The sequence below is a fragment of the Achromobacter sp. UMC46 genome (genome assembly GCF_014170335.1).
Lineage (GTDB): Bacteria > Pseudomonadota > Gammaproteobacteria > Burkholderiales > Burkholderiaceae_B > Achromobacter.
On sequence record NZ_LZZS01000036.1, the window covers coordinates 224,529 to 281,563 of the forward strand.

The window sequence follows — 57,035 nt, forward strand, 5'->3', positions numbered from 1 at the left end:
GCGTGATGGCGTCGTCGGGCAGGCTCTTGCCCTGGAACGGCACGTCATAGGCGTGGAACAGCGTCAGGTCGGCGTTGGGCACCAGTTGCAGCGCGGCGCGCAGGGCCTGGCGCGAGCCGGGCGAGAAATCGGTGGCGACCAGCACGTCGCGGTACGGCTTGCGCGGCCGGGTCTTGACCACCAGCACCGGCTGGCGTGCCTGGCGGGCCAGCTTTTCGACGGTGGTGCCCAGCAGCAGCCGGCCCAGCGTCTCGTCCCGCGCGATGCCGGTGACGATCAGCGAGCAGCCGAAGCTGTCGGCGGTTTCCATGATGCGCGCCAGCGGATCGCCGGACACGACGACGACTTCGGACGGCACGTCGGCGGCGGCCAGGTCTTCAGCCAGCTCGCGTTCGGCCAGGGCCTTGTGGTCGGTCGACAGGCGCCGCCAGACCGGCGTGGTCAGGCGGGCGGGCGTGGCATGGCTTTCCATGACATGCAGGACGATCAGCTTGGTGCCGAGTTCTTTGGTGAGCTGAAGCGCGCGGTCCAGGGCACGGTCGCCCCGCGCGCTCAGGTCCGTCGCCAATAGGATGGGGCCTGTTTGCTGTGTCATACGTTATCTCCCGGTTCAAGCCAGGGTGCCGGTTCCCGCGTCCGGGCAACCTGGCGGTTGCCGCCCCTGAGGGCATGCCCCCATTGTCCCGCCGCAATACGGCTTGGGGATTGATCGATATCAACGCACGGTCCAGCGTACGGGATGGGGCGCCTGCAGGCAATGGCGGCTTGCGCAAGGTCAGGGTCAATACAATGGGGCCTGCCGGACGTTGAGTCCGGTTCCAGTTCCGGTCCGATCACCGCCCCTTATTTCCGCCTTTCTACATGTTCTCCGATATTTCTCCTGCCCTGCTGCACACGCTGTACCTGGTCGCCATCGTGGCCGAAGCCATGACCGCGGCGTTGTCGGCCGGCCGGCGCGACATGGACTGGATGGGCGTGTGCATCATCGCCTGCGTGACCGCGCTGGGCGGCGGTTCGCTGCGCGACGTGCTGCTGGGCCACTACCCGCTGACATGGGTCATCCACCCCGAATACCTGTGGATGACGGGCGGTGCCGCGATCCTGACCGCGCTGATCGCGCCGGTCATGCGGCGCTTGCGCAGCGTGTTCCTGCTGGCCGACGCGCTGGGGCTGGTGGCGTTCACCGTCATCGGCTGCCAGGTGGCGCAGATGATGCAGTTGCCGATCACGGTGGTGCTGATCAGCGGCATGATCACCGGTTGCGCCGGCGGGGTGCTGCGCGACGTGCTGTGCAACGAAGTGCCGCTGTTGTTCCGCAAGGAGCTGTACGCCAGCGTGTCGGTCGTGACCGGGGCGCTGTATCTGGGCGGCCAGTCGCTGGGCCTGTCGGCGAATGCCGCCGTGCCCGTGGCGCTGGCGGTAGGCCTGGCCTTGCGCCTGCTGGCCCTGCGCTTCAATTGGCAGATGCCCAAATTCGTCTACCGCGACGATTGGGACTGAATCCCCAGCCGGGCATAGCAGAGGGTTATTTCGCCTCTGCAACAATATTCCTATTTGTGTTTCAATAGATTTCTAGTATCTTCTCGGTGTCTCAACCACGCATCGCGCAGTACAAGGGGAGCCGATTGGACGTCAAAGCGCCCGCCACGATTCCGTATTTCCTTCAGGAACAGATTCGTGAGTTGATAGTGGATGGCACTATCCGGCCCGGGCAGCCGTTGCGGGAGCAAGAACTAGAGCAGCGTTTCGGCACCAGCCGCAGCCCGATCCGGGAAGCGCTGCGCCTGCTGGAACTGAGCGGCCTGGTCACGCATATCCAACGCAAGGGCTTCAGGGTCACCCTCTATACCGAAACGCAGATCCGCCATCTGTACATGTTGCGCGCGGAGCTGGAGGCGTATTGCATCCGCCAGTTGGCGGACATGCGCGACCTGGCGCCGCTGGTGGCCGAACTGCGCAGCTATGACGAAGCCATCGCGGCGGCCGTGGCCAAGCGCGATATCCGCGCCTGCATCGCGGCGTCGCGCGAGTTCTATCTGGCGGGGGCCCGCTACACGGGCAATACGCCGCTGACCAGCATGCTCAGCAAGCTCTACGAACAGGTGGAGCCGCTGCGCTATCTGCTGGCCCGGCGCTCGATCGAAACCAACACCCTGCAGATCTACACGCACGGCATCACGCAGGCGCTGGCCGTCCGTGATTTCGAGCGCGCGGCGGACCTGACGCGCAACTACGTGGTGGAAGTGCTGCCGGGCATCCTGCAGTCGTACCGCGACGCCGCCGAACAGGCCGCGGAAGACCTGGCGCCGCGCTACGGCCGGGCCTGAGCCTGGGGCCTTGGCGTCAGACCTTAGCTTCAGGCTTTAACTTCAGTCACGGACTGGCGTGCGGACTTCGATGCCCGCCTGCTCCAGCGCCTGGCGGATGCCGTTGGCGAACAGCAAGGCGTTGGGCTGGTCGCCGTGGATGCAAAGCGTGTCGGCCTCGACCGGCACGTCGCGCCCGTCGACCGAACGCACCTTGCCTTCGCGCACCATGCGCACCACTTGCTCCACCGCTTCGCCCAGGTCTTCGATCATGGCGCCGGGGCGCGTGCGCGGCGTCAACGAACCGTCGTCCTGATAGGAGCGGTCGGCGAACACTTCGCTGGCGGCCGCCAGGCCGATCGCGCGGGCCGCGTCGATCAGCTTGCTGCCCGCCAGCCCGTACAGGATCAGCGACGCGTCCACATCCTTGACCGCCTGGCAGATGGCGCGCGATAGCCCTTCATCGCGCGCCGCCATGTTGTACAGCGCGCCGTGCGCCTTCACATGGTGCAGCCGCGCGCCTTGCGAAGCCGCCACGCCGGCCAGCGCGCCGATCTGGTAGACCACGATGTCATAGGCCTCGTCCGGCGTGATCTGGATCACGCGGCGGCCAAAGCCCGCCAGGTCCTGCAAGCTGGGGTGGGCGCCCAGCGCCACGCCCCGCTTGAGCGCGGCGGCGACGGTCTTGCGCATGGTGGCGGGGTCTCCGCCATGGAAGCCACAGGCGATGTTGGCGGAGCTGACGTACTGCAGCACCGCCGCGTCGTTGCCCATGGTCCACGCGCCATAGCTTTCGCCCATGTCGCAGTTCATATCGATGCGGGTGGTCATTGCGGTTTCCTTGTTGCCAGGGCCAGCAGGGCGCGCAGGGGTTCCAGCGCTTCGTGCAATTGTACGAATGCGCGTTCGCGCTCGCCGTCCAGGCGTTGCGCGTCTTCCAGCGTGATCGCCTGGAAGCGCAGGGACTGGCCGGGCGCGGACTGCGCCAGGGCGGGCAGGTCCACCGTCGCGATCTGCGCAAGCTTGGGATAGCCGCCGGTGGTTTGCCGGTCGGCCATGAGGATGATGGCTTCGCCGCCCGCGGGCACCTGCACGGTGCCGAAACTGGCGGCCTCAGACAGCATCTGGCGCGGTTGGCTCAACGACAGCGCGGGGCCCTGCAAGCGGTAGCCCATGCGGTCGGATTGGGGGCTGACGCGGAATTCCGCGTCCGTGAAGGCCTGGCGCGCGGCCGCCGAGAATTCATCCCAGTGCATGCCGGCCAGGAAACGGATGGCGCCGCGCCGTTGGCCGCCCAGCGTACCGGGCAGATAGGCGCGGATGTCCCACAGCGCCGATTGCAGCGCGTCCAGTCCGTGGCTGTCCAGTACCGCGCGAAGCGGGACCTGGTCGCCTTTGGCCAGCGCGCGGCCCTGGAAGCCGCCGAAGCCGCTGCGCAGGTAGGTCGATTCGCTGCCCATGACAGCAGCAAGCGCAAAGCCGCCGTGCACCGCCAGATAGCCGCGCACGCCCGTGGCCGGCCGCGCGCCGGAGGCCAGGATGTCGCCCGCGCGGGCCACCAGCGGGCGGTGCGCCGGGATGTCCTGGCCGTTGAGGGTGGCGCCCAGGTCGGCGCCCGACAGCGCGAAACAAGCGGGCGCGTCAAAGCGCAGGGTGGGGCCGATCAGGGTCATTTCCAGCGTGGCCGGATCGCCGGTGTTGCCGGCCAGCGCGTTGGCCAGGCGGTGTGCGCGTTCGTCCATGGCGCCCGCGGCCGGGATGCCTTCGTGCTGGAAGCCGCCGCGGCCGCGGTCCTGGAAGCTGGACAGCATGCCGGGCTTGATCACGGTCACGCTCATGGCCGGGCGTCCCGGATGCGGTCGAACTCCTGCGGGCTGATCGGCACGAATCGGACTGAATCACCCGGTTGAAGCAGGGAGGCAGGCTCGCGGGCGGGGTCGAACATCGTCAACGGCGTCGCGCCGATGAGGTTCCAGCCGCCGGGCAGCCGGTTCGGGTAGATCACGGTCTGCCGGTTGGCGACCGCCACCGCGCCGATGGGCACCGCGGTGCGCGGCGAGGGACGGCGCGGGATATCCAGTTTTTCGTCATGCACGCCCAGATAGGCGTGGCCGGGCGCAAACCCCAGCATGAACACCATGCAGCGGGGCTGGCTGTGCAGGGCGACGATCTCGTCTTCGGTGGCGCCCGCCGCCCGCGCCACGTCGGGCAGGTCGGGGCCGTGTTCGCCGCCGTAGCAGACGGGGATGTCGATCTGGCGGCCGTCCAGGGCGTCGGCGCCGATGCCTTCGGCCAGCAAGGCGTCGATGCTTGCCGTCAGGCTGCGGGAAGAGGGGCCGTTGCCCAGGCCGTCGGGCCGGTAGTGCACCGCCACCGCGACGAACGAAGGCACGACGTCAGTGACACCGGGCAGTTGTGCGGCGCGTAATTTTCGCGCCGCGGCCAGACAGGTCCGGCCGACCGAGGCGTCGATCCTGTCGCCGAAGGCAATGATCAGGCAGCGATCCCCCTGGGGCAGGATGCGCCAGGAGGTTCCGGCCAGAGAAGGGGGGTCTTCTGAAAGAGCGTTCAACGGCGCGGAACCTCTGGCGGCGGATTACTTGGCGAACAAGGAATCCATGTTCTTGAAGGCCTTGAATTCCAGCGCGTTGCCCGACGGATCCAGGAAGAACATCGTGGCTTGTTCGCCCACTTCGCCCTTGAAGCGGATGTAGGGCTCGATGACGAACTCGGTGCCTGCGTCGATCAGGCGCTTGGACATGGCTTCCCATTGTTCCATGGAAAGCACGGCGCCGAAATGGCGCACCGGCACGTTGTGGGAGTCCACGGCGCTGGTGGCCTTGTGGCCGCATTCGGCAGGCGCCAGGTGGGCGACGATCTGGTGGCCGTAGAAGTTGAAGTCGATCCATTCGGGCGAGCTGCGGCCCTCCGGACAGCCCAGTTTTTCGCCGTAGAAGGCGCGGGCTTCGGCCAGGTCGCGGACCGGGAAGGCCAGGTGGAACGGCGGCAGGTTGGTTTGGGCGGTCATGAAAAACTCCGGGTCATTCAAAAAAGTGATCGGCGTGCGGGCCGGCCCGCACAGCGCGGGCTTGCTCACACCAAGCCATAGTTTAGGTATTGTTTTTTTGATTGAAAAACGATATTTTTTGTGTCTTAGCATCAAAAATATTGATTGTGATCAAAGAATTCAAAACCTTCATCGCCGTGGCGCGCGACGGGACGTTCACCGGCGCTGGCGCGCACCTGGGCCTGACGCAGTCGGCCGTCAGCGCCCAGATCAAGCGCCTGGAGGAATACCTGGGCGTGGCGCTTTTTGACCGGGGGGCGCGCGCCGCCGTGCTGAACGCCCACGGACGCGAGATGCTGCCGCAGGCGGAAGAGCTGGTCGCCATGGCCGAACGCATGGTCACCACGGCGGGGGCGGGCCAGGTCAGCGGCCTGCTGCGCATCGGCGCCATCGCCTCGGTGCAGCAAGACCTGCTGGTGCGCGCCGTGGGCCGGTTCCGCGCCGTCTACCCCGATGTGCGGGTACGCGTCGTGCCCGGCGTGTCGCTGTCGTTGCTGGGGCAGGTGGACGCCGGCGAAGTGGACATGGCCGTGCTGATCCGCCCGCCGTTCACCCTGCCGCCGGAACTGGGCTGGCACCGGTTGCTGAACGAGCCGGTGGTGCTGGCCATGCCGGACGCGATGCCGCCGGCGCCCTGGCGCGAGCTGCTGGCCACGCAGCCCTTCATCCGCTACGACCGGGCCTCGTTCGGGGGCCGGGTGGTGGATATCTTCCTGAAGAAGCACCGCATCCACGTGCACGAAGCGGTGGAGCTGGACGAAATCGAGGCCATCGCCAACATGGTGCGCCACGGCCTGGGCGTGGCGCTGCTGCCGCAGTTGCGGCGGCTGGACGTGACGGGTCTGCGGCTGCTGCCGTTGGACGAACAGGCGTTCCACCGCGAGATCGGCATCATCGGCCGCCTGCCGTTCGACGCGGGCAGCGTGCGCGAGAAAATGGCGGAATGCCTGATGGCGGCGGCCGCCGAACCCTGACCCTGAACCTGACGTGGGTGTCGGCCTTCGGCCTTGCCTTGCCGGGCCGCGCTGGCCCAGGAAAAAAAAAGCGCCCCGCAAAAAGGGCGCTTTTCGTTCCGGCGCGGCCGGGTGTTACAGCCGGTCGCAGCGGACCGTGATGGGGTGGTCGCGCAGCGTGGTCATCACCACGTCGTCGACCTGACCTTCCACGTCGGTGATCACGTAGCCGATCTGGCCCTTCGTCTGCAGTGTCTGGCTGACGATGTTCAGGCCGTGCTGCGCCATCAGGTTGTCCAGCGTGCCGAGCGCGCCCGGGGCGTTGCGGTGCACATGCAGGATGCGCGTGGCGCCGGCCGGCTCCAGGTAGGGCAGTTCGGGGAAGTTGACCGCGCCCTTGGTCGTGCCGGCCTGCATGAAGCGCACCAGCTTCTCGGCCACTTCGCGGCCGATGTTCTCTTGCGATTCCTGCGTGCTGCCGCCGATGTGCGGGGTCAGGATGACGTTGGGCAGGCCGATCAGCGGGCTGGCCAGCGGTTCGTCCGCGCCCTTGGGCTCGGTGGGGAACACGTCCAGCGCGGCGCCGGCCAGATGGCCGGATTTCAGCGCGGCGTGCAGCGCGTCGATGTCCACCACCGTGCCGCGAGAGGCGTTGATGAGGATCGCGCCGCGGCGCATGCGGCCGATGGTTTCGGCGTTCATGATGTTTTCGGTGGACTTGCCGCCCGGCACGTGCAGCGTCACCACGTCGGCCTGCTCCAGCAGGTCGTTGAGCGTCCCGGCGGGGCGCGCGTTGCCCAGCGGCAGCTTGGCTTCCACGTCGTGGTAGACGACGCGCATGCCCAGGCTTTCGGCCAGCGTGCTGATCTGCGAACCGATGTTGCCGTAGCCCACGATGCCCAGCGTCTTGCCGCGCGTTTCAAAGGCGCCCGAGGCGCTCTTGTCCCAGTGGCCCAGATGCACGCGGGCGTTCTTTTCGGGAATCCGGCGCAGCAGCAGGATGGCTTCGCCCAGCACCAGTTCGGCCACCGAACGGGTGTTGGAGAAAGGCGCGTTGAACACCGGGATCCCGCGCTGCATGGCCGAATCCAGATCGACCTGGTTGGTGCCGATGCAGAAGCAGCCTACGACGCGCAGGTCGGGGCTGGACAGCAGGGCGGCATCCAGGTGCGTGCGAGAACGGATCCCCGCCACGTGCACGCCACGCAGGGCTTCCTGCATTTTCGCCGGCGGCAGGGCCGCAGCGTGCGTGACGATGTCGGTGTAGCCGGCGGCTTCGAAGACCGCGCGCGCGCTCGGATGGATGTTCTCGAACAGGACGATTTTTGCCATGACTGCCAAGGGGTGGGTGAGAAATGCGTTTTATTTATTGTGGCGCATTTTTGCTGCAGTGCAAGGAGTAGCCATTGAGACGGTGTGGATGAATTGTTTCAATGGCTTGCCCACCCCCAGGCCCTACCGGTACGCCTGGAAGACCTTGGCGCCGCCCTGCTTGTCCACCAGCACGACGTCGTGCGGCGTCTTGCGGCCGCCGTACTCCGGGCCGTCCATGCCGGGGGACCCTAGCGGCATGCCGGGGGCGGCCAGGCCGGCGGCGTCCGGTTTTTCCAGCAGCAGCCGGCGCACGTCGCTGGCGGGCACGTGGCCTTCGACCGCGTAGCCGTCCACGACGGCGGTATGGCAGGACCCGTAGTCCGCCATGCCCGCATTGCGGCGGATGGCGCCGGTGTCCTCGACGTCATGCGTGGTGACGGCGAAGCCGTTGTCGCGCATGTGCTTGACCCAGTCTTCGCAGCAGCCGCAGGTGGGCGTCTTCCAGACCTCGACGCGCGCGGGCGTCTGCGCCGTGGCGAAGACGGGGGCGCCAAGGGCCGCGGCAAGGATCAGGCGGCGCGTGATGCGGGAAATGTTCATGATGCTCCGTACACGGATAGGGGTGGGAAGGGGCGCGGCCCCGCGTCAGAACCAGAAGCGCACGCCCGCCATCACGGCGGTCTGGGACCGGCTGGCCCCGGCGTCCGAGGCGTAGCTGGCGGTCTGGCCGAACTTCCGTTCGAAGGAGACGCCGATGTAAGGGGCAAACTCGCGCGTGACTTCATAGCGTAGCCGCAAAGAGAGCGACCCGGTCGACAGGCCCGATCCGATGCCGCGTTCGGGGTCGCGCTTGCCGTACAGGCTGGCCTCGATTTCCGGCGTGAGGACGAGGCGCTGCGTCAGCAGCAGGTCGTACTCGGCCTTCAGCGCCAGCGCGGTGCGGCCCGACGATCCCACATAGGCGGTGGTCTCCAGTTCGATGTTGTAGGGCAGCAGGCCTTCGACGCCGAACGCGGCCCAGTTGCGCTTGGGGCCCGTGCCGATGTCGCGGCGCGCGCCCAGCTGAAGGTTCCAGAAGGGCGAGACGGCATGGCTCCAGAAGGCTTCGACCTTGCCGTCCGAGCCGCCGCCGTTTTCGCGTTCGCCTTCGCTTTTGACCAGCAGCCGGTCGGTGGCCGAGCCGATCCAGAAGCGGCCATCCCAGTCCAGCGCGTTTTCGCCGTCGCGGTTGCGCGTGACGCCGAACCTGTCGAACAGCACCTGCCAGGTGGACGCGTTGTCCATCATGTGGGGATGGATGCCGTAGCTGTCGTAGCTGCGTTCGCCCGCGCCATCGCTGGTCGGCAGGCTGCCGACTGGCGGCGCGTTCGATGCGGGGGCGCCGCCGTGCCCCATTGCCGCATGGTCCATGGCGGCGGGCGACATGGCGCCGTGATCCATGCCGGGCATGCTGGCATGGTCCATCGCGGCGGGTTGCGCATGGACGCCCGACGCGCCCAGCGTCATGGCCAGGGCGCAGGCGCCCAGCAGTTTGCGTTGAGTCGTCATCGTTTACTCCACCACGACCGCTCTGAACATGCCGGCCTCCATGTGATACAGCAGGTGGCAGTGATAGGCCCAATGTCCGCGCGCGTCGGCGCTGACGCGATAGCTCAGCCGCTGCGCCGGGTTGAGGGTGATCGTGTGCTTGCGCACCTGGAACGCGCCGTCGGGCGATTCCAGGTCGCTCCACAGGCCATGCAGATGGATCGGGTGCGTCATCATCGTGTCGTTGACCAGCACGAAGCGCACGCGTTCGCCGTAGCGCAGCACGATGGGCTTGGCGTCCGAGAACTTCACGCCGTTGAACGACCACATGTAGCGTTCCATGTTGCCGGTCAGGTGCAGTTCGATTTCGCGCGAGGGCGCGCGGTTGTCTTCGGGTTCGCGGATGGAGTGCAGGTCCGCGTAGGTCAGCACCCGGCGGCCGTTGTCGCGCAAGCCTACGCCGGGGTCGTCCAGCCGCGTCGACACCACGTCGGGCAGCATGGAGTTGCTGACCCCGCGTTCGGTCGGATAGGGGTGCTTGACTTCGACCATGCCGCCTTGCCCGGCGGCCGAAGCACCGTGGCCGCCGTGGTCCATGCCGGGCATGCCGCCTGCCCCCCCCATGTCGTGCGCCATGCCCATGTCCATCATGCCCAACAGCTGCACGCGGTCCAGCGCGGGCACCTCGGCCTGCATGCCGGCGCGCGGCGCCAGCGTGGCGCGCGCAAAGCCCGACCGGTCCATCGCCTGCGAAAAGATGGTGTAGGCGCGGTTGTCCTGCGGCTCGACGATCACGTCGTAGGTTTCGGCCACGCCGATGCGGAATTCCTCGACGTCCACGGGCCGCACGTCCTGCCCGTCGGCGGCCACCACCGTCATCTTCAGGCCCGGGATGCGCACGTCGAAGTACGTCATCGCGGACCCGTTGATGAAGCGCAGCCGGATGCGTTCGCCCGGCTTGAACAGGCCGGTCCAGTTGCCCGAGGGCGTCGCGCCGTTGGTCAGGTAGGTGTAGGTGGCGCCCGACACGTCGGCCAGGTCCGTCGGCGTCATGCGCATCTGTTCCCACATCAGGCGTTCGGACAGCGCGTCGCGCCAGCCGCGTTCCTGCGCGTCGGCGGCCAGGCTCTGGACGCTGGGCTGGATGCGGTTGTAGTACTCGGGCATCACCTTCAGCTTGTTGAAGAGCCGCATCGGGTCTTCGTCCGTCCAGTCCGACAGCAGCACCGTGTAGTCGCGGTCGGAGGCGACGGGATCGCGGCGGCGCGGGTCGATGACGATGGCGCCGTACAGGCCCGTCTGTTCCTGGAAGCCCGAGTGGCTGTGATACCAGTACGTGCCGCTCTGGCGCACCGCGAAACGGTAGGTGAAGGTCTGGCCCGGGTCGATGCCGGGAAAGCTCAGGCCCGGCACGCCGTCCATGTCGGTGGGCAGCAGGATGCCGTGCCAGTGGATGGAGGTCTGCTCGCGCAGGCGGTTGGTCACGTGCAGCGTGACCGTGTCGCCTTCGCGCCAGCGCAGGATGGGGGCGGGCACCTGGCCGTTGACCGTGGTGCCGATGCGCGCGGCGCCGGTGAAGTTCACGGGCGTTTCGCCGATTTCCAGATGGAACTCCGTGCCGCGCAATTCGGCGGCGGACGCGGGCGAGGCCAAGGCGGCGCGCCAGCCGCCCAGCGCGGCCAGCGCGCCGCCGGCGGCCAGGCCCTGCACGAAGCGGCGGCGGGCAAGGGGAGGGGATGTGCTCATGGGAATCATGCGCCGGGCGTCAAAGCACCGACACCGCGCCCTTCATGCCGGCGCTGTAGTGGCCGGGTTCCAGGCAACCGAAGGACACCGTGCCCGCCTTGTCGAAGCGCCACACGATCTGGCCGGACTTGCCGGCCTCCAGCGACACGGCGTTCGCCTCTTCATGGCGCATGCCGGGGTCCTTCATCATCATGTCGTAGTGCGCCTTCAGGTCCGCATCGGTGCCCAGCACCAGCTCGTGGCGGATCTTTCCCGAATTGCGTACGTTGATGCGCACGGTCTCGCCCGCCTTGACCTCGATGCGGTCGGGCGTGAAGCGCATGGCGTCGGTCATGTCGACATCGATGGTGCGCGTGGCGCGGGCGGCGTTGCCCGGCTTGCCGATGGGCGCCGAGGCGGCCGGCATGGACATGCCGTGGCCGGCGTGTTCGCCGGCGGCCTGCGCGGCGCCGGCGACCAGCAAGGCCAGCGCGGCGGCTTGGGTAAAGCGGATCAGGGTGTCTTTCACGAGAGTCCTCAAGAGGGGGGCCGTGATGACACTGTAGGAAAACGGGGGTGACCCGATTCTGTCGCCCGGATTACGGTTTTGTAATGTTCCTGGAAGCCGCCCGCCCGCGCAGCGTGATGCCGACCACGGTGCCGCGGGCGTCAGACACCGCGTCGACATCGCCGCCGTGCATTTGCGCGATGGCCCGCACGATGGCCAGGCCCAGGCCGTGGCCTTCGCTGCGCGGCGCGCGCGTGTGCCCCGAGCGGAAGAAGCGGTCGAAAATGCGGGGCAGGTCGGCGGGCGGAATGGGCCGGCCGGGATTGCGCACTTCCACCCGCGCGCCCGCCGGCGACTCCGAGCATCGCAGCACGATGTCGTGCCCGGCGGGGGTGGCCTTGATGGCGTTGGAGATCAGGTTGGCCAAGGCGCGGCGCACCAGGCCGGGGTTCGCGGCCACGGTGGCGTCGCCCTCGCAGCGCAGGCGCACGCCGTGCTCGTCCAGCATGGCTTCGTAGTATTCCGCCACGCGGCGGGCTTCGGCCGCCAGCGAGACCGGGGCCAGGTCGGCGGCCAGTTCGCCGCGGTCCGCGCGGGCCAGAAACAGCATGTCGTTGACCAGTTTCTTCAGGTCTTCGAGCTCTTCCAGATTGGATTCCAGCGCGTCGCGCAATTCGCCGGCCTCGCGCGGTGACGACAGCATGACCTGCGCGCCGTTGATCAGCGTGGCAAGCGGCGTGCGCAACTCATGCGCCACGTCGGCGTTGAAGCCTTCCATCTGCTGGTAGGCCGCCTGCAGGCGCTCCAGCGTGCGGTTGAACGACCGCACCAGCTCGTGCAGTTCGCGGTCGGTGTCCTCCAGCGGCAGGCGCCGCGACAGGTTGTCGGGCTGGATGCGCGCGGCCAGCTCCGACAGCCGGCGCGTGGGGGCCATGCTGCGGCGCACGGCCCAGGCCGCCAGCACCACCGTCGCGCCGACCCACAACGCGCAGATCAGCACGAGCGCGGTGCCGTAGGCGTACAGGAATTGCGAACTGGTGCGGGTGCTGACCGCCACGGTCAGTTGCGCGCCCGGCAGGATGCGGTCGTTCATGGCGACCCGCAGGCCGCGCATGCGGCCGCCGTCGGCCGCCTGCAGCACGACCTGGTGGCCGCCCACGGTGTCCAGCGTTTCGGGGGCGGGGCCGCCGTAGACGGCCTTGCCCTGGGCGTCCACGATCCAGATGCCCAACTGGCCCTGGCCCGCGCGCATCTCGTCGAAGGTGGCGGCCAGGTCCTGCAGGCCGCTGGCGCTGTTCTGCATGTCGATCAGATGGTCGATCAGTTCCAGCTTGCCGTTGACCTCGGTGATCTCCTGGCGCTCGACTTCGCGCTTGAGCGCCCAGAACAGCGTGGCCCCGGCCAGGCTGGAGACCAGCAGCGCGATGGCGCCCAGCAGCAGCGTCAGCCGCGCCTGCATCGAGCGCATGCGCGGCGGCTTCATTCGGGGCGGGGCGCGGGATGCGTGTCGGGGCGCGGTTCCAGGCGCGACTCCAGCACGTAGCCCATGCCGCGCACGGTGTGCAGCAGTTTGGCGTCGAACGGGTCGTCCAGCTTGCTGCGCAAGCGCCGCACCGCCACGTCGATGACGTTGGTGTCGCTGTCGAAGTTCATGTCCCACACCTGCTCGGCCAGCGTGGTGCGCGACAGCACCTGCCCCTGGCGGCGCAGCAGCAGCGCCAGCAGGCTGAATTCCTTGGCGGTCAGGTCCAGCCGGCGCCCGCCGCGCTGGGCGCGCCGGCGCGCCAGGTCCAGTTCCAGGTCGGCCAGGCGCAGCAGCGTGGGCTCTTGCGAGCGTCCGCGGCGCAACAGCGCCTGCACGCGCGCCAGCAGCTCGGAAAACGCGAAGGGCTTGACCAGGTAATCGTCGGCGCCGCCTTCCAGGCCGCGCACGCGGTCTTCCACCGCGTCGCGCGCGGTCAGCATGAGGATGGGGGTGTCTTTCTGCGCGCGGACCGACGCCAGGATGCCGAAGCCGTCCACGCCCGGCAGCATCACGTCCAGCACGATCAGGTCGTAGGCGCCTTCCAGCGCCAGATGCAGGCCGTCCACGCCGTCGCGGGCAAGGTCCACGACATGGCTTTGCTCCGAAAGCCCCTTCTTCAGGTAGTCGGCCAGTTTGGGTTCGTCTTCGATGACCAGGATGCGCATGGCCGGGAATTTACCATCCGCGCCGGACGGCGCGGAGGGTTCCAGCGTGGCAAGGTTTACGCGGGTCCGTCGATGGCGATGCGCTCGGCGGGGAAGCGCAGCGCGAAGACGCTGCCCTTGCCCGGTTCGCTGGTGATGAGCAGTTCGGCGTCGTGGCGCATGGCGATGTGCTTGGTGATCGCCAGCCCCAGCCCGGTGCCGCCGACGGCGCGCGAGCGGCCGCGGTCCACGCGGTAGAAGCGTTCGGTCAGGCGCGGCAGGTGGCGGGCGGGGATGCCGATGCCCGTGTCCTGCACGCTGTAGCGCCCGCCGCCGTCGGCGTCGCGTTCCCAGCGCACCGTGATCGTGCCGCCGTCGGGCGTGTAGCGCACCGCGTTGGTCAGCAGGTTCGACAGCGCGGACGTCAGTTCCGTTTCGGCGCCCAGCACGTCCAGCGTTTCGTCGATATGCCATTCCAGCGCATGGCGTCCGCCCGAAAGGGCTTCGATCTGCTGGCGGGCCTTCTGCAGCAGCGCACCCATGTTGATGGCGCGCGGATCGCTGCCCGGCGAAGATTCCAGCGTGGACAAGGTCAGCAGGTCTTCCACGATGGCCTGCATGCGCTGGGCCTGCTCGTGCATCATGTCGATGTACTGCGCGCGCTGCTCTTCGGGCAGCGCGTCGGCCGGCATGTCGCGAAGCGTTTCCAGGAACCCGGCCAGCACGGTCAGCGGCGTGCGCAGTTCGTGCGAGACGTTGGCCACGAAATCGCGGCGCGTGGTCTCCAGGCGTTCGATCTGGGTGACGTCGCGGGTGATGAGCAGGCGCTGATTGCTGGCGTAAGCCGTCAGCTGCATCATCATCAGGCGTTCCTGGCCGTTCTGGCCCAGGCGCACCAGGATCGGCTCCGGCCAGGCCGGGCGATGCGCGTATTCCACGAACTCCGGCGCACGCAGCAGGTTCAGCAGATTATGGCCGCGGTCGGCCGGCAGGCGCAGGCCCAGATGCTGGCGCGCCATGCGGTTGCACCAGTCGATCTGGAAGTCCGCGTTAAGGGTGACCGCGCCGTCCGGCAACGCCTGGGCGGCGGCCAGCATGCCTTGCATGGTGTCGTGGGTTTCGGCCAGTTCGCGGGCACGGGCGCGGGTATAGCGGTAGAGCGGGGCGAGGATGTCGTCCCAAGGCCCGACGGAAGCGGGGGGGGAGGTGTCCGGGTGGTTGGCCCATTGGGAGACCAGCTTCAGCCTCCAGCTGCGCCAAAGCAGCATGGCGGTCAGCGCGGCCGAAAACACGATCCAGCCCAACGGGTCTCCTATGAGCCATTGCGCCAGTAGCGAAATCACCGCCCACAGGGCGACCAGGAAAAGTGTGCGCAGCCAGATCATCGTGCGGCAGTTTTACCGCGTCGGGAGCTGGGCCGTAAACCGGTAGCCGCTGCCGCGCACCGTTTCCACGTGCGCGTCATGGCCGCTGGGCTCCAGGGCCTTGCGCAGGCGGCGGATATGGACGTCCACGGTGCGCTCTTCGACGAACACATGATCGCCCCAGACCTGGTCCAGCAGTTGCGAGCGCGAGAACACGCGCTCGGGGTGGGTCATGAAGAAATGCAGCAGGCGGAATTCGGTGGGGCCGATCTGCAGCGACTGGCTGTTGCCCGACAGGCGATGCGTCACCGGATCCAGTTTCAGGCCGCCCACGTCGATCACGTCGTCGGTCAGCTGGGGCGCGCGGCGGCGCAGCACCGCCTTGATGCGGGCCATCAGCTCTTTCGGCGAGAAAGGCTTGGTGATGTAGTCGTCGGCGCCGGCCTCCAGGCCGTCCACCTTGTCCTGCTCGGAACCTTTGGCGGTCAGCATGATGACCGGGACGGCGCGGGTGCGCTCGTCGTTGCGCAGCTTGCGCGCCATGGCCAGGCCGGACGTGCCGGGCAGCATCCAATCCAGCAGGATCAGATCGGGGAGTTCGGCGCGGATCAGGGTCTGGGCCTGGTCGGCGTCGAAGGCGCGCAATACTTTGTGCCCCGCGAATGACAGGTTGACGGCGATCAGTTCCTGGATTGCGGGTTCGTCTTCGACAACGAGGATAGTGCTGGACATGGCGAATTTGGCACGCTTCGGAGCGCCGGCGCGGCGCGAACATTGCGATAGTATGGCCGCAATATTTCAGGTATGTGACCGCAGGGTGCTGCCGGGGCAGGTTCAGCGGCCTCCGCCAGGTGCCCGATAGGCTACCATTGAACGATATATCGGGAATTTCACCATGCAAAACCCCTCCGAATCGCAACATTCCGCGGATTCCAACCCGCAATCCACGCATTTCGGCTTCCAAACGGTGCCGGAAGGCGACAAAGCCCGCAAAGTCGCTGAAGTCTTCCACTCCGTCGCCCAGCGCTACGACGTCATGAACGATTTCATGTCCGCCGGCCTGCATCGCATCTGGAAGGCCTTCACCATCGGCCGCGCCGCCATCCGTCCCGGCATGAAGGTGCTGGACATCGCCGGCGGCACGGGCGACCTGGCCCGCGCCTTCGCCAAGCGCGCCGGCCCCACGGGCGAAGTCTGGCTGACCGACATCAATGATTCCATGCTGCGCGTGGGCCGCGACCGCCTGACCGACGCCGGCCTGCTGCTGCCCACCGCCGTCTGCGACGCCGAGCGCCTGCCGTTCCCGACGGGCTACTTTGACCGCGTCAGCGTGGCCTTCGGCCTGCGCAACATGACCCACAAGGACCGCGCCCTGGCCGAAATGGCCCGCGTGCTCAAGCCGGGCGGCAAGCTGCTGGTGCTGGAATTCTCGCGGGTGGCCAAGCCGCTGTCGCCCGCCTACGACTGGTATTCGTTCAACGTGCTGCCGTGGCTGGGCAAGAAGATCGCCAACGACGAGGCCAGCTATCGTTACCTGGCGGAATCCATCCGCATGCACCCCGACCAGGAAACCCTGGCCGACATGCTGCGCACCGCCGGCCTGGAACGGGTGCAGTACTTCAACCTGACGGCCGGCATCGCCGCGCTGCACGAGGGCGTTCGCCTGGGCTGAACCCAGCCTGTCCATAGGATGTTTCGTCACCCCACGGGGAACTTGTGGGCCGGCGTCTTGTCCGTTATTCTTACGACATTCAGATTACTGTAAGAAAAGTCGCGACTATGGTCCCGCTGTCCGCGGGACTCCCCGCCGCTCGGGGCAGCGGGGGCGCGAGTACGAGGGAGCCAAACTCTATGACCAAATTCTGTTTCTCGCGGTTTGTCGCCGCGGCGCTCATCGCCATCTCCGGCGCGGCGTTGGTGACGGCGTCTTTTGACGCCGAAGCCCGCCGTGCAGGCGGCGGCGCCAGCTCCGGCCGTCAATCCTCCAATGTGACCCAGCAGCGCCAGGCCACGACGCCTCCGGCCGCCGCGAACAACACCGCAGGCGCCACCGCCGCGCCGGCAGCCGCCGGTGCCGCCACGGCCGGTGCCGCGGGCGCCGCCGCCAAGAGCGGCGCGTCGCGCTGGCTCGGCCCCATCGCCGGCATCGCCGCTGGCCTCGGTATCGCCGCCTTGCTGTCCAGCATGGGCCTGTCGGGCGCGTTCGCCGAATTCCTCGGCTCCGCGCTGCTGATCGCCGCGGTCGTGTTCGCCGTCATGTTCATCATCCGCCGCCTGCGTGGCGCGGGTCCCCGCACGGCAACGCAAGGCGCGTTCAACGGCGCCAACAATGCGCCGGGCCAGCAACAGCAGCCCACGTGGCGTGAAGCGCTGAAGCCGGCAGCCGCCGCGCCCGCCGCTGCCGCCGCACCCGTGGCTGCCGCCCCGGTGGCACCGCCCGCCGTGCTGCCCAAGGCTGGCGAGGACAACAACTGGTTCGTGCCGGGCGATTTCGACACGCCCAACTTCCTCAAGCAGGCCAAGGACCAGTTCGTCCGGATCCAGGCCGTCTGGGACAGCGGCAGCACCGATGGCCTGCGCGACTTCCTGACCGATGACCTGATCACCGAGCTCAAGCCGCAACTGGCCGAGCGCGGCGCCGCGCCCAACAAGACCGAAGTGGTCCTGCTGAACGCCGAAATGCTGGGCATCGAGACGGTTTCCGACGGCCACCTGGCCAGCGTGCGCTTCTCCGGCATGCTGCGCGAAGCCCCGGGCGCCGAGGCCTTCCGCTTCGAAGAAGTCTGGAACCTGTTCAAGCCGGCGAACGGCGGCTGGCTGCTGGCCGGCATCCAGCAGATCCCGGTGGATCTCGCCAGCTAAGGCTGGCCGGCCGGGTCCGATTCCCGCCTCCGTTGCGGATGCCGCAAGGCATCTGCTTGAACCGGCCCTCCAAGGGCCGGTTTTTCCATGTCCTTCCGCAAAACACGCACCCATCTAACCCGTTACACTCCCGATTTACCCATTAACTTCGGCAACCCCGGCCACCGGGGCCGTTGCAGACCGTCATGCTGCCTTTTTCCTTCCTGCCCACCCCCTCGCGACTGGCTGTAAGCGCGCTCAACGCCCTATTGCGGCGCGAGGACTGGGCGCGCGAGCGCCTGGCGCGCCACGCCGGCAAAACCGTGCGTTTCGCGCTGGGAGGCTTCACGCTGGGCCTGACGATCGACAGCGAGGGCCTGGCGGCGCAGGCCGACCCGGCCGTGGTGCCCGACGTGACACTGACCGTCGCGCCCGAAAAGCTGCCCCTGCCGCGCCTGGGCGCGGACCGCGAGACCCCTGACTTCGCCGAAGCGACCCACATTTCGGGCGACGCGGCGCTGGCGCAGGTGGTGGCGGACCTGTCCAAGCAACTGCGCTGGGACCCGGAAGACGCCCTGGCCCGCGTAGTGGGCGATATCGCCGCGCTGCGCATCGTGGGCGGCGCCCGCGCCGCTGCCGATGGCGCGCGCACGGCTGGCCGCCGGCTGGCCGAGAACGTATCCGAATACCTGGCGGAAGAAAGCGGCGTGCTGGCGGGCCGTCCGGCGCTTGAGCAGTGGCGCCTGGACCTGGCCGAACTGAACGCCCGCGCCGATGCGCTGGCGCGCTCGGCCACCGTGCTGCAAACCCGTCTGGCTGCCGCCAGCGCAAAGCGGGGCGCCTGATCCATGTTTCCCTTGCTGCGCCTGTTCCGCATCATCCTGGTTTCGTTGCGCTATGGCCTGGACGAGCTGGTGCTCTCCAGCCTGAACCATCCGCTGGCCACCTGCCTGTTGCGGGTCATCCGCCTGGGCACCCGGCCGCGCCAGCCGCGCGGGCAGCGCCTGCGCCTGGCCCTTGAATCGCTGGGCCCCATTTTCGTGAAGTTCGGGCAGGTGCTGTCCACCCGCCGCGACCTGATCCCCGCCGACATCGCCGACGAGCTGGCCCTGCTGCAAGACCGCGTGCCGCCGTTCCCGTCCGCGCAGGCCGCCGCCTGCATCGAAGCGGCGCTGGGCGCGCCGCCCGACAAGCTCTTCGCGCAGTTCGACGTGGACCCGGTGGCGTCGGCCTCGATCGCCCAGGTGCACTTCGCGGTGCTGCACGACGGCCGCGAGGTGGCGGTGAAAGTGCTGCGCCCGGGCATGCTGAGCATCATCGAAAAAGACCTGTCGCTGCTGAAGATCGTGGCGCGCATTATCGAGCGCCTGGGCGCCGACGGCCGCCGCCTGAAGCCGCGCGAAGTCGTGGCTGAATTCGACAAGTACCTGCACGACGAACTGGACCTGGTGCGCGAGGCCTCCAACTGCAGCCAGCTGCGCCGCAATTTCGGCCCCGAGTCGGGCCGCGGCGACATGCTGATCGTGCCCGAGGTCATCTGGGAATACACGGCGTCCACGGTGTTCACCATGCAGCGCATGTACGGCATGCCGGTGGGCCAGGTGGAGCGCATGCGCGCAGCGGGCATCGACATCCCGACCCTGGCTCGCACCGGCGTCGAGATCTTCTTCACGCAGGTCTTCACCGACGGCTTCTTCCACGCCGACATGCACCCGGGCAACATCTACGTGTCGGACCGCCCCGCCACGCTGGGCAGCTACATCGCGCTGGACTTCGGCATCGTCGGGTCGCTGTCCGAATTCGACAAGAACTATCTGGCGCAGAATTTCCTGGCCTTCTTCCACCGCGATTACCGGCGCGTGGCGCAGTTGCACATCGAGTCGGGCTGGGTGCCCGCGGATACGCGCGAAGAAGAGCTGGAGGGCGCCGTGCGCGCCGTCTGCGAACCGTACTTTGACCGGCCGTTGTCCGAGATCTCGCTGGGGCAAGTGCTGCTCCGCCTGTTCCAGACGTCGCGCCGGTTCAACGTGGAGATCCAGCCGCAGCTGGTGCTGCTGCAGAAGACGTTGCTGAACGTCGAGGGATTGGGCCGCCAGCTCGATCCCAACCTGGATCTCTGGAAGACCGCAAAGCCCTATCTGGAACGCTGGATGCGTCAGCGCGTCGGATTCAAGGGGCTGCGTCAAAGCCTGGAAAAGGAAGCCGTGCAGTGGTCCCAAATGCTGCCCGCCTTGCCCAGGCTGGTCCATGACCACCTGAGCCGCCCGAACGTCTCGCCTGCGCTGCTGGCCGAGATGATTCACCTGCGGCGCGCCCAGGAGCAGAACAATCGGCTGGTTGCAGCGCTGGTTGGGGTGTTGGCCCTTGCGATCGGGGTCGCAATATGGGCCTTGACCCGATAGGCGGCGCGATGATCTAGACGAACTCTGTCATGTTTCATTCATGAAACGGTCATCATAGCTTCGCGGGAGACGGCGAAAAATAGCGCTGCGGTGGATGAATGCAGCGTCACGCCGAAAGAGACGCGCGCGCCATTCATTAATTTCTATCGCCCCACTAGCGGGACGAATACAAGGGCAGACCATGCTTTATCCTGAACTCTTCAAGACCATGGAAGCCGTGCGCTGGAACATGGCCCACGACATCCCCTGGGGGGATTTCGATCGCAGCAAGCTCTCGGACGAGCAAGCCCAGACGATCAAAATGAACGCCATCACCGAATGGGCGGCCCTGCCTGCCACGGAAATGTTCCTGCGCGACAACCGCGGCGACAGCGATTTTTGCGCATTCATGTCGGTGTGGTTCTTCGAAGAGCAGAAGCACTCGCTGGTGCTGATCGAGTACCTGCGCCGTTTCCGTCCGGACCTGGTGCCGACCGAGGAAGAACTGCACAACGTGCGTTTCGAATTCGATGCCGCGCCCGAGCTTGAAACCCTGATGCTGCACTTCTGCGGCGAGATCCGCCTGAACCACTGGTACCGCCGCGCCGCCGAATGGCACACGGAACCCGTCATCAAGGCCATCTACAAGACCGTTGCGCAAGACGAAGCCCGCCACGCCGGCGCCTACCTGCAGTACATGCGCCGCGCGCTGCATGACCGCGGCCAGGACACGAGCGAACAGGCCCGCGTGGCGTTCTCGAAGATCGGCGTGCTGATGGCGTCCGCCGGCCGCACCCAGCAGGCGCTGCATCCGACCAACCTGCACGTGAACAAGGACCTGTTCCCCAACGACACCGTGCAGTCCCGCCTGCCGGAGCCGGGCTGGCTGGAGCACTGGCTGGATACGCAGATCCGCTTTGACGGCATCTGGGAACAGAAGGTCGCCACCCGCATCCTGCACATCCTGTCCAAGCTGATGGACCGCAGCTTCGAGACGGTGAAGGACCTGAACCGCTACCGCAAGGAAATGACCGCGCTGGTGGTGCCCAAGGAAAAGAAGATCATCCTCGCCGGCGCGTGATCGCCGGCGGCGCTGCGGGGCAGGCCTGGCGCCGCCCCGCAGTGGCGGCTTTTGAGGCGGATTGGCGGCCGGCGGGCGGATATAATCGCCGCATGTCAGCCGCCCGCTTCGAATCCAAAGTCCTGTCCCGCGACGAATGCGTCGCCGCCGCTGCTGCCGGCCGCTTGCCGCGGCCGCTGGTGTTCACCAATGGCGTCTTCGACATCCTGCACCGCGGGCACGCGACCTATCTGGACCAGGCCGCCCAACTGGGCGCGACGCTGGTGGTGGCGGTGAACACCGACGAATCGGTGCGCCGCCTGGGCAAAGGGTCCGAGCGCCCGCTGAACCGCATGGAAGACCGCGCCGCGCTGCTGGCCGCGCTGGGTTGCGTGACGGTCGTCACGTCCTTCCACGAAGACACGCCCGAGGCCCTGATCGGCGAGCTCAAGCCTGACCTGATCGTCAAGGGCGGCGACTACGACATGGAAAAGCTGCCGGAAGCCGCGCTGGTCAAGACCTGGGGCGGCCGCGCGGTGGCGATCCCGTTCGAATTCGAACGGTCGACCACCGCATTGGTGAAGAAGATCCAGGGCGCCTGACCGGCGTGCGGGGAATACGAAAAAGCGGCCTTGGGGCCGCTTTTTTTATCTTGCCGCCTAGATGGGCGCAGGCGGTCAGCGGGCGTTCCGCAACAGGCGGTTGATGGCTTCCAGGTCGGTCTCGGCCAGGATGCCGCTGACGGCCTTCAGGCGCAGGCCCGACAGCACCGTGCTGTAGCGCGCCAGCGCCAGGTCGCGCTGGGTGGCGTACAGCTGCTGCTGGGCGTTGAGCACGTCCAGGTTGATGCGCACGCCCACCTCGTAGCCCGTGCGGTTGGCCTCCACGGCGGCGCGGCTGGACTTCTCGCCGGCTTCCAGGGCCTGGATGCGGGCCAGGCCGCTGGTGACGCCGGTGTAGTACTGGCGCGCGGCCTGGACGGCCTGGCGGCGCGTGGTTTCGAAGTCGTGGCGGGCCTTTTGCTCCAGCTGCACCTTTTCGGTGACTTGCGACGACACGCCGCCGCCCGCGTACAGGGGAATGGACAGGACCACGCCGATCGTGTTGTCGATGGGTTTGCCGGGCGCCGCGTTGCGCATGACAGCGTCGCTGGCGCTGCCGCTGGTGGCGCGCAGGTTCAGGGTGGGGTAGTGGCCGCTCTTGGCGATCTGGATCTCGCGGCCGGCGATGCGGGTCAGCAGTTGCGCCCGCAGCACTTCCAGGCTGGAGGCTTCGGCCTGGGTGCTCCAGTCGTTCACGCGGGCAGGTTGCGGCGACGGCAATTGCACGCCGTAGGGTAGTTCGGCCAAGGCGCCGGGCGGCGTGCCGATGATCTTGGCCAGTTCGTCGCGGCGCACGTCCAGGTCGTTCTGCAAGCGCAGTTCCTGCGCCAGCACCAGGTCGTAGCGCGCCTGCGCTTCGTAGGTGTCGGTGACGGTGGCGTTGCCCAGTTCGAAATTGCGCTTGGCGGACTCCAGCTGCCCGGCCACGGCGGCCTTCTCGGCCTCGGTGGCGGTCAGCGTGTCTTGCGCGTAGAGCACGTTGAAGTAGGCGTCGGCCACGCGCAGCAGCAGGTCTTGGTAGGCCTGTTGAAGCTGCACTTCGACGTCGGCGACGATCAGCTTGGATTGTTCGTAGTTCTGCCAGCGGCCCCAGTCGAACAGGGGCTGGGTCAGCGCCAGGTCCCAGACGCCGCGCCCGCCGCTGTAGGACACGCCCAGGCCGCGGGTGCTGCGCGTTTCCTGGTAGGCGCCGCCGGCTTCGGCGGAAATCAGGGGCAGCAGCAGCGAACGGGCTTGTGGTTCTTTTTCCAGGCCGGCGCGGTAATTGGCGCGCGCGGCGGCGTAGGACGGGTCATTGCCCAGGGCGGATTGCCAGACCTGGATCAGGTTTTGCGCAAAAACGGGCGACGGGCCGACGCTTGCGGCAGAGGTAAAAACCAGTAAAGCCGTAAGCAATCGGACGCGCATGATTTTCAACGATACGCCGGGCCGTCCTGACAGGCGCGCGCCCCGGTGGGGGGCAGGCGCCAGGCGGCAAGGTGGGGGGTTAGAACTTGAACTGGGACACCGTGGCGCCGCGCAGCGGCTTGATGACCGTTTCGAACAGATTCACCGTCTCGAAGCTGGCCGCGGTGGTGCGCGTGATGCGACAGGCCGTCATGACGGGGGCCTGGCCCACGATCACGACCAGGCGGCCGCCGACGCGCAGCTGGTACTTCAGCGCGTCCGGCACGACCGGCACCGAACCCGTCACCAGGATGGCGTCGTATTCGGTGGAGCCCCAGCCGTTGCGGGCGTCGCCGGTTTCCACCTTGACGTTGGTGACGTTGTTCATTTGCAGGTTCTGCTGCGCGAACGTCACCAGGCGGCTGTCGATTTCAACCGAGGTGACCTGTTGCGCCAGATAGCCCAGAAGCGCGGCCTGGTAGCCGGAGCCGGTGCCGATTTCCAGCACGCAGTCGGACTTGGTCAGTTGCAGTTCCTGCGCCAGACGGGCTTCGACCTTGGGGGCGAGCATGGTCTGGCGGGTATTCACCGCGTTGATTTCCAGCGGCAGTTCCAGGTCGGAAAACGCCAGGGCGCGCAGGGCCGGCGGAACGAATTGTTCGCGGCGAACATCGAACAGCGCTTGCAGCACGTTGGCGTCCAGGACGTCCCACGGGCGGATCTGCTGTTCCACCATATTGAAGCGGGCTTGTTCTACGTCGGGCAGGGTCGAAGCGTTCATGACGGTCAGGAAAAAACAGAGGAATCAGCCGGCCATTGTACCGATTCGTAGCGTCCTGTGACGCCGGGCCCCGCCGGCAGATGTTTCAGGCGGGCGTTTCAGCTGGAATACAGCCCGGCGCCGGACTCGGCGGGGGCGCCGCAACGGCAGCGGCGCTCCGGGGAGCGCCGCTGGAAACCTCGGGAGGGGGGCCGGCTATCCGGCGGTCACCACCAGGCGTGGAAGTGGTGCACCGGGCCGTGGCCGGAACCCACCGACAGGCGTTCCGCGTGGCGGATGGCTTCGGTCAGGTAGGCCTTGGCGCGGCGGGCGGCCTCGGGCACGTCGCCAGTCTGCGGCAGCAGCGCGGCCAGCGCCGCGGACAGCGTGCAGCCGGTGCCATGGGTATTGACGGTTTCGATGCGGTGGCCGGGCAGCTCGATCATCCGGTCGCCGTCGTGCAGCAGGTCGATGGTCTCGTTGCCGGGCAGATGGCCGCCCTTGACCAGCACCCAGCGTTCGCCCGAGTGCGCCAGCTTGTTGCGCAGGCGCTCGGCCACGCGGCGCATTTCCTTGACGGTCTCCACCGGCCGCTCTTCCAGCAGCACGCCGGCTTCGGGCAGGTTGGGCGTCAGCAGGGTGGCCTGGGGCAGCATGGCTTCGCGCATGGCGCCCACGGCGTCTTTCTCAAGCAGCAGGTCGCCGCTCTTGGCCACCATGACCGGGTCCAGCACCACGTGCGCCGGCGCCCACTTGGCCAGTTTTTCGGCCACGATTTCGATCACCGGGCGCTGGCCCAGCATGCCGACCTTGACGGCGTCGATGCGCACGTCGGTGAACAGCGTGTCGATCTGCAGGCCCACGAAGGCAGGCGGCACGGGCGAAATGCCGGTGACGCCCTGGGTGTTCTGGGCAGTCAGTGCGGCGATGACGGCACAGCCATAGGCGCCCAGGGCGCTCATGGCCTTGATGTCGGCCAGCGTGCCGGCGCCGCCGGACGGGTCGACGCCGGCGATGGTCAGCGCATGGGGAATCGGACGGGCGTTGCCGTCCTGCGGGCGGGAGCTCATTTCGCCGAACCCGGGCCGGCGGTGATCAGGCCGTCGGTGGGCGAGCTGGGCGCGCCGCTGTACAGCTTCTTGGGCATGCGGCCGGCCAGGAAGGCCTCGCGGCCGGCTTCCACGCCCTTCTTCATGGCGCTGGCCATCAGGATCGGATCGCGGGCCGCGGCGATGGCGGTGTTCATCAGGACGGCGTCGCAGCCCAGCTCCATGGCGATGGCGGCGTCGGACGCGGTGCCCACGCCGGCGTCCACCACGACCGGCACGCGGGCCTGGTCGATGATCAGGCGCAGGTTCCACGGGTTCAGGATGCCCATGCCCGAGCCGATCAGCGAGGCCAGCGGCATGACGGCCACGGCGCCCATGTCCTCCAGCATGCGGCACTGGATGGGGTCGTCGGTGCAATAGACCATGACCTTGAAGCCCTCGTCGACCAGCGTCTTGGTGGCTTTGAGCGTTTCGGGCATGTTGGGGAACAGGGTGTGCGGGTCGCCCAGCACTTCCAGCTTGACCAGGTCATGGCCGTCCAGCAGCTCGCGCGCCAGGCGCAGGGTGCGGACCGCGTCGTCGGCGCTGTAGCAGCCGGCGGTGTTGGGCAGCAGCGTGAATTTCGACGGCGGGACGTAGTCCAGCAGATTCGGTTCACCGGCGTTCTGGCCGATGTTGGTGCGGCGGATGGCGACGGTGACGATCTCGGTGCCGCTGGCGTCCAGCGCAGCGCGGGTCTCTTCGAAGTCCTTGTACTTGCCGGTGCCGACGAGCAGGCGCGACGAGTAGGCGCGTCCGGCGATGGTGAGGGTGTCTTGTGTGGTCATGGCGGTGTTCAAAGGGCGGGGGCGCGAGAGCGGAGCCCGCGGGAGGCTGACTGATTTTTGTTAAGCGAATGATAAAGCACGCCGCGGCGCGGCAGGCGTGTTCAGTGAAATGCCGCGTTCCACTATTTGCGGATCGCGTCGTCGCGGCGGGCGGGTCAGCGCAACCGGTCCAGGTCGGCGCAGATGGCTTCGGCGGCGTCGATCAGGCGCGGGCCCGGGCGGTACAGGGCGTCGGCGTCGATGCCGTAGACATGCCCGGCGCGGGCGGCGGGCAGCCCCAGCGCCTGCCAGGCGGCCAGGTTCTTGCCCGTGTCGGCAGGCTGCGCGATGCCCGCCAGCACGGCTTCGGGGCGGGCGGCCAGCACGCTTTCCAGCGTGACCTGCGGGGCGACGACGGGCGCCTGCCCGAACACGTTGACGCCGCCGCAGACGCGCAGCGCGTCGCTGACGATGCTGCTGTCGTTCAGCGTGTAGATGGGGTCCAGGCCGGCTTGCACGAAGACGCGCACGGGGCGGCGGCCGGCGTAGCGCGCCGTCAGCGCGTCCAGGCGGGCGCGCAATCGGGCGGCGGCGGGCCGGGCCTGCGCCTCGGTGCCGAACAGCGTGCCCATGCGTTCGACGGCGTCGGGGATGGCGGCAAGCGTCAGCGGATCGCTGAAGAAGACGGGCACGCCCAGTTTGTCCATGACGCGCGCCAGCGGTTCGGCCGCAGCCGGCTGCCAGGCGATCAGCAGGTCGGGGCGCACGGCGGCCACGCGCTCGGCGTCGGGCTGCGTGCCGTCGCCGATGATGGGCAATTGCCGGGCCGCGGGGGGATAGTCGCTGCCGCGGATGGTGGCGATGAGGCGGTCGCCCGCGCCGGCGGCGTAGACGAGTTCGGTGGCGTGCGGCGCCAGGGTGACGGCGCGGCGCGCGGGCGCGGCCAGCAGGACCGCGCGGCCTTTGTCGTCCTGCACCTGAATGCGGGAATCGCCAGCGGCGGCCGGCAGCGCAGCCAGCATCGCGCCCAGGGCCAGGAACAGCCCCGGAGCGATGCGTGGAAAGGCGCGTGGGAAGGTCATGCAGGGGCCGATATCGTCAGCGGAGTACGCCGACTATATCGGATGTCCGCGATCAATAGCGCAGCGTGAGCGACGCGTAGAAATTGCGGCCGGGCGCCGGGTACAGGTTGTAGTTGGCGACGGGGCCCAGCATCTGGAACGACGCGTCGCCGCCGCGGATGCCGTAGGTGGCGTACTGGCGGTCGAAGATGTTGTTCACGCCGATGGCGCCTTCGATGTTGCGCGTGAACTTGTAGGCCAGCTTCGTGTTGAACAGCACATAGGCGTCCAGCTCGGTGTCGAACTGGTTGGCCTGGTCGTTGTCCATGCGGGACTTGCCCACGTACTGCGCCGACACGTTCCACAGGAAGGCGTCCGTGGGGCGCCAGGTCACGCCGGCGTTGGCCAGCCACTTCGGGGCCAGCGGCACGGTCTTGCCGGCCAGGTCCACGCCGGCGTACGTGCCGGAGCGGAATTGCGCTTCCATCCAGGTCAGGTTCGCATCCAGCGTGACGCTGCTGGAAAGGGCGGTGCGGCCTTCCAGTTCGATGCCTTGGCGGCGGGTCGGGTCCAGGTTGGTGTTGGCGCCGGTGCCCGGGCCCCACATGCCGTCGGCCAGCGGGTTGTACTGGATTTCGTTGGTCAGGTCATAGCGGAAGTACGACAGGCGGGCGCTGCTGGCGGCGCCTTGCCACGTCACGCCGATTTCTTTGTCGGTGGACGTTTGCGGGGCCAGCGGCTGTTGCACCGACAGCAGTTCGTCGGCGTTGGGCAGACGGAAGCTGCGGCCGACCTTGCCGTACAGGCCGAAACCGGCGGACAGGTCCTGGCGCACGCCCAGTTGCCAGGCGGTCAGGTGGTTGCCGCGGTCGGAGGCGGTGCCCGAACCGCTCAGCACGTCCAGGTCGTCCGACGCGTACTGGCGGCGCACGCCGGCCGTCACGTAGGTGCTGTCGGTGGCGCGGATCTGGCCCTCGGCGAACAGGCCGTACTGGTGTTGGCGCGATTGCCACTTCGACGGTTCGAAGTCGTAGTACGCGTTCTGGTCCGCGGTGGTCTTGGATTCCTGGGCGTCGGCGCCGAAGACGATGCTGTGGCCGCCTTCGATCGGCAGGCGGTAGCGCACGCTGGCGATGTTCTCTTCCAGCTTCTGGTCGCGCAGGGTGTCGCCGAAACCGTCGTACGACAGGCCGTTCAGCTTCTTCTCGCGGGTCGACAGGTCGGCGTACAGCGTACCGGCACCGATCGCCTGTTCGACCTGAAGGCCGAAGGTCGTCGTCGTGGTCTTGACGTAGTCGACGTCGTTCTTCGCGCCGCGCGGATCGTTCTCGAACTGGTTTTCGCCAGTCGTCGGGTTGATCAGGCGCGGGCCGGGCAGTTCCAGCTTTTGCGTGGTGGTGCGGCCGTACAGGCGGATCGAGCCATTGTCGTGGCGCAGCGTGATGCCGGCGCCGCCGCCTTCGCGGCGTTCGCCGCTGTGGTCGCGGTAGCCGTCGGTGTGCAGCGACTGCATGTAGGCGTCGATGCCGACTTTCTCGTTGTTCATCGCGACGGCGGCGTCGTACTGGCGCAGGCCGTAGCTGCCGAAGGTGGCGGTGGCGCGGGCGGTCACCGGTTCCTTGGAAAAGTCCGACTTGGTGATGATGTTGATCACGCCGCCGGTCGTGCCGCCGCCGTATTGCACCGAGCCGCTGCCGCGCACGATTTCCACGCGTTCAACCTGGTCCAGCGGCACCACGCCCAGGCCCGGGGCCGACAGGTCGTTGGTGTTCTGCTTCACGCCGTCGATCATGATCAGCGTGTTGCTGGCGCCGGTGATGCCGAAGCCGCGCAGGTCGACGATGGCGTTGTCGCTGGAGCTGCTGGTGTTGATCAGGTGGATGCCGGCCTGCGTCGACAGCAGGTCCTGCATGGTGCGGGCGGTGCTGGCGGCGATGTCTTCGGCGGTGATGACCGAAATGGACACCGGCAGCGTGCGGCCGTCCGTCGGCACGCGCTGGGCGGTGACGGTGATCGGGTCGAGTTCGGGGGGGGCGGAGGCCGTTTGCTGGGCGGCGGCGATGGCCGGGGCGGAACAGAGCAGGGCACCGGCGTAACGCCGGATGGAGCGGGCTTTCATCTTCGTAACCTCGATGCGGCCCGCGACCCCGCAGGCCATTCACGATGGGGAGGCTGCCCACGCGCAGCGGGCCGGTCGGGCCGGGCGGCGATGCATGGACTTCCTGACGAACGAACTGGCCGGTATCGGGCTGCCATGGGCGCCAAAAAAAGGCGCGCATGGGGACCGTTGCGGGGGCAGCACAGGCTGGACGGCGGGGGCTTGCCCGGCCGCTTCATGGGCGGCGGGGCAGCCCGGGCGGGCGTCTTCCTGTTTCCCGTTTACCTTTCGCGCGCGGCGGGCAAGTGTTGCGTTCTTGCCAGCCTATTGCGCCGAAAGCACCGGTTCGGGGCCGAAACTGTATCACCGCAGGGCGCGGGAGAGCCCGTTTTGTTACGATCAGGGCTTGTTTTTTTCAGTGGTTTTTGCTTTTTAGCCACAGCTTCGCCACTGAAGCCAACCCATTGCTGGATCTGCCCGTGTCGTATCCCCGCCTGCCGTACCCGCCCGAAGCCTATACCCAAGGCGGCGATTTCGCCCGCCTGCTGGGCAAGCGCATCCTGATCCTGGATGGCGCCATGGGCACCATGATCCAGCGCTACAAGCTGGGCGAAGCGGATTTCCGCGGCCAGCGCTTCGCCGGCCACGGCAAGGACGTCAAGGGCAACAACGAACTGCTGTCGCTGGTGCGGCCCGACGTGATCGCAGAGATCCACCGCCAGTACCTGGAAGCCGGCGCGGACGTCATCGAGACCAACACCTTCGGCGCCACCACCATCGCGCAGGGCGACTACGACCTGCCGGAGCTGGCTTACGAACTGAACCTGGCGTCCGCGAAGCTGGCCCGCGAGGCCTGTGACGCCTTCAGCACGCCGGACAAGCCGCGTTTCGTGGCCGGCGCCCTGGGGCCGCAGCCCAAGACGGCGTCGATCTCGCCCGACGTGAACGATCCGGGCGCCCGCAACGTCACGTTCGACGAGCTGCGCGTCGCCTATATCGAACAGCTGAACGGTCTCTTGGACGGCGGTATCGACATCGTCCTGATCGAAACCATTTTCGACACCCTGAACGCCAAGGCCGCCATCTTCGCGACCGAGGAAGTGTTCGAGGCGCGCGGCGTCCGCCTGCCCGTGATGATTTCGGGCACCGTGACCGACGCCTCGGGCCGCATCCTGTCCGGCCAGACCGTGGAGGCCTTCTGGAACTCGGTGCGCCACGCGCGCCCGGTCACCATCGGCCTGAACTGCGCGCTGGGCGCGGCGCTGATGCGCCCCTACGTGGCCGAACTGTCCAAGATCTGCGACACCTACGTCTGCGTGTATCCCAACGCCGGCCTGCCCAATCCGATGGCCGAGACGGGCTTCGACGAAACGCCTGCCGACACCTCGGCGCTGCTTGAGGAATTCGCGCGCGCCGGGCTGGTGAACATGTCCGGCGGCTGTTGCGGCACCACGCCGGACCACATCCGCGCCATCGCGGACAAGGTCACCGCGCTGACGCCGCGGGTCGTGCCCGACATTCCGGTCAAGACCCGCCTGTCGGGGCTTGAACCGTTGAACATCGACGAAGACACGCTATACGTCAACGTGGGCGAACGCACCAACGTGACGGGCAGCAAGATGTTCGCCCGCCTGATCCGCGAAGAAAAGTACGACGAGGCGCTGGCCGTGGCCCGCCAGCAGGTCGAGAACGGCGCGCAGATCATCGACATCAACATGGACGAGGCCATGCTGGATTCGGTGGCCTGCATGCACCGCTTTCTGAACCTGATTGCCTCCGAACCCGACATCGCCCGCGTGCCGGTCATGATCGACAGCTCGAAGTGGGAAGTCATCGAGACCGGCCTGAAATGCGTGCAGGGCAAACCGGTGGTGAACTCCATTTCGATGAAGGAAGGGATTGAGCCGTTTCGCCATCACGCGCGCCTGTGCCGCCGCTACGGCGCGGCCGTGGTCGTCATGGCGTTCGACGAACTGGGCCAGGCCGACACGCTGGAACGCCGCAAGGAAATCTGCGCGCGCGCCTACAAGATCCTGGTCGAGGAAGAGGGCTTCCCGCCGGAAGACATCATTTTCGATCCGAACGTCTTCGCGGTCGCCACCGGCATCGACGAGCACAACCACTACGCGGTGGACTTCATCGAAGGCACCCGCTGGATCCGCGACAACCTGCCCCACGCCCGCATCTCGGGCGGCGTGTCCAACGTCAGCTTCTCGTTCCGCGGCAACGAGCCGATGCGCGAGGCCATCCACACCGTGTTTCTGTATTACGCGGTGAAGGAAGGCATGACGATGGGCATCGTCAACGCCGGCCAGCTCGGCGTATACGCCGACTTGGACCCGAAGCTGCGCGACCTGGTCGAAGACGTGGTGCTGGACCGTCCCGAGCCCGTGGGCAAGACCGAATCCGACGACGAGCGCACGCCGACCGAACGCCTGGTGCAGTTCGCCGACACCGTGAAGGGGTCGGGCGCCAAGCGCGAAGAAGACCTGACCTGGCGCAACGCCGACGTGGAAAAGCGCCTGTCGCACGCGCTGGTGCACGGCATTACGGCCTTCATCGTGGAAGACACGGAAGAAGTGCGCCAGAAGATCTTCGACCGCGGCGGCCGTCCGATCGAAGTGATCGAAGGCCCGCTGATGGACGGCATGAACGTCGTCGGCGACCTGTTCGGCGAAGGCAAGATGTTCCTGCCGCAGGTGGTGAAGTCCGCCCGCGTCATGAAGCAGGCCGTGGCCCACCTGATCCCCTTCATCGAAGAGGAAAAGCGCCAGATCGCGGCCGCCGGCGGCGACGTGCGCGCCAAGGGCAAGATCGTCATCGCCACCGTCAAGGGCGACGTGCACGACATCGGCAAGAACATCGTGTCGGTCGTCCTGCAGTGCAACAACTTCGAAGTCGTGAACATGGGCGTGATGGTGCCCTGCGCGCAGATCCTGGAAAAGGCCAAGGAAGAAAACGCCGACATCGTCGGCCTGTCCGGCCTGATCACGCCCAGCCTGGAAGAAATGGCGTACGTGGCCAGCGAAATGCAGCGCGACGAGTACTTCCGCAGCCGCAAGCTGCCGTTGATGATCGGCGGCGCCACCACCAGCCGCGTGCACACGGCCGTCAAGATCGCGCCCCACTACGAAGGCCCGGTGATCTACGTGCCGGACGCCAGCCGGTCGGTGGGCGTGGCGACCAACCTGATGTCGGACCAGTCGGCAACGTATCTGTCGGAGCTGGCCCAGGAATACGAGGAAGTGCGCCGCCGCCACGCCAACCGCAAGGCCACGCCGATCCTGCCGCTGGCGGATGCGCGCGCCTCGCGCCCGGCGATCGACTGGGACGCCTACACGCCGCCGCGTCCGAAGTTCATCGGCCGCCGCACGTTCAAGAGCTACGACCTGGCCGAGATCGTGAAGTACGTGGACTGGGGCCCGTTCTTCCAGACCTGGAGCCTGTTCGGCCCGTTCCCCGCGATCCTGGACGACAAGGTGGTGGGCGAACAGGCGCGCAAGGTCTACGCCGACGGCCTGGCCATGATGAAGCGCATCGTCGAAGGCCGCTGGCTGACCGCCAACGGCGTGGTCGGCTTCTACCCGGCCAACCGCGTCAACGACGAAGACATCGAGATCTACAAGGACGAGACGCGCAGCGAAGTGCTGTTCACGTACCGCAACCTGCGCCAGCAGGGCGCCAAGCGCGAAGGCGTCAGCAACAAGTCGCTGGCCGACTTCATTGCGCCCAAGTCGTCCGGCAAGCTGGACTACATCGGCATGTTCGCCGTCACGGCGGGCATCGGCATCGAGAAGAAGGAAGCCGAGTTCGAGCGCGCGCTGGACGACTATTCCAGCATCATGCTGAAGTCGCTGGCCGACCGCCTGGCCGAAGGCTTCGCCGAATGCCTGCATGCCCGCGTGCGCCAGGACCTGTGGGGCTACGTGCCCGACGAGGCCCTGTCCAACGAGGACATGATCGCCGAGAAGTACGTGGGCATCCGCCCCGCGCCCGGCTATCCGGCCTGCCCGGAGCACGTGGTCAAGTCCGACATGTTCCGCGTGCTGGACGGCGGCGACATCGGCATGATGCTGACCGACAGCTACGCCATGTACCCGGCCTCCAGCGTGTCGGGTTTCTACTTCAGCCACCCGGAGTCGCAATACTTCAACGTGGGCGTGATCGGCGAGGACCAGCTGGAAGACTACGCCAAGCGCAGCGGACGGACCATTGAGGACCTGAAGCGGACGCTGGCCCCGAACCTGGGGTGAGGCGCACGCGCGCAACGAAAAAACCGGCCATGCGGCCGGTTTTTTTATGCCCTGGCCATGGCCGGGGGCGGCGCGATGCGCCCCAGGACACGCTCGATCATCATGCCGATCGCCAGCACCTTGCGGTCATCGCCCGGCAGGCCGTCGATCTCCACGCCCACCGGCAAGCCTTCCGCAGACAAGCCGGCCGGCACGCTCAGGCCGGGCAGGCCGGCGTTGCTGCCGGGGTCGACGTTGCGGGCCAGGCGGCTGAAACTCTCAAAGCTGCTGGCCTCGGGCGTGGCGGCCATTGGCAGGATCGGCAGCGTCGGGAACAGCAGGCCGTCCAGCGCGTGCTCATGGAAAGCGCGCCGGTACACGTCGATCAGCGCATCCCGTTGCTCGGCGATGACGCGGTCGTACAGCGGTTTGAGCGGCTGCACCTGGCCGTCCGGCAAGGGCAGCACGCCCGGCACGATCAGGCCGTCGAAAATGGCTTTGACGTCGGGGCTTGATATCTGCGCCACCACCTCGTCGAAGCTCACGCCCGTGCCGTAGCGTTGCAGGTAGGCGGTCAGGTCGGGCTTTTGCTCGTACAGGCACAGCGGCATGCCGACCGCGGCGTTGGCGGCCGCCAGCTCGGGCATGTCGACGTCCACCAATTGCACGCCGGCCGCGCACAGCGTGGCCAGGGCGGCGTCCATGACCTGGCGCACGGACGGGTCCAGGCCGGCCCAGAAATCGCCGGCCAGCCCCAGGCGCACGTTGGCGGGCGGCAGGTCCGGCAACGGCTCGGCGTCGTCCGCCAGCACGGCGTCAAGCAGCGCGATGTCTGCCATGCTGTTGGCGATGGGCCCGGGCGTGTCCCGGGTGTGCGAGATGGGCGTGATGCCCGCGCCGTCGTACCGGCCGACCGACGGGCGGAAGCCCGCGGCGCCGTTGACGGCGGCCGGCAGGCGCACGGATGCGCCGGTGTCGGTGCCCATGGCGGCGGGCGTCAGGCGCGCGCCCACGGCCGCGCCGCTGCCCGACGACGAGCCGCCGGCGATGCGGCTGCGGTCGTAGGCGTTGCGCGTGCCCTCGCCATGCGCGCCGGGGAAGGCGGTGTTGTAGCCCGAGACGCCGAAGGCCAGCTCATGCATGTGGGTCTTGCCCACGATGACGGCGCCGGCGGCGCGCAGGCGCTGCACGACGGGCGCGTCCTGCGCGGGGCGGAAGTGCTTCAAGGCCGGCGTGCCGGCCGTGTTGGGCAGGCCGGCCACATGGATGTTGTCCTTGATGGCCAGGGGCACGCCGCCCAGCGGCGCGGCGGCAGCGCCGCCTGCGCTGCGCGCGGCGTCATAGGCGCGGGCCTGTGCGAGCGCGCCGTCGCGGTCGACGGTGATGAAGGCGTTGAGCGCGCCGTGGGCGTCGATGCGGTCCAGGCAGGCTTCGGTCAGCGCCACGCTGGTGATGCGGCCCTCGCGGATCAGGGCGGCGGCCTCGGTGACGGTCAGGGCCGTCAGCGCGTCGCCGCTGGGCGACGGCGCTTGGGGGCTGGCGGACAATGGCTGCTTGGACGTATCGGACATGGCGCTTCCTTACCTGCACGAAGGGGTTCTGTTGGACCGCCATCTATACAGGGTTCCGGCCGCCGCTGTCGACCCCCGCCGCCGTCCTTGCCGCCACCTTGCGCACCAATGGTTTACCACTTTGATAGTGGTAAACCATGATGGTGGAAATTGGTGAACCACTTATGATTTGGTCTAACCACTTCTGAACTCCATGACACTGCAACTGATCCCCAAACCCGAAGAGCCGGCCAGCAAGCCGGTGGCGGACCGCGCCTATGTGCGGCTGGCCGCGCAGATCCAGGCCCTGGTGGCGCAAGGCGAATTCGCCGTCGGCAAGCGTTTGCCGGCCGAACGCGCGCTGGCCGAACGCTTCGACGTCAGCCGCACCGCGCTGCGCGAAGCCATCATCGCGCTGGAGCTGCAGGGGGTGGTGGAAGTCCGCGGCGGGTCGGGCATCTATGTCTGTGAGCCCAAGCCCGGCATCGCCCGCTTGCCGGCGGCGCAGGAAGCCGGGGCGGGGCCGTTCGAGCTGCTGCGGGCGCGGTGCCTGATCGAATCCGAAATCGCGGCACTGGCGGCCACGACCCGCAACGACGCCGACCTGGACCGCATCTTCGAAGCGTTGACGACGATGCGCGAGCAGATGATGGACAAGGCCGCCAATGAAGAGGCCGATCGCCGCTTTCATCTGTACATCGCGCAGTCCACGGGCAACAGCGTGCTGTTGGCCACCGTGACGTCGATGTGGGACCAGGCCCAGGGGCCGATCTGGGAAAAGATCGAACAGCATTTCCATACGCAGGATCTGCGCCAGGCGTCGCAGGAAGACCATCAGCGCATTTTCAGCGCGCTGGTGGCCGGCGACGCGCAAGCGGCGCGGCAGGCGATGCGCGCCCACCTTGAGCGCGTGATCGGTGAATTCGCGCAGGGGTGGCGTTGACCCCGTAGCGCAAGGCGGACCGGCAGGCGGCCCCCGGCAGAGCGCGGAAGATAACCGCGCCCCGGACCCGGGCCTTTCAAGTTCAGGAGACAGGCAATGCAGCAACAGTACAAGGGGAGCCGCGCGAAGGCCCGGTGGGTCCGGTTGGCCGCGGCTGTGGCGCTGGCGATGTCCTTGCCGGCGGCCGCGCAAAGCGGCGCAGTTGGCGTGCCGGCACCCGGGCAAAGCCCGCGCATCGACGCCATCCGCAAATCGGGCGAGTTGCGCGTGGGCGTGTTGCAGAACGCGCCCTGGCTGATCCAGGACCTGTCCGGGAAAAACGGCGAAGCCTGGAGCGGCCCCGCCTGGCTGCTGGCCAAGGAGTATGCGCGCCAGTTGGGCGTCAAGCTGACCGCCGTGCCCGTGTCGCACGAGACCAAGGTTCCCGTGCTGGCTGCCAATCAAGTCGACATGACCATCAGCCCGCTGGCCGAGACGGCCGAGCGCCTGAAGGTGGTGGACTTCGTGCTGTATTCGGCCACCAGTGTCTGCATGTTCGGCCGCGCGGGCAACGACAAGCTGGCCAGGATCAAGACGGTCGACGACCTGAACCAGCCCGACATCACCATCGCGTACTTCACGGGCGGCGCCGAAGAGGCCTGGGTGAAGGAACGCTTCCCCCGAGCCCGGCTGCGCGCCGTGGCCAACTCCGGCGCCACCGCGCCCATCGAAGAAATCATGGCCAAGCGCGCCGACGCCGCGCCGATCAATCGCGTGCCATGGGTGGGCCTGAACCACAAGGTGCGCGGCCTGGTGGTGTTTCCCGCCGAAGCCAATTGCCAGCAGAGCACGGAAAAGGCCTCGCCGGTGGGCCTGGCGATCGACAGGAACCAGCCCGGCTACCTGACCTGGCTGCGGCAGGTGGCGGCCACGATGAAGCCCGCGTTGGACGCTGACGAAATGCGCATCATCGAACAGACCCAGTAGGCCGCCCGGCCGTTCCCCTTTTCAACCGGCACGCGCATGGCGCGTGCGGATCTGGCGATACCGCCGGTGCTTAAACACGCCGGTACCCGGCGCGCCGCCTTCGGACGGCGGAGGGCCGGGTTCCCTCAAGGAGACTTTGCATGCAACCCCGATTCCCCACGCGCCTTCCAGCAGCCCGCCTGTTCCTGTCCGCCGCCCTGTTGGCGGGCGCGGCCGCGGCGCATGCCCAGACGCCGCCCGCGGCCGGCGAAAGCCCCCGCATCGACGCCATCCGCAAGGCGGGCGTGCTGCGGGTCGGCGTGGTCAACAACCCGCCCTGGCTGGTGCAGAACACCACCGGTTCGGGCGAACCCTGGATGGGGTCGTCGTGGCTGCTGGGCAAGGAATTCGCGCGCTTGCTGGAGGTGAAGATCGTGCCCGTGCAGGTCAGCCACGAAACCAAGGTGCCCGCGCTGATCGCCAACCAGATGGACATCATGATCGGCCCGTTGAACCAGAACGCCGAGCGCGCCAAGATCATCGACTTCGTGACCTTCTCCAACACCAGCGTCTGCATGTTCGGGCTGGCATCGAATCCGAAGTTCACGAACGCCGCCAAGGTCGAAGACTTCAACCAGCCTGGCATCACCATGGCCTACTTCTCCGGCGCGGGCGAAGAGCCGCTGGTGCTGCAGAACTTCCCCAACGCCAAGCTGCGCGGCGTGACCAATTCGGGGTCGGTCGCGCCCATCGAGGAAGTTCTGGCCGGCCGTTCGGACGTGGCGCCGTTGAACCGCATGCTGTGGCCCAACATCAGCAGGAAGGTCAAGGGCCTGGCCGTGTTCCCCAAAGAAAACGATTGCCAGGACAGCAAGATCTTCGCGATCGACGCGGGCATGGGCGTGGCGAAAGACCAGGCCGTCTACCTGGACTGGCTGCGCAAAGTGCAAGCGCGCATGCACCCGGAACTGGCGGCCGAAGAGCGCCGCATGACGCAAACCCTGAAATAAGGCGGCCATCATGTTGAATTGCGCGATTCATGGCGCCCAGGACCTGCGCCTGGACGAACAGCAGCCCGAGGCGCTCGGCCCCACGCAAGTGCGGGTGGGCGTCAAGGCGGTGGGCATCTGCGGATCGGACCTGCACTACTACCGTCATGGAAAAGTAGGCGACTTCGTCATCCGTGAACCGTTGACGCCGGGGCACGAGGCGTCGGGCCAGGTGCTGGAGGTGGGCGCGGCGGTCACCGCCGTCCGCCCGGGCGACCGCGTGGCGCTGGATCCGGCGCGCACCTGCGGCGTCTGCCGCTATTGCCGCCAGGGCGATTCCAACCACTGCGAGTCCGTGTTCTTCTTCGGCAGCGCCAGCCGCTATCCGCACATGCAAGGCGCGATGCGCGAACAGGTGGTGGTGCAGGAAAAGCAGTGCCTGCCGGTGCCGGACAGCCTGTCGTTCGAACTGGCCGCGTTCGGCGAGCCGTTGGCGGTGGCGCTGCATGCGGTTCGCAGCGCGGGGACGCTGCTGGGCAAGACGGTGATGGTGGTGGGGGCCGGTCCGATCGGCGCCCTGATTCTGATGGCGGCGCGCCTGGCCGGCGCCAGCCGCGTGATCGTGGTGGATATCGTCGACGAGACGCTGGCCACCTGCGCGCGCGTGGGCGCCGCGCGCACCATCAACGTCGCCCGAGATCCGGGCGCGATCGACGAGCTGGCGGCGGGCAAGGGTTCGGTCGACGTCTGCTTCGAGGCGTCCGGCAACTACGCCGGCCTGGCCAACTGCATCCGGGCGACGCGTCCGCGCGGCGTCATCGTGACGGTGGGAACGTTGAACGGCAGCAGCGAGCAATGCCCGTTCAACCAGATCATGGTCAAGAGCCTGTCCGTCATCGGCAGCTTCCGCTTCGTGGACGAATACGCCTGGGCCGTCGACTACCTGAGCCGCGGTGTGCTGGACGTGTCGCCGCTGCTGACGGCGGCGATGCCGGTCGCGCGCGTGCACGACGCGTTCGCGCTGGCGGCGGACCGCCATCAGGCCATGAAAGTGATGGTGACGTTCTGACGCGCGCGTCGCTGTCGGCCTTCCAGTTCCACGGAGACTCCATGGATTTCGATTTTTCCCCGCTTGTCGAGAACTGGCGATTCTTCGCCGGTGGCCTCGGCATCACCGTGGCGCTCAGTGCCATCACGGCGGTGTCCAGCATCCTGCTGGGCCTCGTGATCGCGCTGCTGCGGCTGTATGGCCCGCGCTGGCTGCGCGGGCTGCTGGTGTTCTACATCGACAGCATGCGCGCCATCCCCGTGCTGGTGGTGCTGGTCTGGATCTACTTCGCGTTCCCGCTTTTGGCGGGCGTGAACTTCGCGCCCTTCTGGGCGGCGCTGGTGGCGTTGACGTTGCATATCGCGGCCTATTCGGCCGAGGTGATCCGCGCCGGCATCGAATCGGTGCGGCCGGGCCAGATGCGCGCCGGCCTGGCGCTGGGCATGTCGCGCGCCCAGGCGCTGCGGAAGATCATCCTGCCGCAAGCCACCATCCGCATGTTGCCGGCCTTCGGTTCCGTGCTGACGCTGGCCATCAAGGATACGGCGATCGCCACCGTGATCGCGGTGCCCGAACTGATGCACAAGGCCGAGACCATCGCGGGGCAAAGCTATCGGCCGATCGAAGTCTTCACCGCCGTCATCGTGGCGTACTTCGTGATCCTGTTCCCGGTCACGCGCGGCGTGGACCGGCTGTATCAACGCTACGCACACCTGGGGCGCTCATGAATCTGGACTGGGGAATCATCTGGGACTCGCGCGACGCGTTGCTGCAGGGCGCGGCAATGACCATCATGCTGACGGTGGTGACGATGGCGCTAGCCGTGCCCGGCGGCATGGTGCTTGCGCTGATGCGCCTGTCGTCGAACCGCGTCGCCAACGGGGTGGCCGTCGCCATCGTGGAGTTCTTCCGCAACCTGCCGCTGATCCTGGTGATCTATTGGGCGTTCTACGTGATGCCGATGGCGCTGGATGTGCAGTTCTCAGCGGTCACGACGGCACTGGTGGCGTTGGTGCTGAACGTGTCGGCGTACAACTCCGAGACGTTCCGCGCCGGCATCAATTCGATCCGCAAGGGCCAGATGGAGGCGGCGCTGGCGATGGGCATGTCGCGCCGGCAGGCCATGTTCAAGGTGCTGATCCCGCAGGCGGGGCGCCGCATCCTGCCGGTGCTGGCCAGCACCTGGATCTCGCTGTTCAAGGATACGTCGCTGGTGTCGGTGATCGCGGTAAGCGAATTGGCCTACGCCTCGATGCAGGTGCGCGCGCAGACCTTCCGCGTGCTGGAAATGCTGACCGCGATGGCGGTGATCTATTGGCTGATGGGCTATCCCCAGGCCAAGCTGGTGGACTGGATCCATCGCAAATACGGAGTCAAGGAATGAACGACATGATCCTGGAAGAGGCGCCGGCGGCGGCGCAGGCCGCATCGGCCGCACGCAAGGGCGCGGACCAGCCGCCTGTGCTGGTCTATGAACACGTGCGCAAGGTCTACGGCGACTTCGTGGCGCTTGCCGACGTGTCGCTGCAAGTGAACAAGGGCGAGGTGATGTGCCTGATCGGCCCGTCCGGTTCTGGCAAGTCCACGCTTCTGCGTTGCACCAACGCGCTGGAAAAACTGGATGGTGGCCGCGTGCTGCTGGACGGCGTGGCGCTGCCGGAATCCGAATCCGACGTGCGCCGCGTGCGCCAGCGCATGGGCATGGTGTTCCAGAGCTTCGAGCTCTTCCCGCACAAGTCCGCGCTGGACAACGTGGCAATGGGGCCGATCACGGTGCTGGGCTTGGCGCCGGAAGCCGCCCGGGCCCGGGCGATGGCGCTGCTGGAAAAGGTGGGCCTGGCCGCCAAGGCGGGCAGCTTCCCCGCCAACCTGTCCGGCGGCCAGCAGCAGCGCGTGGCGATTGCCCGCGCGCTGGCGATGCAACCCGAAGTGATGCTGTTCGATGAACCCACGTCGGCGCTGGACCCGGAAACGGTGGGCGAAGTGCTGAACGTGATGAAGAAGCTGGCGCAGGAAGGCATGACGATGATCGTCGTGACCCACGAGATGAGTTTTGCGCGGCGCGTGGCCAATTGGGTGGTGGTGTTCGAGAACGGCGCCATCCTGGAGCAAGGCCCGCCCACGCAGATTTTCGACAACCCGCAAGTCGCCCGCACCCGCGACTTCCTCAGCCATCTGGGCTGGGAAGGTTAGGGCCCACTTTTCCCGTCTCTACGGAAACCCATGATGAAAATTAAGAACGCACGCGTGATTGTTTGTTCGCCCGGCCGCAATTTCGTGACCCTGAAAATCGAGACCGACCAGGGCCTGACCGGCATCGGCGACGCCACCCTGAACGGGCGCGAACTGGCCGTGTCGGCGTATCTGACCGAGCACGTCATCCCCTGCCTGATCGGGCGCGACGCGCACCAGATCGAAGACATCTGGCAGTACCTGTACAAGGGCGCCTACTGGCGCCGGGGGCCGGTCACCATGACGGCCATCGCCGCGGTCGACACGGCGCTGTGGGACCTGAAGGCCAAGGCGGCCGGCCTGCCGCTGTATCAATTGTTGGGCGGCAAGAGCCGCAGCGGCGTGATGGTCTACGGCCACGCCAACGGCTCGGACATCGAGCACACCGTGGACGAAGTGCTGCGCTATGCCGACATGGGATACCGCGCCATCCGCGCGCAAAGCGGCGTGCCGGGGCTGGATAAGGTCTACGGCGTGGGCCGCGGCAACCTGTTCTACGAACCTGCCGACGCCGACCTGCCCAGCGAGCACGACTGGTCCACCGAAAAGTACCTGCGCCACACGCCGCAGCTGTTCGAGCGCATCCGCGAGAAGCTGGGCTTCGACCACCACCTGCTGCATGACGTGCACCACCGCCTGACGCCGATCGAGGCCGGTCGCCTGGGCAAGTCGCTGGAACCCTGCAACCTGTTCTGGATGGAGGACGCGACGCCGGCCGAGAACCAGGAAGCGTTCCGGCTGATCCGCCAGCACACCACCACGCCGCTTGCCGTGGGCGAGATCTTCAATTCCATCTGGGACTGCAAGGACCTGGTGCAGAACCAGTTGATCGACTTCATCCGGACGACCGTGGTGCACGCGGGCGGCATCACGCACCTGCGCCGCATCGCGGACCTGGCCTCGCTGTATCAGGTGCGCACGGGGTGCCATGGCGCCACCGACCTGTCGCCCGTCTGCATGGGCGCGGCGCTGCACTTCGACCTGTGGGTGCCCAACTTCGGCATCCAGGAATACATGCGCCACACGGACGAGACGGATGCGGTCTTCCCGCATGCGTACACGTTCGACCAGGGCATGCTGTATCCCGGCGACGTGCCCGGCCACGGCGTCGACATCGACGAGAAACTGGCGGCCAGGTATCCGTACAAACGCGCCTATCTGCCCGTCAACCGCTTGCAGCAGGACGGGACGCTATGGAATTGGTAGCCGCCGGCGCGGCGCGTTTGTCGCCGCGACGCTTGCCCGCGCTGCCGCAAGCGGTGGCGCGGCCCGGCTATGACCGGGACGGCCTGCGCGCGGGCATCGTCCATCTGGGCCTGGGCGCGTTCGCGCGCGCCCACCTGGCGGCCGTCAACGAGGCCGCGCTGCATGCGGGCGCGGACCACGGCTGGGGCATTTGCGGCGTGTCGCTGCGCCAGGCCGATACGCGCGACGCGCTGGCGCCGCAAGGCGGGCTGTATGCCTTGGCCTTGCGCAGCGCCGACGCTGAGGGCAAGCCGCGCCAGCAGGTGGCGGTGATCGGCTGCCTGCTGGAGACCCTGGTCGCGCCGGAAGACCCGCAGGCGGTGCTGGCGCGCATCGCGCACGCCGACACGCGCATCGTCAGCGTCACGGTGACCGAGAAAGGCTATTGCCACGAGCCGGCCAGCGGCCGGTTGAACCTGGACCATCCCGACATCGTGCACGACCTGGGGCAGCCCTTGGCGCCGCGCAGCGCCATCGGATATCTGGCGTGGGGGCTGCAACAGCGGCGGGCGGCGGGGCGCGGACCCGTCACCTTGATGTCGCTGGACAACCTGCCCGCCAACGGCCATCTGTTGCGCGGCCTGGTGTTGGCGTTCGCCGGGCAGGTCGACCGCGCATTGGCGGACTGGATCGCATCATCCTGCGCGTTTCCATGTTCGATGGTGGACCGCATCGTGCCCCGCACCACCGACGACGACCGGCGCGACATTTCCGATACGCTGGGCGTGGATGACGCGTGGCCGGTGCTGGCCGAACCCTATCTGGAATGGGTGGTGGAAGACCGCTTCGCCGCCGGCAGGCCCGACTGGACCGCAGGCGGCGCACGCTTCGTGGCCGAAGCCGCGCCCTTTGAAACGCTGAAGCTGCGCACGGTGAACGGCGCGCATTCGGCGCTGGCCTATCTGTCGGTGATGGCCGGCTGGGCCACGGTGGACCAGGCGATGGCGCAGCCGGCGTTGAAGGCCTATCTGGCCGTGCTGCTGCGGGACGAGATCATGCCGACCCTGCCGCCCTTGCCCGGGCTGGACCTGGCGCAGTATCAGGCGCGCTTGCTGGCGCGGTACGAGAACCCGGCGCTGAAGCACCAGACCCGGCAGATCGCGATGGACGGTTCGCAGAAGCTGCCGCAGCGTCTGCTGGATACGGTGCGCGCGCGGCTGGCGGCGGATCTGCCCATTCCCGGCCTGGCGCTGGCCGTGGCGGCGTGGCTGCATTGCCTGCGCGGCGTCGATCAGGCGGGACGCCGCTACGAGATCCAGGACCCGATGGCCGCGGTGCTGGCGCGCGAGCTAGCCTTGGCGGAAGCCGCGTTGGAACAGGCAGCGGCGCGCGCCGGCGCGGGGCCGGCGGCGATGCTGGCCTGGACTGAAGCCTTGACGGGGTTGGTTCCGGTGTTCGGGGACTTGGGCCAGGACCCGCGCTTCGTGCGGGCCGTGGCGCAGGCGGCGCAATCGTTGCGCAGCCTGGGGGTGGCGGGCGCGCTGGCGGCGCTGTCGCCGTCCGGGGCCCGCTGATCCGGGCAGCCGGATCCGCCCGGCATTTCAGCGCGAGGGCTTAGCCCGGCTTCTTCACCACGATCGTCGCCGTGTCGCTGGTGAAGGAGCCGTCTTCCTGCACGTCGAAGTGGGCGCGCACCACGTCCGGCGCGATGCTGAACAGGTGGCGCAATGCCGCCACCAGCGTGTCGGGGGTGCGCATGCGCGTGACCCAGGTCTGGAATTCCAGCGGCAGGCGCCGCGGCGACAGCCCTTGCAGCGTGAAGCCGGCTTCGGTCAGCATGCGCGTCCATTCGGCCACCGAGTAGTCCCGCACGTGGGACGTGTCGCGCAGCACCTCGATGGTCTGCAGCCAGGTATCCAGCAGCGGTTCGCCCGGCGACACCACGTCGGCGAACACCGCGATGCCGCCGGGCTTGAGCACGCGGAAGGCTTCGCGCAGGCCGCGTCCGGCGTCCTGCCAATGGTGGGTGGAATAGCGCGACATCACCAGGTCGAATTCGCCGTCGTCGAACGGCAGGTATTCGGCCTTGCCCTGACAGGTCGCCAGATTGGTCAGGCCGCGCTTGGCGGCTTCAGCCGCCACCACGTCCAGCATCGGCTGCGACAGGTCGTACGCCGTGACGCGCCTGGCTTCGGGTGCGACATGGAAGCTGACGTGGCCGCCGCCGCAACCCAGGTCCAGCACGCGCGCATCGGGGTGCTGGCGGGCAATGCCGGCCATCTGCAGCAGGTCTTCGCCCTGGGCGTGAACGGCGCTGGTCAGGTAGGCGGTGGCGCGGGGGCTGAATTGGCGGTCGACGGCGGCGTCGTGGGTACTGGCGGTCATGGCTATCCTTGGGTGGGCGGGTGCGGAGCAACCGGTGCAGGCGCTAAGATAGGCGGGCCCGTATACACGTACAAGCCCATTGCTTATCCTGGTATGACTACTTCCCCCCTTGGCAGTGCCGCCCATCACGACGGATCCCCGTTGCGCCGGCAGGCGCTGGGCGAATTCGTCCGCAGCGCCCGTTCCCGCATCACGCCCCAGATGGCCGGACTGCCTGAAGGCATGCGCCGCCGCACGCCTGGGCTGCGGCGCGAAGAGGTCGCGCAGCTGTGCGGCATCAGCGTCACCTGGTACACCTGGATCGAGCAGGGGCGGGAAGTCTCGGTGTCGCCCTCGGTCTGGTCGCGCATCGCCGGCGTGCTGCAATTGGCGCGCGCCGAACGGGCCTACCTGTTCGACCTGGCCGACTGCGCCGATCCGCAGCATGCCCGCGACGACGCGGGCGCGGCGCCCGGCCCGCTGCAGGAATGCGTGAACGCGATCGGCGCGCCGGCCTACGTGCTGGACCGCGCCTGGAACGTGCTGGCCTACAACGAGCCGCTGCGCGAGCTGTTCGACGATTGGCCCACCCGCGACCCCGAGCCGAACCTGCTTCGCTACATTTTCATGGACCCGGCCGCGCGCGAACTGGTGGTGGACTGGGACCAGCGCGCGCGCCGCGTCGTGGCGGAATTCCGTGCGGACGCCGGCGCCCACCTGGACGAACCGGCGGTGCTGGGATTGCTGGATACGCTAAGCCGCCAGAGTCCGGTGTTCGCCCATTGGTGGACGCGGCATGCGGTGGTGGAGCGCGAGGGCGGCCTGCGTGAATTCCAGCATCCCCGGAACGGCAAGCTGGCGTTCCAGCAGATCACGTTCCGGCTGGCGACCCACCCGGACCTGAAACTGGTGATGCTGCTGAGCGGGACGGCGCAGGAAGCGGACTGAGCCGCAGCGCACGGGCTACTTCGCCAGCCCGTGCTCGGTCAGGTAGCGGATCAGGAATTCGCCGTGGCCTTCGATATCGCGGCGGATTTCGCGCACCACGGCTTCGGTGTCGCCAGCCTGCAGCCCGGCGATGACGCCTTCGTGCGGATGCGCGCCAGGCAGGGTGGGGAACGGCGGGGTGTACAGATAGGACAGGTAGGACGCCGTCTGCACCCACAGGTTTTCGATCATCGACAACAGGTGAGGCATCTGCGCGGCGGAGTACAACGCGAAGTGGAAGTCGAAATTGCGGGCCAGCACCGGCGCCATCAACTGCTGCTGGCGGCTTGCCATCAGGCTGGCGTGGATGGCGCGCAGTTCGGCGATCAGCGCGGGGGTGGCAAGCGGGGCCGCGCGCCGCGCCGCGAAGCATTCGAGTTCCAGCCGGATGCTGCGCAATTCCTCCAACTGCGCCACCGTCAGTTCGGGCACTTTGACTGATTTGCCGGGGCTGAGCGCCAAGGCGCGTTCAGACACCAGTTGCAGTAGCGCTTCGCGCACAGGCGTCTGGCTGACGCCCAGCGTGTCGGTGATCGAGCGCAGCGTGATGGTGTCGCCCGGGCGCAGCTCGCCCATCATGATCTTCTGCTTGATTTCGCGGTAGATGCGGGCGGTCATGTTTTCCCGCTGCATCGGCGCCAAATTGATGGTCATCCTGTATTCCTGGTCGGCCGGGCGGCGTCATGCCCTGGTGGGAGCGGCCCGCGTAGCGCGATTCTACCGTCTACGTCCCTCTTTCTTTACATTTTATAAAAAATAAAATAATTGACCGGCCGCAAATCTCTAATCTATATTTTATAAAATATAAACAGGAGACAAGATGTCGACGCTGCATCCCTTGAACGCACCCGGCCTGAACAACCACGGCACCGTGGCGCACCTGATCGCCAAGGCGTTGATACGCCATGGCGTGACCCATGTGTTCGGCCAGAGCCTGCCCAGCATGCTGCACCTGGCCTGCGAGGAACTGGGCCTGACCCAGGTGGCCTACCGCAGCGAGAACGCCGGCGGCTACATGGCGGACGCCTATGCGCGCATCACCGGCAAGCCCGCCATCGTGACTGCGCAGAACGGGCCGGCGGCCACGCTGCTGGTGCCGCCGCTGGCTGAAGCGTTGAAGGTGTCGATCCCCGTCATCGCGCTGGTCCAGGACGTCAACCGCGACCAGACCGACAAGAACGCGTTCCAGGAATTCGACCACCTTGGCCTGTTCGCGTCCTGCACCAAGTGGGTACGCCGGGTCACCGAGGCGTCGCGGGTCGAAGACTATGTGGACCAGGCCTTCGCCATCGCGTGCTCGGGCCGTCCGGGTCCCGTGGCCTTGATGCTGCCGGCGGATTTGCTGAACGAGGCCGCCGCGGCTTCGCAACGGCACGCCAGCCTGGGGCATTTCCCGTTGGACCGCAGCGTGGCCGCAAGCGCTGCGGTGAAGGCTGCGGCAGACCTGCTGGCCGGCGCGCAACGGCCCGTGGTGGTGGCCGGCGGCGGCGTGCATGTCTCGGGCGCCAGTCAGGCGCTGGCCGCCTTGCAGGAAGCGGCCCACCTGCCGGTGGGCACCACGGTCATGGGCAAGGGCGCCACGGATGAACGGCATCCGTTGTCGCTTGGCGTGGTTGGCTACTTCATGGGTCCCAACGGCGCCAGCCGCGATCTGCGCCCGCTGATCGCCGATGCCGACGTCGTCCTGCTGGTGGGCACGCGCACCAACCAGAACGCCACGGATTCCTGGAAGCTGTATCCCAAGAACGCCCGCTACATCCACATCGATGTCGACGGCGCCGAAATCGGCCGCAACTACGAAGCGCTGCGCCTGGCGGGCGACGCGCGCGAAACGCTGCTGGCGTTGGAACGCGAGCTGGCCAGCCGCGACCTGTCCGCCGCGCAGGCACGCCGCGCGGCCCTGGAAGCCGCCATCGAATCGGGCAAGGCATCGTCCTGGGAGGCGTCGCGCGCCGCCCGCCTGTCGGACCAGCAGCCGATCCGCCCCGAACGCCTGCTGGAGGAAATCCGCCATGACGTGGACGAAAACACCATCGTGGTCGCCGACGCCAGCTATTCCTCGATCTGGATCGCCAACTACCTGACGTCGCTGGCCCCCGGGATGCGCTTTCTGACGCCACGCGGGCTGGCTGGCCTGGGCTGGGGCTTCCCCATGGCCATGGGCGCCAAGGTGGCGCGCCCCGAGGCGCACGTGGTCTGCGTGGTGGGAGACGGCGGCTTCGGCCATGTGTGGTCGGAACTGGAGACCGCGCGCCGCATGGGCATCAAGGTGACGCTGGTCGTCATCAACAACGGCATCCTGGGCTTCCAGAAGCATGCCGAGAACGTGAAATTCGGCGCGCATACGTCGGCCGTCCACTTCCACCCCGTGGACCATGCGGCAGTGGCCCGCGCGGCGGGTTGCCTGGGCGTGCGCGTGGAGGCGCCGGCGGATCTGGCCGCCGCGCTGCGCGACGCGCGCAACGCCGAACTGACGACGCTCGTCGAAGTCATGTGCGACGAAAACGCGTTCCCCCCCATCACCTTCTTCACGGCGGACCCGGCATGAAACAGGATCCGAGCAAAGTCGCGCTGGTGACCGGCGCGGGCCGCGGCATCGGCCTGGAGGTCGCCCGCCTGCTGCTGGCCAAGGGCTACCGCGTGCTGGCCGTCAGCCGCGAGGGCGTGGACCCGCAGCACCTGGGCGGCGCCTCTGCGCAATTGCGCACCGAACGCGCCGACGTCACCGACTATGCGGCCATGCAAGCCGTGGTGGACAGCGCGCGCGCGCAATGGGGGCCGGTGTCGGTGCTGATGAACAACGCGGGCATCTCGCCCAAGCAGGCGGACGGAAATTCCGCCGGCATCCTGGACATCACGCCCGCGGAATGGGAATCGGTGCTGCAGGTCAACCTGACGTCCATCCTGCGCCTGTGCCAGATGGTGCTGCCGGGCATGCGCGAGCAGGGATGGGGGCGCATCGTCAACGTGTCTTCGCTGGCGGGCCGCGCCAAGTCGCTGGTGGCGGGCGGCAGCTACATGGCGTCCAAGGCCGGCGTGCTGGGGCTGACCCGCGCCATCGCCGCCGAAATGGGTCCGCACGGCATCACGGCCAACGCCATCACGCCGGGGCGCATCCTGACCGAAATGGCGCAGCAGGCCGCGCCGTCGGTGAACGAGGACTACGCGGCGCAGATTCCCGTGCGCCGCCTGGGAACGCCCGAAGAAGTGGCGGCGGCGATGGTGTTCCTGGCCGCGGAAGAGGCGGGCTTCATCAACGGGGCCATCCTCGATATCAATGGCGGCTTCTACATGCCCTGAGCATGCCGCCCCTAAAAAAAACCACAAGGAGACAAACATGAAAGCAGCATCGATGCTGGCGGCGCTGGCCGCCGCCGCGATAAGCGTCACGACCACCCCCGCACTGGCGTGGCCCGACAAGGAGGTGACGCTGACGGTGAACTACGGCGCCGGCGGCAACACGGACGTCGCCAGCCGTGAGCTGGCCCGCGCGATGGAGGCGGACCTGGGCCGCGCCGTCGTGGTGTTCAACCGCCCCGGCGCGCTGGGCACCATCGGCCCGGCCTACGTGGCCAAGCAGCAGGCCGACGGCTACAACGTGGGCGTGGTGACGCTGTCGTCCATCGCCATCATGCCGCACCTGATGGCCATCCCCTACGCCGCCCGCGATTTCGATTTCGTGGCCGCTTACGGCCGCTACCGCTACGGGGTCGTGGTGCGCGCGGATTCGCCGTACAAGAGCGTGGCCGATCTGGTCGCGGCCGGCAAGCAAGGCCCCGGCATCTTCTTCGGCGCGCCGTCCGCGCCCAACAACCTGGCCATGTTCGACCTGGGCCGGGTCACGGGCGCGAAGTTCGAGCAGGTGTCGTACAAGTCGGGCAGCGAAACCGTGTCGGCACTGCTGAGCAAACAGGTCGACGCCATCGTCCAGAACCCGTCGGATGTCACGAGCTACATCCAGGCTGGCCGCTTGCGCCTGCTGGCTTCGGCCAGCCCGATCCGCTGGCCGGAATTCCCCGATGTGCCCACGCTGAAGGAAGCCGGCTACGACGTGGAGATCGATTCGTGGCTGGGGCTGGCGGTGCCCAAGGGCACGCCGGATGCCGTGCGCGCCCGTCTGGAGCAATCGGCCAAGACGGCCGTGGCTTCGGATCGCTTGCAGCAGACCTACAAGCAACTGGGCGTGGACCCCGTGTGGATGTCGGGGCAGGACTACGCGAAGATGGTCGGCACGACCTACGAACAGATGGGCCGCGCCATCAAGGCGGCGAACCTGCCGCGCATGACGAACTGAACAGGCTGTCCTGCATGCCGGCGTCCACCAGCCCTTGCAACAGCTTCTTCACGGGCGCCGGCAGGGCCATCGCGCCCAGCTTGTCGGCATGCACCCAACGTTCGGGCAGCGCCGATTCGCGCAGGCTGGCCGCGCGCACGGGCACGAGCCACGGCCGGATGTGCAGGCGGTAGTGCGTGAACGTGTGGGCGAAGGCGGCAAGCTCGAAGCGTTGTTCGGGCTCCAGGCCCAGCGCGCGGGAGGCGGCGTCGGGGTCGCCGGCCACATCGAACTCGGGAAGGCTCCACAGCCCGCCCCAGATGCCGGGTTCCGGCCGCTGCTGTAGCAGGAACGCCCCTTGGTGCTGCAGCACCAACATACAGGTCTCGCGCTCCGGTATCGCTTTGCGTACTTTCGGCGTGGGCAGTTCGGCCTGCCGGCCTTCGCGGCGGGCGACGCAGCTGCCGGCCACCGGGCACTTGTCGCAAGCCGGCTTGCCGCGCGTGCACAGCGTGGCGCCCAAATCCATCTGCCCTTGCGTATAGGCGGCCATGTCCAGGCCGGGGGCGGCCTCGACCTGCGCATCGGCCAGCGCCCATAGCCGCGTCTCGACGTCCCGTTTGGACGGATCGCCGGCGATGCCGAAGTGGCGGGTGAATACGCGCTTGACGTTGCCGTCCAGGATGGGCGAACGTTCGCCATAGGCGAACGCCGCAATCGCTGCCGCCGTGGACCGGCCGATGCCGGGCAGGGTGGCGATGGCTTCTGCGGTGGGCGGAAAGCGGCCGTTCCAATCGCGCACGATCTCCTGCGCGCAGCGGTGCAGGTTGCGGGCGCGGGCGTAGTAGCCCAGGCCGGCCCAGTACGGCATCACGTCTTCCTGCGCGGCGGCGGCCAGCGCGGCCACGTCAGGGAAGCGCTGCAGGAAGCGGTCGTAATAGGGGATCACGGTGGCCACTTGCGTCTGCTGCAGCATGATCTCGGACAGCCAGATCCGATACGGGTCACGCGTGTTTTGCCAGGGCAGGTCATGCCGGCCATGCTGGCGCTGCCAGGCGACGATACGAGGGGCGAATTCCATGCCGCAGATTATCGCATCGCCCTCTTGCCGGGGTCGGGGCGACCGGTTACAACTGATGGACCTAGAGCGCGAAAGCGCCATCACTTCACTTTCACGGCCCTTGTTGGCCCGCGGTCGCGCATGGCGCCGGACGCGAAGCTGGTGGGGGCATCCAGGATCTTGGAGTCGAGACATGAATGCCCCGTTGCCGCCCGCCTTGCGCGCCGCGCTGGAATCCGTCCAGCTGGACGACAAATACACCCTTGAATCCGGCCGGGCGTGGATGAGCGGCATCCACGCCCTGGTCCGCCTGCCCATGATGCAGCGCGTGCGGGATGCGCGGGCAGGGCTGAACACGGCAGGTTTCGTCTCCGGCTATCGCGGCTCGCCGCTGGGCGGCGTGGACCAGAACATGTGGAAGGCGGCCAAGTATCTGAAGGCCCACCACGTCGAGTTCCAGCCGGGCATCAACGAAGACCTGGCCGCAACCGCCGTCTGGGGGTCGCAGCAGGTCAACCTGTTCCCGGGCGCGAAGTACGACGGCGTCTTCGGCATGTGGTACGGCAAGGGGCCGGGCGTGGACCGCTGCGGCGACGTCTTCAAGCACGCCAACGCGGCGGGCACCTCGCGCCACGGCGGCGTGCTGGTGGTGGCGGGCGACGACCATCCGGCCAAGTCCTCGACGCTGCCGCATCAAAGCGACCACATCCTGAAGGCCTGTATGATCCCGGCGCTGTTTCCGGCCAGCGTCCAGGAAGTGCTGGATTTCGGCCTGCACGGCTGGGCCATGAGCCGCTATGCCGGCGTGTGGGTGGGCATGAAGTGCATCACCGACATCGTGGAAGTGTCGGCGTCGGTGGATGTGGACCCGCACCGCGTGCGCATCCAGCTGCCCGAAGACTTCCTGATGCCGGCCGACGGCTTGAACATCCGCGTGCCCGACACACCGCTGCAGCAAGAGGCCCGGCTACTGGACTACAAGCTGTACGCCGCGTTGGCTTACGCCCGCGCCAACAAGCTCAACCGCGAGCTCTGGCACGTTCCCCCGCGCGACGCGCGCTTCGGCATCATGACCTCCGGCAAGGCCTATCTGGACACGCGCCAGGCGCTGTCCGACCTGGGGCTGACCGAAGCCGTCTGCCAGCGCATTGGCCTGCGCCTGTTCAAGGTGGGCATGGTCTGGCCGCTGGAGTCCACCGGCATGCAGCAGTTCGCCGAAGGCCTGGACGAGATTCTGGTCGTCGAGGAAAAGCGCCAGGTGCTGGAATACCAGTTGAAGGAAGAACTGTTCAGCTGGATCGGCAGCGGCAAGAAGATCCCGCGCGTGGCCGGCAAGTTCGACGACAAGGACGGCGGCGAATGGTCCGTGCCGCAAGGCAATTGGCTGCTGCCCGCGGCCTACGAGTTTTCGCCGGCGATGGTCGCGAAAGCGATCGCGGCGCGCCTGCTGCGCTTTGAATTGCCCGAGGACGTGCGCGCCGGCATCCTCGCCCGGCTGGATTTCATCAGCGGCCGCGAACAGGTCCTGGCGCGCCCGCGCATCGTCGAAGAGCGCAAGCCCTGGTTCTGTTCGGGCTGCCCGCACAATACCTCGACCCGTGTGCCGGACGGGTCGCGCGGCATGGCCGGCATCGGCTGCCACTACATGGTGCGGTGGATGGACCGCAACACCGAGGTCTACACGCAGATGGGCGGCGAAGGCGTGCCCTGGGTGGGCCAGGCCCCGTTCACCGAGGAAAAGCACGTGTTCGCCAATCTGGGCGACGGCACCTACTTCCACTCCGGCCTGCTGGCCATCCGCGCGGCGGTGGCGGCCAAGGTGCCGATCACCTACAAGATCCTGTTCAACGACGCCGTCGCCATGACGGGCGGCCAACCCGTCGACGGCCCGATCAGCGTCCCGATGATCAGCCGCCAGATGTCGGCCGAAGGCATCGACAAGATCGTCGTCGTCACGGACGACCCCGACAAGTACAAAGACGTCTCGGACCTTGCGCCCGGCGTGCCGGTGATGCACCGCGACGAGCTGGACGCGGTGATGCGCGACATGCGCGAGCATCCAGGCGTGTCGGTGCTGATTTACGACCAGACCTGCGCCACCGAAAAGCGCCGGCGCCGCAAGCGCAACGCCTATCCCGACCCGGCGCGCCGCGTCGTCATCAACGAACGCGTCTGCGAAGGCTGCGGCGACTGTTCGCAGAAGTCCCATTGCCTGTCGGTCGAGCCGCTGGAAACCGAATTCGGCCGCAAGCGCACGATCAACCAGTCCAGCTGCAACAAGGATTTCTCCTGTCTGAAGGGCTTCTGCCCCAGCTTCGTGACGGTGGAGGGCGGCAGGCTGAGAAAGCCCAAGGCGCTGTCGCAAGAAGGCGTCATCGACGAAGGCGTGCCTGCGCCGCGCGCGGCTGTGCTGGACCAGCCGTACGGCGTCTTCATCGCCGGCGTCGGCGGCACGGGCGTGGTCACCATCGGCCAATTACTGGGCATGGCGGCGCATCTGGAAGGCAAGGGCTGTTCGGTGCTGGACATGGCCGGCCTGGCGCAAAAGGGCGGCGCCGTGTATTCGCACGTGGTGCTGGCGCAGTCGCCCGACCACCTGATGAATACGCGCGTCGCCATGGGCGAGGCCGACCTGCTGCTGGCGGGCGACCTGGTGGTGGCCACCAGCGCGGACAGCATGGCGCGCCTGCGCCCGGGACGCACCCGCGCGCTACTGAACCGCGACAACGCGCCGACCGCCGCCTTCGTCTCCAACCCCGACTGGACGCTGCCCAGCGCCAACCTGACCGCCGACCTGCAAGCCGCCTGCGGCAAGGAGAACCTGCACATGGTGGACGCGGCCGCGATGGCGGTCGTGCTGCTGGGCGACGCGATCTACGCCAATCCCCTGATGATGGGCTACGCCTACCAGAAGGGCTGGATCCCGCTGTCGCAAGAGGCGCTGCTGCGGGCGATCGAGCTGAACGGCCAGCAAGTCCCCGCCAACCAGGCCGCTTTCGCCTGGGGCCGCCGCGCCGCGCACGACATGGCCGACGTGGCGCGCGTGCTGGCCAACGGCGGCATGCCGATCGCGCCGCCCGAAGACATCATCGAGATCAAGCGCCCGCGCGCCGCCGCTCCGGTCACCGAACTGAAGAAACCCGCCGGCGAACTGGCGCAGACGGTGGCGGTGCGCAAAGCGTTCCTGACGCAATACCAGAACGCGGCCTACGCGAAGCAGTACACGGACCTGGTGGACAAGGTGGCCCGCGCGGAACAGGAAGCCACCGGCACGAGCCGCCTGGCGATGGCCGTGGCGCGCAACTATTTCAAGCTGATGGCGTACAAGGACGAGTACGAAGTGGCGCGCCTGTATTCGGACGGCGAGTTCGTGAAGAAGGTCGGCGCGCAGTTCGAAGGCGACTGGAAGCTGCGCTTCCACCTGGCCCCGCCGCTGTTCGCCCGCCGCGACAAGCAGGGCCATCTGATCAAGCGCAGCTACGGTCCCGGCATGCTGAAAGTGTTTGCCGTGCTGGCGAAGATGCGGCGGTTGCGGGGGACGCGGTTGGATGTGTTCGGCTATACGGCGGAAAGGCGCGCGGAGCGCGAACTGATCCGAGAGTACCGGGAGACGTTGTCCGCGATTCTGTCGAAATTGAATCGCGGGAATTTGGAGAAGGCGGTGATGTTAGCGGGGTTGCCGGAGGAGATCAGGGGGTACGGACATGTTAAAGAGGCGGCGATGGAGCGGGCGGCGGTGAAGCGGGAGGCGTTGTTGCGGGAGTTTAGTGCGAGGGTCGTGGCGATTGGGGTGCGGGCGGCTTGAGGGTTGTTGGCGTGGTTGTCAGAGGAAAGACGTCGCCGGATCTCATCACCGGCCTCCCTTTTAGACGGGTGGCGCGCGCACAGGTCTGGCCGAGCAAGCAGCTATCTGCCGCGCGCCGCCCGTCGCTCCACCTCCCCCAAATGACTGCGGGACCATTCGCAAACGATTCGTCACCCACGCGCAAGCGACGATCGCTCCGACGCATCAACGACGCGTAAGCCGATCGCGCGCCGCCCGCGCGGCCGCATTCGGCGGGCCCCGCAAATCTCGTCAGTAAGTTGCGTGCCACCCACCCGACCCCGGTGACGGGCGTCCCACAAAGCTCCAAAGCGCGACCAACGAAGAGCTGCAACCTACCTACTTGGCAGAAGCCCCAGCCGCCCACCCTTTAGACAATTCCACCGCCTGCCTCCACCTCCCCATTCGAGCCTCCCGCACCGATTCCGGCCATCCCGGCTCGAACGTTCGTTCCGCCTGCCACTTCGAAGCAAACTCATCCAGCCCGGACCAGAATCCCACTGCCAGTCCGGCCAATCCCGCCGCTCCCAATGCCGTCGACTCCGACACTCTAGGCCGCACGACCGGTACGCCCAGCAGGTCAGCCTGCATCTGCATCAGCAGGTCGTTGCGGGCGGCGCCGCCGTCTACGCGGAGTTCAGTCAGCGCGATGCCGCTGTCGCCGTTCATGCAAGTCAGGAGTTCGGCGCTTTGCAGCGCGATCGATTCCAGCGTCGCGCGGGCGATGTGGGCGCGGGTGGTGCCGCGGGTCAGACCGACCAGCGTGCCGCGGGCGTAGGGGTCCCAGTGCGGCGCGCCCAGGCCGGCGAAGGCCGGCACCATGAAGACGTCGTCCGTGTCCGACACGCTGGCCGCCAGCGACTCGACTTCTTCCGAGCGCTGGATCAGCCCCAAGCCGTCGCGCAGCCATTGCACCGCCGCGCCGGCCACGAACACGCCGCCTTCCAGCATGTATGTGGGTGTCCAGCTGTCGTTGCCGGCCCGGGGCAGGCCCCAGCCCACCGTCGACAGCAGATGGTTCTTCGACTGCACGGGCTTGTCGCCCACGTTCATCAGCATGAAGCAGCCGGTGCCGTAGGTGTTCTTCGCCATGCCCGGCGTGAAGCAGGCCTGGCCGAAAGTGGCGGCCTGCTGGTCGCCGGCCACGCCCGCGATCGGGATGGAACCGCCCAGCCACTCCGGCAGCGCGTTACCCACGACCGCGCTGCTGGGCGCGATTTGCGGCAGCACGCTGCGGGGGATCTTCAGCAGCGCCAGGATCTCGTCGTTCCAGTCTTGCGTGTGCAGGTCGAACAGCATCGTGCGCGACGCGTTGCTGGGGTCGGTGCTGTGCACGGCACCGCCGGTCAGTTGCCAGATAAGCCAGGTGTCGATGGTGCCGAACGCCAGCTCGCCGCGGTCGGCCATCTGGCGCGCGCCCGGCACGTGGTCCAGCAGCCAGGCCAGCTTGGTGCCCGAGAAATAGGCGTCCAGCACCAGGCCGGTCCGCGATTGCAGGAACTCGGCATGGCCGTCGCGGCGCAACTGGTCGCACATCGGCGCGGTGCGCCGGTCTTGCCAGACGATCGCGCGGGCCAGCGGGCGGCCGGTGGCGCGTTCCCAGATCAGCGTGGTCTCGCGCTGGTTGGTGATGCCGATGGCGGCCACGTCGGCCGCGGTCGCGGCGGCGTTGCGCAGCGCTTCGCGCGCCACGTCCAACTGGGTGTGCCAGATCTCGGAGGCGTCGTGCTCGACCCAGCCCGGACGGGGATAATGCTGGCGGAATTCACGCTGGCCAACGCCGCGCACCACGCCCTCTCGGTCGAATACGATGGCCCGGGAGCTGGTCGTGCCCTGGTCCAGGGCTAGGACAAATTCATTCGTCGTCACTTTGTTTGGCGCCGTTCAGGTGTGCCCCGGCCTGCGGCTCAAGGCGTCTAAAGGAGAAGGTCGAGGCCATGCACATCAGGCCGATGACGATGAAGCCGGCGACGACATCGCTGACCGCAAGCGTCTCGGCGCCGCGCAAGGACATGCTGACATTCAGCGTGACTGCGGCCACTCCCACGCCCAGACTGATGCCCAACTGCTGCGCCATCGCGGCGAAACTGCTGGCGCGGCTCATCTTGGCCGGGGGGATATCTGCGTAGGTTAGCGTATTTACCCCGGTGAACTGCAACGACCGGAAGAAGCCGCCGACCAGCAGGATGGCGATCATCAGCCAGACCGGCGTGGCTGGGGTGAAGGTGGCGCAGACCATGATGAACACGCCGGTCAGCAGCGCGTTCACGGTCAGCACGCGGCGGAAGCCGAAGTGCCGGACGATGGGCGTGGCCACGAACTTCATCAGCAGCGCGCCCGCGGCGCTGGCGAACGTGATCAGGCCGGCCGAAAACGGCGACAGGCCGAAACCCACCTGCAGCAGCATGGCCAGCAGGAACGGCGTCG

Annotated in this window: 50 protein-coding genes (2 of these 50 cut by a window edge); 24 read left to right on the forward strand and 26 right to left on the reverse strand. The window is 67.6% G+C overall.

Annotated features, from left to right (window positions below):
- Positions 1-595: the 5' portion of a universal stress protein gene (locus tag A9973_RS26410; RefSeq protein WP_183016577.1), read on the reverse strand. 272 nt of this gene lie to the left of the window's left edge; only the first 595 of its 867 coding nucleotides appear in the window; it begins with the start codon at positions 593-595; its stop codon lies off the left edge, out of view.
- A 266-nt stretch (positions 596-861) separates the two neighbouring features.
- Between A9973_RS26410 and A9973_RS26415 the strand changes: the two genes are divergently transcribed.
- Together A9973_RS26415 and A9973_RS26420 are read left to right on the forward strand one after the other, a co-directional pair.
- Positions 862-1,500: a trimeric intracellular cation channel family protein gene (locus A9973_RS26415; protein ID WP_183016578.1), complete on the forward strand. Its 639-nt coding sequence runs from the start codon at positions 862-864 to the stop codon at positions 1,498-1,500.
- A 125-nt stretch (positions 1,501-1,625) separates the two neighbouring features.
- A complete protein-coding gene (locus tag A9973_RS26420; RefSeq protein ID WP_183016579.1) occupies positions 1,626-2,327 on the forward strand; it encodes a GntR family transcriptional regulator in 702 nt (233 codons plus the stop codon).
- A gap of 42 nt (positions 2,328-2,369) precedes the next feature.
- Here A9973_RS26420 and A9973_RS26425 read toward each other — a convergent pair whose 3' ends face one another.
- From A9973_RS26425 to A9973_RS26440, 4 genes are read right to left on the reverse strand one after another with little or no spacing between them, the layout of a single operon-like run.
- On the reverse strand, positions 2,370-3,137 hold the full coding sequence (locus A9973_RS26425) for a LamB/YcsF family protein (protein WP_183016580.1): 768 nt from the start codon (positions 3,135-3,137) through the stop codon (positions 2,370-2,372).
- Positions 3,134-4,144, reverse strand: a complete 1,011-nt coding sequence (locus A9973_RS26430; RefSeq protein ID WP_183016581.1) for a biotin-dependent carboxyltransferase family protein — start codon at positions 4,142-4,144, stop codon at positions 3,134-3,136. The genes A9973_RS26425 and A9973_RS26430 overlap by 4 nt, the downstream gene beginning before the upstream one ends.
- Positions 4,141-4,878, reverse strand: a complete 738-nt coding sequence (gene pxpB / locus A9973_RS26435) for a 5-oxoprolinase subunit PxpB (RefSeq protein WP_183016582.1) — start codon at positions 4,876-4,878, stop codon at positions 4,141-4,143. The genes A9973_RS26430 and pxpB overlap by 4 nt, the downstream gene beginning before the upstream one ends.
- Before the next feature lie 24 nt (positions 4,879-4,902).
- Positions 4,903-5,334, reverse strand: coding sequence for a VOC family protein (locus A9973_RS26440; RefSeq protein WP_183016583.1), 432 nt, complete (start codon positions 5,332-5,334; stop codon positions 4,903-4,905).
- A gap of 146 nt (positions 5,335-5,480) precedes the next feature.
- On the opposite strand from A9973_RS26440, the gene A9973_RS26445 reads away from it, so the two are divergent.
- Positions 5,481-6,347: a LysR family transcriptional regulator gene (locus A9973_RS26445; protein ID WP_183016584.1), complete on the forward strand. Its 867-nt coding sequence runs from the start codon at positions 5,481-5,483 to the stop codon at positions 6,345-6,347.
- A gap of 114 nt (positions 6,348-6,461) precedes the next feature.
- Here the strand turns inward: A9973_RS26445 and serA are convergent, their stop codons facing one another.
- The 9 genes from serA to phoB all read right to left on the reverse strand — a co-directional run bounded on the left by serA (position 6,462) and on the right by phoB (position 15,665).
- Positions 6,462-7,658 (reverse strand): phosphoglycerate dehydrogenase, encoded by a 1,197-nt coding sequence (gene serA / locus A9973_RS26450; protein ID WP_183016585.1) that lies wholly within the window; start codon positions 7,656-7,658, stop codon positions 6,462-6,464.
- 123 nt (positions 7,659-7,781) lie between these two features.
- Complete coding sequence (locus A9973_RS26455; protein ID WP_183016586.1) at positions 7,782-8,240, reverse strand: DUF411 domain-containing protein; 459 nt, start codon at positions 8,238-8,240, stop codon at positions 7,782-7,784.
- A gap of 45 nt (positions 8,241-8,285) precedes the next feature.
- Positions 8,286-9,188: a copper resistance protein B gene (locus A9973_RS26460; RefSeq protein ID WP_370539538.1), complete on the reverse strand. Its 903-nt coding sequence runs from the start codon at positions 9,186-9,188 to the stop codon at positions 8,286-8,288.
- Positions 9,189-9,191: 3 nt separating this feature from the next.
- A complete protein-coding gene (locus A9973_RS26465) occupies positions 9,192-10,913 on the reverse strand; it encodes a copper resistance system multicopper oxidase (protein WP_183016587.1) in 1,722 nt (573 codons plus the stop codon).
- A 19-nt stretch (positions 10,914-10,932) separates the two neighbouring features.
- Positions 10,933-11,421, reverse strand: a complete 489-nt coding sequence (locus A9973_RS26470; RefSeq protein WP_183016588.1) for a cupredoxin family protein — start codon at positions 11,419-11,421, stop codon at positions 10,933-10,935.
- A 70-nt stretch (positions 11,422-11,491) separates the two neighbouring features.
- Positions 11,492-12,883: a heavy metal sensor histidine kinase gene (locus A9973_RS26475; protein WP_255469303.1), complete on the reverse strand. Its 1,392-nt coding sequence runs from the start codon at positions 12,881-12,883 to the stop codon at positions 11,492-11,494.
- On the reverse strand, positions 12,880-13,590 hold the full coding sequence (locus A9973_RS26480; RefSeq protein ID WP_183016589.1) for a heavy metal response regulator transcription factor: 711 nt from the start codon (positions 13,588-13,590) through the stop codon (positions 12,880-12,882). Before A9973_RS26480 ends, A9973_RS26475 begins: the two co-directional genes overlap by 4 nt.
- A 56-nt stretch (positions 13,591-13,646) precedes the next feature.
- Positions 13,647-14,954, reverse strand: coding sequence for a phosphate regulon sensor histidine kinase PhoR (gene phoR / locus A9973_RS26485; RefSeq protein WP_183016590.1), 1,308 nt, complete (start codon positions 14,952-14,954; stop codon positions 13,647-13,649).
- A gap of 12 nt (positions 14,955-14,966) precedes the next feature.
- Positions 14,967-15,665: a phosphate regulon transcriptional regulator PhoB gene (gene phoB, locus A9973_RS26490; protein ID WP_006227196.1), complete on the reverse strand. Its 699-nt coding sequence runs from the start codon at positions 15,663-15,665 to the stop codon at positions 14,967-14,969.
- 163 nt (positions 15,666-15,828) lie between these two features.
- On the opposite strand from phoB, the gene ubiE reads away from it, so the two are divergent.
- The 6 genes from ubiE (at position 15,829) to rfaE2 (ending at position 21,817) form a co-directional block, all read left to right on the forward strand.
- The gene (gene ubiE, locus A9973_RS26495) at positions 15,829-16,605 is read left to right on the forward strand and encodes a bifunctional demethylmenaquinone methyltransferase/2-methoxy-6-polyprenyl-1,4-benzoquinol methylase UbiE (RefSeq protein ID WP_183016591.1); all 777 of its coding nucleotides are present in this window, start codon (positions 15,829-15,831) and stop codon (positions 16,603-16,605) included.
- Positions 16,606-16,784: 179 nt separating this feature from the next.
- On the forward strand, positions 16,785-17,795 hold the full coding sequence (locus tag A9973_RS26500; protein WP_183016592.1) for a Tim44 domain-containing protein: 1,011 nt from the start codon (positions 16,785-16,787) through the stop codon (positions 17,793-17,795).
- 185 nt (positions 17,796-17,980) lie between these two features.
- Positions 17,981-18,619 carry an SCP2 domain-containing protein gene (locus A9973_RS26505; protein ID WP_183016593.1) on the forward strand — a complete coding sequence of 213 codons (639 nt, stop codon included), beginning with the start codon at positions 17,981-17,983 and terminating at the stop codon, positions 18,617-18,619.
- A gap of 3 nt (positions 18,620-18,622) precedes the next feature.
- On the forward strand, positions 18,623-20,176 hold the full coding sequence (ubiB, locus tag A9973_RS26510; protein ID WP_183016594.1) for a ubiquinone biosynthesis regulatory protein kinase UbiB: 1,554 nt from the start codon (positions 18,623-18,625) through the stop codon (positions 20,174-20,176).
- Between the two features lie 181 nt (positions 20,177-20,357).
- On the forward strand, positions 20,358-21,236 hold the full coding sequence (locus A9973_RS26515; RefSeq protein WP_183016595.1) for a ferritin-like domain-containing protein: 879 nt from the start codon (positions 20,358-20,360) through the stop codon (positions 21,234-21,236).
- Positions 21,237-21,328: 92 nt separating this feature from the next.
- The gene (rfaE2, locus tag A9973_RS26520) at positions 21,329-21,817 is read left to right on the forward strand and encodes a D-glycero-beta-D-manno-heptose 1-phosphate adenylyltransferase (protein ID WP_183016596.1); all 489 of its coding nucleotides are present in this window, start codon (positions 21,329-21,331) and stop codon (positions 21,815-21,817) included.
- Positions 21,818-21,892: 75 nt separating this feature from the next.
- Here the strand turns inward: rfaE2 and A9973_RS26525 are convergent, their stop codons facing one another.
- The 6 genes from A9973_RS26525 to A9973_RS26550 all read right to left on the reverse strand — a co-directional run bounded on the left by A9973_RS26525 (position 21,893) and on the right by A9973_RS26550 (position 28,998).
- Positions 21,893-23,224 (reverse strand): TolC family outer membrane protein, encoded by a 1,332-nt coding sequence (locus A9973_RS26525; protein ID WP_183016597.1) that lies wholly within the window; start codon positions 23,222-23,224, stop codon positions 21,893-21,895.
- Positions 23,225-23,303: 79 nt separating this feature from the next.
- A complete protein-coding gene (locus A9973_RS26530) occupies positions 23,304-23,984 on the reverse strand; it encodes a protein-L-isoaspartate O-methyltransferase (protein ID WP_169273766.1) in 681 nt (226 codons plus the stop codon).
- 206 nt (positions 23,985-24,190) lie between these two features.
- The gene (gene thiD, locus A9973_RS26535) at positions 24,191-25,033 is read right to left on the reverse strand and encodes a bifunctional hydroxymethylpyrimidine kinase/phosphomethylpyrimidine kinase (protein ID WP_183016598.1); all 843 of its coding nucleotides are present in this window, start codon (positions 25,031-25,033) and stop codon (positions 24,191-24,193) included.
- Positions 25,030-25,839 carry a thiazole synthase gene (locus A9973_RS26540; protein WP_183016599.1) on the reverse strand — a complete coding sequence of 270 codons (810 nt, stop codon included), beginning with the start codon at positions 25,837-25,839 and terminating at the stop codon, positions 25,030-25,032. The genes thiD and A9973_RS26540 overlap by 4 nt, the downstream gene beginning before the upstream one ends.
- A 155-nt stretch (positions 25,840-25,994) precedes the next feature.
- Positions 25,995-26,900, reverse strand: coding sequence for a cobalamin-binding protein (locus A9973_RS26545; protein WP_183016600.1), 906 nt, complete (start codon positions 26,898-26,900; stop codon positions 25,995-25,997).
- A gap of 52 nt (positions 26,901-26,952) precedes the next feature.
- Entirely contained in the window at positions 26,953-28,998 is a 2,046-nt protein-coding gene (locus tag A9973_RS26550; protein ID WP_183016601.1) for a TonB-dependent receptor, read from the reverse strand.
- Between the two features lie 458 nt (positions 28,999-29,456).
- On the opposite strand from A9973_RS26550, the gene metH reads away from it, so the two are divergent.
- The gene (gene metH / locus A9973_RS26555) at positions 29,457-33,230 is read left to right on the forward strand and encodes a methionine synthase (protein ID WP_183016602.1); all 3,774 of its coding nucleotides are present in this window, start codon (positions 29,457-29,459) and stop codon (positions 33,228-33,230) included.
- Positions 33,231-33,274: 44 nt separating this feature from the next.
- Here metH and iaaH read toward each other — a convergent pair whose 3' ends face one another.
- Positions 33,275-34,780, reverse strand: coding sequence for an indoleacetamide hydrolase (gene iaaH, locus A9973_RS26560; protein WP_183016603.1), 1,506 nt, complete (start codon positions 34,778-34,780; stop codon positions 33,275-33,277).
- A 193-nt stretch (positions 34,781-34,973) separates the two neighbouring features.
- Here iaaH and A9973_RS26565 point away from each other — a divergent pair, with 193 nt between their 5' ends.
- From A9973_RS26565 to A9973_RS26605, 9 genes are all read left to right on the forward strand, one after another.
- Positions 34,974-35,702 carry a FadR/GntR family transcriptional regulator gene (locus tag A9973_RS26565; protein ID WP_183016604.1) on the forward strand — a complete coding sequence of 243 codons (729 nt, stop codon included), beginning with the start codon at positions 34,974-34,976 and terminating at the stop codon, positions 35,700-35,702.
- A 96-nt stretch (positions 35,703-35,798) separates the two neighbouring features.
- Positions 35,799-36,668, forward strand: coding sequence for an ABC transporter substrate-binding protein (locus tag A9973_RS26570; protein ID WP_183016605.1), 870 nt, complete (start codon positions 35,799-35,801; stop codon positions 36,666-36,668).
- A 140-nt stretch (positions 36,669-36,808) separates the two neighbouring features.
- Positions 36,809-37,657 (forward strand): ABC transporter substrate-binding protein, encoded by an 849-nt coding sequence (locus A9973_RS26575; RefSeq protein ID WP_183016606.1) that lies wholly within the window; start codon positions 36,809-36,811, stop codon positions 37,655-37,657.
- 10 nt (positions 37,658-37,667) lie between these two features.
- Positions 37,668-38,705: an L-idonate 5-dehydrogenase gene (locus A9973_RS26580; protein WP_183016607.1), complete on the forward strand. Its 1,038-nt coding sequence runs from the start codon at positions 37,668-37,670 to the stop codon at positions 38,703-38,705.
- 41 nt (positions 38,706-38,746) lie between these two features.
- Complete coding sequence (locus A9973_RS26585; RefSeq protein WP_183016608.1) at positions 38,747-39,412, forward strand: amino acid ABC transporter permease; 666 nt, start codon at positions 38,747-38,749, stop codon at positions 39,410-39,412.
- On the forward strand, positions 39,409-40,068 hold the full coding sequence (locus tag A9973_RS26590) for an amino acid ABC transporter permease (RefSeq protein WP_183016609.1): 660 nt from the start codon (positions 39,409-39,411) through the stop codon (positions 40,066-40,068). The genes A9973_RS26585 and A9973_RS26590 overlap by 4 nt, the downstream gene beginning before the upstream one ends.
- Complete coding sequence (locus A9973_RS26595; RefSeq protein WP_304503379.1) at positions 40,065-40,877, forward strand: amino acid ABC transporter ATP-binding protein; 813 nt, start codon at positions 40,065-40,067, stop codon at positions 40,875-40,877. The genes A9973_RS26590 and A9973_RS26595 overlap by 4 nt, the downstream gene beginning before the upstream one ends.
- Before the next feature lie 33 nt (positions 40,878-40,910).
- Positions 40,911-42,122, forward strand: a complete 1,212-nt coding sequence (gene manD / locus A9973_RS26600; protein WP_183016610.1) for a D-mannonate dehydratase ManD — start codon at positions 40,911-40,913, stop codon at positions 42,120-42,122.
- Complete coding sequence (locus tag A9973_RS26605) at positions 42,110-43,675, forward strand: mannitol dehydrogenase family protein (protein ID WP_183016611.1); 1,566 nt, start codon at positions 42,110-42,112, stop codon at positions 43,673-43,675. The genes manD and A9973_RS26605 overlap by 13 nt, the downstream gene beginning before the upstream one ends.
- Before the next feature lie 40 nt (positions 43,676-43,715).
- Here A9973_RS26605 and A9973_RS26610 read toward each other — a convergent pair whose 3' ends face one another.
- Entirely contained in the window at positions 43,716-44,486 is a 771-nt protein-coding gene (locus A9973_RS26610) for a class I SAM-dependent methyltransferase (protein WP_183016612.1), read from the reverse strand.
- A 93-nt stretch (positions 44,487-44,579) separates the two neighbouring features.
- Between A9973_RS26610 and A9973_RS26615 the strand changes: the two genes are divergently transcribed.
- Positions 44,580-45,413: a helix-turn-helix transcriptional regulator gene (locus A9973_RS26615; protein ID WP_183016613.1), complete on the forward strand. Its 834-nt coding sequence runs from the start codon at positions 44,580-44,582 to the stop codon at positions 45,411-45,413.
- Positions 45,414-45,428: 15 nt separating this feature from the next.
- Here the strand turns inward: A9973_RS26615 and A9973_RS26620 are convergent, their stop codons facing one another.
- Positions 45,429-46,106 carry a GntR family transcriptional regulator gene (locus tag A9973_RS26620; RefSeq protein ID WP_183016614.1) on the reverse strand — a complete coding sequence of 226 codons (678 nt, stop codon included), beginning with the start codon at positions 46,104-46,106 and terminating at the stop codon, positions 45,429-45,431.
- Between the two features lie 166 nt (positions 46,107-46,272).
- On the opposite strand from A9973_RS26620, the gene A9973_RS26625 reads away from it, so the two are divergent.
- Genes A9973_RS26625 through A9973_RS26635 form a run of 3 tightly spaced genes read left to right on the forward strand, consistent with a single transcriptional unit; the run spans position 46,273 to position 49,746 of the window.
- Positions 46,273-48,000 (forward strand): acetolactate synthase catalytic subunit, encoded by a 1,728-nt coding sequence (locus A9973_RS26625; protein WP_183016615.1) that lies wholly within the window; start codon positions 46,273-46,275, stop codon positions 47,998-48,000.
- Entirely contained in the window at positions 47,997-48,752 is a 756-nt protein-coding gene (locus A9973_RS26630; RefSeq protein ID WP_183016616.1) for a 3-oxoacyl-ACP reductase, read from the forward strand. The genes A9973_RS26625 and A9973_RS26630 overlap by 4 nt, the downstream gene beginning before the upstream one ends.
- 37 nt (positions 48,753-48,789) lie before the next feature.
- The gene (locus A9973_RS26635; protein WP_183016617.1) at positions 48,790-49,746 is read left to right on the forward strand and encodes a tripartite tricarboxylate transporter substrate binding protein; all 957 of its coding nucleotides are present in this window, start codon (positions 48,790-48,792) and stop codon (positions 49,744-49,746) included.
- Here A9973_RS26635 and mutY read toward each other — a convergent pair.
- Entirely contained in the window at positions 49,712-50,806 is a 1,095-nt protein-coding gene (gene mutY, locus A9973_RS26640) for an A/G-specific adenine glycosylase (protein ID WP_183016618.1), read from the reverse strand. The two genes, A9973_RS26635 and mutY, sit on opposite strands and share 35 nt — an antisense overlap.
- 172 nt (positions 50,807-50,978) lie before the next feature.
- Here mutY and A9973_RS26645 point away from each other — a divergent pair, with 172 nt between their 5' ends.
- The gene (locus tag A9973_RS26645) at positions 50,979-54,590 is read left to right on the forward strand and encodes an indolepyruvate ferredoxin oxidoreductase family protein (RefSeq protein WP_183016619.1); all 3,612 of its coding nucleotides are present in this window, start codon (positions 50,979-50,981) and stop codon (positions 54,588-54,590) included.
- Between the two features lie 357 nt (positions 54,591-54,947).
- Here A9973_RS26645 and glpK read toward each other — a convergent pair whose 3' ends face one another.
- Both glpK and A9973_RS26655 read right to left on the reverse strand, forming a co-directional pair.
- Positions 54,948-56,477, reverse strand: a complete 1,530-nt coding sequence (glpK, locus tag A9973_RS26650; protein ID WP_183016620.1) for a glycerol kinase GlpK — start codon at positions 56,475-56,477, stop codon at positions 54,948-54,950.
- A protein-coding gene (locus tag A9973_RS26655) for a DHA2 family efflux MFS transporter permease subunit (RefSeq protein ID WP_183016621.1) crosses the window boundary here: on the reverse strand, positions 56,464-57,035 show its final stretch. The gene runs 883 nt beyond the window's last position; only the last 572 of its 1,455 coding nucleotides appear in the window; the start codon falls outside the window, past its right edge — the gene reads right to left on this strand; it ends in the stop codon at positions 56,464-56,466. The genes glpK and A9973_RS26655 overlap by 14 nt, the downstream gene beginning before the upstream one ends.

Bases quoted from the DNA above. Each gene is read 5' to 3' on its own strand.
- A9973_RS26415 (WP_183016578.1), top strand. From the start codon at position 862: ATGTTCTCCGATATTTCTCCTGCCCTGCTGCACACGCTGTACCTGGTC.
- A9973_RS26425 (WP_183016580.1), bottom strand. From the start codon at position 3,137: ATGACCACCCGCATCGATATGAACTGCGACATGGGCGAAAGCTATGGC.
- A9973_RS26430 (WP_183016581.1), bottom strand. From the start codon at position 4,144: ATGAGCGTGACCGTGATCAAGCCCGGCATGCTGTCCAGCTTCCAGGAC.
- A9973_RS26440 (WP_183016583.1), bottom strand. From the start codon at position 5,334: ATGACCGCCCAAACCAACCTGCCGCCGTTCCACCTGGCCTTCCCGGTC.
- serA (WP_183016585.1), bottom strand. From the start codon at position 7,658: ATGGCAAAAATCGTCCTGTTCGAGAACATCCATCCGAGCGCGCGCGCG.
- A9973_RS26455 (WP_183016586.1), bottom strand. From the start codon at position 8,240: ATGAACATTTCCCGCATCACGCGCCGCCTGATCCTTGCCGCGGCCCTT.
- A9973_RS26460 (WP_370539538.1), bottom strand. From the start codon at position 9,188: ATGACGACTCAACGCAAACTGCTGGGCGCCTGCGCCCTGGCCATGACG.
- A9973_RS26465 (WP_183016587.1), bottom strand. From the start codon at position 10,913: ATGAGCACATCCCCTCCCCTTGCCCGCCGCCGCTTCGTGCAGGGCCTG.
- A9973_RS26475 (WP_255469303.1), bottom strand. From the start codon at position 12,883: ATGAAGCCGCCGCGCATGCGCTCGATGCAGGCGCGGCTGACGCTGCTG.
- A9973_RS26480 (WP_183016589.1), bottom strand. From the start codon at position 13,590: ATGCGCATCCTGGTCATCGAAGACGAACCCAAACTGGCCGACTACCTG.
- phoR (WP_183016590.1), bottom strand. From the start codon at position 14,954: ATGATCTGGCTGCGCACACTTTTCCTGGTCGCCCTGTGGGCGGTGATT.
- phoB (WP_006227196.1), bottom strand. From the start codon at position 15,665: ATGTCCAGCACTATCCTCGTTGTCGAAGACGAACCCGCAATCCAGGAA.
- ubiE (WP_183016591.1), top strand. From the start codon at position 15,829: ATGCAAAACCCCTCCGAATCGCAACATTCCGCGGATTCCAACCCGCAA.
- A9973_RS26500 (WP_183016592.1), top strand. From the start codon at position 16,785: ATGACCAAATTCTGTTTCTCGCGGTTTGTCGCCGCGGCGCTCATCGCC.
- A9973_RS26505 (WP_183016593.1), top strand. From the start codon at position 17,981: ATGCTGCCTTTTTCCTTCCTGCCCACCCCCTCGCGACTGGCTGTAAGC.
- ubiB (WP_183016594.1), top strand. From the start codon at position 18,623: ATGTTTCCCTTGCTGCGCCTGTTCCGCATCATCCTGGTTTCGTTGCGC.
- A9973_RS26515 (WP_183016595.1), top strand. From the start codon at position 20,358: ATGCTTTATCCTGAACTCTTCAAGACCATGGAAGCCGTGCGCTGGAAC.
- rfaE2 (WP_183016596.1), top strand. From the start codon at position 21,329: ATGTCAGCCGCCCGCTTCGAATCCAAAGTCCTGTCCCGCGACGAATGC.
- A9973_RS26525 (WP_183016597.1), bottom strand. From the start codon at position 23,224: ATGCGCGTCCGATTGCTTACGGCTTTACTGGTTTTTACCTCTGCCGCA.
- A9973_RS26530 (WP_169273766.1), bottom strand. From the start codon at position 23,984: ATGAACGCTTCGACCCTGCCCGACGTAGAACAAGCCCGCTTCAATATG.
- thiD (WP_183016598.1), bottom strand. From the start codon at position 25,033: ATGAGCTCCCGCCCGCAGGACGGCAACGCCCGTCCGATTCCCCATGCG.
- A9973_RS26540 (WP_183016599.1), bottom strand. From the start codon at position 25,839: ATGACCACACAAGACACCCTCACCATCGCCGGACGCGCCTACTCGTCG.
- A9973_RS26545 (WP_183016600.1), bottom strand. From the start codon at position 26,900: ATGACCTTCCCACGCGCCTTTCCACGCATCGCTCCGGGGCTGTTCCTG.
- A9973_RS26550 (WP_183016601.1), bottom strand. From the start codon at position 28,998: ATGAAAGCCCGCTCCATCCGGCGTTACGCCGGTGCCCTGCTCTGTTCC.
- iaaH (WP_183016603.1), bottom strand. From the start codon at position 34,780: ATGTCCGATACGTCCAAGCAGCCATTGTCCGCCAGCCCCCAAGCGCCG.
- A9973_RS26565 (WP_183016604.1), top strand. From the start codon at position 34,974: ATGACACTGCAACTGATCCCCAAACCCGAAGAGCCGGCCAGCAAGCCG.
- A9973_RS26570 (WP_183016605.1), top strand. From the start codon at position 35,799: ATGCAGCAACAGTACAAGGGGAGCCGCGCGAAGGCCCGGTGGGTCCGG.
- A9973_RS26575 (WP_183016606.1), top strand. From the start codon at position 36,809: ATGCAACCCCGATTCCCCACGCGCCTTCCAGCAGCCCGCCTGTTCCTG.
- A9973_RS26580 (WP_183016607.1), top strand. From the start codon at position 37,668: ATGTTGAATTGCGCGATTCATGGCGCCCAGGACCTGCGCCTGGACGAA.
- A9973_RS26585 (WP_183016608.1), top strand. From the start codon at position 38,747: ATGGATTTCGATTTTTCCCCGCTTGTCGAGAACTGGCGATTCTTCGCC.
- A9973_RS26590 (WP_183016609.1), top strand. From the start codon at position 39,409: ATGAATCTGGACTGGGGAATCATCTGGGACTCGCGCGACGCGTTGCTG.
- A9973_RS26595 (WP_304503379.1), top strand. From the start codon at position 40,065: ATGAACGACATGATCCTGGAAGAGGCGCCGGCGGCGGCGCAGGCCGCA.
- manD (WP_183016610.1), top strand. From the start codon at position 40,911: ATGAAAATTAAGAACGCACGCGTGATTGTTTGTTCGCCCGGCCGCAAT.
- A9973_RS26605 (WP_183016611.1), top strand. From the start codon at position 42,110: ATGGAATTGGTAGCCGCCGGCGCGGCGCGTTTGTCGCCGCGACGCTTG.
- A9973_RS26610 (WP_183016612.1), bottom strand. From the start codon at position 44,486: ATGACCGCCAGTACCCACGACGCCGCCGTCGACCGCCAATTCAGCCCC.
- A9973_RS26615 (WP_183016613.1), top strand. From the start codon at position 44,580: ATGACTACTTCCCCCCTTGGCAGTGCCGCCCATCACGACGGATCCCCG.
- A9973_RS26620 (WP_183016614.1), bottom strand. From the start codon at position 46,106: ATGACCATCAATTTGGCGCCGATGCAGCGGGAAAACATGACCGCCCGC.
- A9973_RS26625 (WP_183016615.1), top strand. From the start codon at position 46,273: ATGTCGACGCTGCATCCCTTGAACGCACCCGGCCTGAACAACCACGGC.
- A9973_RS26630 (WP_183016616.1), top strand. From the start codon at position 47,997: ATGAAACAGGATCCGAGCAAAGTCGCGCTGGTGACCGGCGCGGGCCGC.
- A9973_RS26635 (WP_183016617.1), top strand. From the start codon at position 48,790: ATGAAAGCAGCATCGATGCTGGCGGCGCTGGCCGCCGCCGCGATAAGC.
- mutY (WP_183016618.1), bottom strand. From the start codon at position 50,806: ATGGAATTCGCCCCTCGTATCGTCGCCTGGCAGCGCCAGCATGGCCGG.
- A9973_RS26645 (WP_183016619.1), top strand. From the start codon at position 50,979: ATGAATGCCCCGTTGCCGCCCGCCTTGCGCGCCGCGCTGGAATCCGTC.